The 50,618-nt window shown below is 64.6% G+C and carries 52 protein-coding genes; 12 read left to right on the top strand and 40 right to left on the bottom strand.

Features of this window, described 5'->3' with window-relative positions; genetic code table 11:
- Positions 1-182 precede the first annotated feature (182 nt).
- Together RCI06_RS07600 and RCI06_RS07595 are read left to right on the top strand one after the other, a co-directional pair.
- Positions 183-401: a hypothetical protein gene (locus RCI06_RS07600; protein ID WP_242970846.1), complete on the top strand. Its 219-nt coding sequence runs from the start codon at positions 183-185 to the stop codon at positions 399-401.
- Positions 402-435: 34 nt separating this feature from the next.
- Positions 436-3,219, top strand: a complete 2,784-nt coding sequence (locus RCI06_RS07595) for an N-acetylmuramoyl-L-alanine amidase (RefSeq protein ID WP_306575366.1) — start codon at positions 436-438, stop codon at positions 3,217-3,219.
- A 42-nt stretch (positions 3,220-3,261) separates the two neighbouring features.
- Here the strand turns inward: RCI06_RS07595 and RCI06_RS07590 are convergent, their stop codons facing one another.
- The 7 genes from RCI06_RS07590 to RCI06_RS07560 all read right to left on the bottom strand — a co-directional run bounded on the left by RCI06_RS07590 (position 3,262) and on the right by RCI06_RS07560 (position 9,860).
- Positions 3,262-3,684: a pyridoxamine 5'-phosphate oxidase family protein gene (locus tag RCI06_RS07590; protein ID WP_373690849.1), complete on the bottom strand. Its 423-nt coding sequence runs from the start codon at positions 3,682-3,684 to the stop codon at positions 3,262-3,264.
- Positions 3,684-4,169: a YbaK/EbsC family protein gene (locus tag RCI06_RS07585; protein ID WP_306575364.1), complete on the bottom strand. Its 486-nt coding sequence runs from the start codon at positions 4,167-4,169 to the stop codon at positions 3,684-3,686. The genes RCI06_RS07590 and RCI06_RS07585 overlap by 1 nt, the downstream gene beginning before the upstream one ends.
- A gap of 186 nt (positions 4,170-4,355) precedes the next feature.
- Positions 4,356-4,781, bottom strand: a complete 426-nt coding sequence (locus tag RCI06_RS07580) for an ACT domain-containing protein (RefSeq protein WP_121586551.1) — start codon at positions 4,779-4,781, stop codon at positions 4,356-4,358.
- 92 nt (positions 4,782-4,873) lie between these two features.
- Positions 4,874-6,178: a phenylacetate--CoA ligase family protein gene (locus tag RCI06_RS07575; RefSeq protein WP_101551386.1), complete on the bottom strand. Its 1,305-nt coding sequence runs from the start codon at positions 6,176-6,178 to the stop codon at positions 4,874-4,876.
- Between the two features lie 34 nt (positions 6,179-6,212).
- The gene (locus RCI06_RS07570; protein WP_306575362.1) at positions 6,213-6,794 is read right to left on the bottom strand and encodes an indolepyruvate oxidoreductase subunit beta; all 582 of its coding nucleotides are present in this window, start codon (positions 6,792-6,794) and stop codon (positions 6,213-6,215) included.
- The gene (gene iorA, locus RCI06_RS07565) at positions 6,794-8,539 is read right to left on the bottom strand and encodes an indolepyruvate ferredoxin oxidoreductase subunit alpha (RefSeq protein WP_101551390.1); all 1,746 of its coding nucleotides are present in this window, start codon (positions 8,537-8,539) and stop codon (positions 6,794-6,796) included. Before iorA ends, RCI06_RS07570 begins: the two co-directional genes overlap by 1 nt.
- Positions 8,540-8,567: 28 nt before the next feature.
- Positions 8,568-9,860 (bottom strand): phenylacetate--CoA ligase family protein, encoded by a 1,293-nt coding sequence (locus RCI06_RS07560; protein WP_302822921.1) that lies wholly within the window; start codon positions 9,858-9,860, stop codon positions 8,568-8,570.
- A gap of 339 nt (positions 9,861-10,199) precedes the next feature.
- Here RCI06_RS07560 and RCI06_RS07555 point away from each other — a divergent pair, with 339 nt between their 5' ends.
- The 8 genes from RCI06_RS07555 to RCI06_RS07520 all read left to right on the top strand — a co-directional run bounded on the left by RCI06_RS07555 (position 10,200) and on the right by RCI06_RS07520 (position 17,024).
- On the top strand, positions 10,200-11,642 hold the full coding sequence (locus tag RCI06_RS07555; protein ID WP_302822918.1) for an FAD-dependent oxidoreductase: 1,443 nt from the start codon (positions 10,200-10,202) through the stop codon (positions 11,640-11,642).
- Between the two features lie 104 nt (positions 11,643-11,746).
- The gene (locus tag RCI06_RS07550) at positions 11,747-12,139 is read left to right on the top strand and encodes a spore cortex-lytic protein (protein WP_276871237.1); all 393 of its coding nucleotides are present in this window, start codon (positions 11,747-11,749) and stop codon (positions 12,137-12,139) included.
- A 14-nt stretch (positions 12,140-12,153) separates the two neighbouring features.
- Complete coding sequence (locus tag RCI06_RS07545; protein ID WP_101551395.1) at positions 12,154-13,380, top strand: peptidoglycan-binding protein; 1,227 nt, start codon at positions 12,154-12,156, stop codon at positions 13,378-13,380.
- Complete coding sequence (locus RCI06_RS07540) at positions 13,380-13,913, top strand: peptidoglycan-binding protein (RefSeq protein WP_276871240.1); 534 nt, start codon at positions 13,380-13,382, stop codon at positions 13,911-13,913. Before RCI06_RS07545 ends, RCI06_RS07540 begins: the two co-directional genes overlap by 1 nt.
- A 446-nt stretch (positions 13,914-14,359) precedes the next feature.
- A complete protein-coding gene (locus tag RCI06_RS07535) occupies positions 14,360-15,235 on the top strand; it encodes a DUF5685 family protein (protein ID WP_101551399.1) in 876 nt (291 codons plus the stop codon).
- Positions 15,232-15,843, top strand: coding sequence for a J domain-containing protein (locus RCI06_RS07530; protein WP_101551401.1), 612 nt, complete (start codon positions 15,232-15,234; stop codon positions 15,841-15,843). The genes RCI06_RS07535 and RCI06_RS07530 overlap by 4 nt, the downstream gene beginning before the upstream one ends.
- Positions 15,844-15,912: 69 nt before the next feature.
- A complete protein-coding gene (locus RCI06_RS07525) occupies positions 15,913-16,449 on the top strand; it encodes a hypothetical protein (protein WP_256152358.1) in 537 nt (178 codons plus the stop codon).
- A 50-nt stretch (positions 16,450-16,499) separates the two neighbouring features.
- A complete protein-coding gene (locus RCI06_RS07520) occupies positions 16,500-17,024 on the top strand; it encodes a hypothetical protein (protein WP_101551406.1) in 525 nt (174 codons plus the stop codon).
- A 752-nt stretch (positions 17,025-17,776) separates the two neighbouring features.
- On the opposite strand, the gene RCI06_RS07515 is transcribed toward RCI06_RS07520, so the two are convergent.
- The 14 genes from RCI06_RS07515 to RCI06_RS07450 all read right to left on the bottom strand — a co-directional run bounded on the left by RCI06_RS07515 (position 17,777) and on the right by RCI06_RS07450 (position 28,142).
- On the bottom strand, positions 17,777-18,199 hold the full coding sequence (locus tag RCI06_RS07515; RefSeq protein WP_101551408.1) for an EamA family transporter: 423 nt from the start codon (positions 18,197-18,199) through the stop codon (positions 17,777-17,779).
- A 5-nt stretch (positions 18,200-18,204) separates the two neighbouring features.
- Positions 18,205-19,263, bottom strand: coding sequence for a tRNA 2-thiouridine(34) synthase MnmA (gene mnmA, locus RCI06_RS07510; protein WP_306575358.1), 1,059 nt, complete (start codon positions 19,261-19,263; stop codon positions 18,205-18,207).
- A gap of 192 nt (positions 19,264-19,455) precedes the next feature.
- Positions 19,456-20,166, bottom strand: a complete 711-nt coding sequence (locus RCI06_RS07505) for a hypothetical protein (protein WP_306575355.1) — start codon at positions 20,164-20,166, stop codon at positions 19,456-19,458.
- 130 nt (positions 20,167-20,296) lie between these two features.
- Positions 20,297-20,833 carry a ribosome hibernation-promoting factor, HPF/YfiA family gene (hpf, locus tag RCI06_RS07500; protein ID WP_101551415.1) on the bottom strand — a complete coding sequence of 179 codons (537 nt, stop codon included), beginning with the start codon at positions 20,831-20,833 and terminating at the stop codon, positions 20,297-20,299.
- Between the two features lie 141 nt (positions 20,834-20,974).
- Complete coding sequence (locus RCI06_RS07495) at positions 20,975-21,811, bottom strand: fumarate hydratase (protein WP_101551417.1); 837 nt, start codon at positions 21,809-21,811, stop codon at positions 20,975-20,977.
- Positions 21,811-22,962 carry an amidohydrolase gene (locus RCI06_RS07490; protein ID WP_276871251.1) on the bottom strand — a complete coding sequence of 384 codons (1,152 nt, stop codon included), beginning with the start codon at positions 22,960-22,962 and terminating at the stop codon, positions 21,811-21,813. Before RCI06_RS07490 ends, RCI06_RS07495 begins: the two co-directional genes overlap by 1 nt.
- Before the next feature lie 65 nt (positions 22,963-23,027).
- The gene (locus tag RCI06_RS07485; protein ID WP_101551421.1) at positions 23,028-23,540 is read right to left on the bottom strand and encodes a S1 RNA-binding domain-containing protein; all 513 of its coding nucleotides are present in this window, start codon (positions 23,538-23,540) and stop codon (positions 23,028-23,030) included.
- A gap of 78 nt (positions 23,541-23,618) precedes the next feature.
- On the bottom strand, positions 23,619-23,909 hold the full coding sequence (locus tag RCI06_RS07480; protein ID WP_101551424.1) for a hypothetical protein: 291 nt from the start codon (positions 23,907-23,909) through the stop codon (positions 23,619-23,621).
- On the bottom strand, positions 23,906-24,457 hold the full coding sequence (gene yabQ, locus RCI06_RS07475; protein WP_101551426.1) for a spore cortex biosynthesis protein YabQ: 552 nt from the start codon (positions 24,455-24,457) through the stop codon (positions 23,906-23,908). Before yabQ ends, RCI06_RS07480 begins: the two co-directional genes overlap by 4 nt.
- 33 nt (positions 24,458-24,490) lie before the next feature.
- Positions 24,491-24,772: a YabP/YqfC family sporulation protein gene (locus tag RCI06_RS07470; RefSeq protein ID WP_101551428.1), complete on the bottom strand. Its 282-nt coding sequence runs from the start codon at positions 24,770-24,772 to the stop codon at positions 24,491-24,493.
- Positions 24,773-24,878: 106 nt separating this feature from the next.
- Positions 24,879-25,121, bottom strand: coding sequence for an RNA-binding S4 domain-containing protein (locus tag RCI06_RS07465; RefSeq protein WP_101551431.1), 243 nt, complete (start codon positions 25,119-25,121; stop codon positions 24,879-24,881).
- A gap of 66 nt (positions 25,122-25,187) precedes the next feature.
- Positions 25,188-25,466: an HU family DNA-binding protein gene (locus RCI06_RS07460; protein WP_101551433.1), complete on the bottom strand. Its 279-nt coding sequence runs from the start codon at positions 25,464-25,466 to the stop codon at positions 25,188-25,190.
- A gap of 66 nt (positions 25,467-25,532) precedes the next feature.
- The gene (mazG, locus tag RCI06_RS07455; RefSeq protein ID WP_306575353.1) at positions 25,533-26,351 is read right to left on the bottom strand and encodes a nucleoside triphosphate pyrophosphohydrolase; all 819 of its coding nucleotides are present in this window, start codon (positions 26,349-26,351) and stop codon (positions 25,533-25,535) included.
- A 48-nt stretch (positions 26,352-26,399) separates the two neighbouring features.
- Positions 26,400-28,142: a polysaccharide biosynthesis protein gene (locus tag RCI06_RS07450; protein ID WP_306575351.1), complete on the bottom strand. Its 1,743-nt coding sequence runs from the start codon at positions 28,140-28,142 to the stop codon at positions 26,400-26,402.
- A gap of 132 nt (positions 28,143-28,274) precedes the next feature.
- Between RCI06_RS07450 and RCI06_RS07445 the strand changes: the two genes are divergently transcribed.
- The gene (locus RCI06_RS07445) at positions 28,275-28,952 is read left to right on the top strand and encodes a 5'-methylthioadenosine/adenosylhomocysteine nucleosidase (protein ID WP_101551437.1); all 678 of its coding nucleotides are present in this window, start codon (positions 28,275-28,277) and stop codon (positions 28,950-28,952) included.
- Between the two features lie 186 nt (positions 28,953-29,138).
- Here the strand turns inward: RCI06_RS07445 and RCI06_RS07440 are convergent, their stop codons facing one another.
- Positions 29,139-30,503, bottom strand: a complete 1,365-nt coding sequence (locus RCI06_RS07440; RefSeq protein ID WP_306575349.1) for an MATE family efflux transporter — start codon at positions 30,501-30,503, stop codon at positions 29,139-29,141.
- A gap of 135 nt (positions 30,504-30,638) precedes the next feature.
- Positions 30,639-30,818: a hypothetical protein gene (locus RCI06_RS07435; protein ID WP_306575347.1), complete on the bottom strand. Its 180-nt coding sequence runs from the start codon at positions 30,816-30,818 to the stop codon at positions 30,639-30,641.
- A 120-nt stretch (positions 30,819-30,938) separates the two neighbouring features.
- Here RCI06_RS07435 and RCI06_RS07430 point away from each other — a divergent pair, with 120 nt between their 5' ends.
- Positions 30,939-31,175, top strand: coding sequence for a helix-turn-helix domain-containing protein (locus RCI06_RS07430; protein WP_101551444.1), 237 nt, complete (start codon positions 30,939-30,941; stop codon positions 31,173-31,175).
- A 280-nt stretch (positions 31,176-31,455) separates the two neighbouring features.
- Here the strand turns inward: RCI06_RS07430 and RCI06_RS07425 are convergent, their stop codons facing one another.
- From RCI06_RS07425 to RCI06_RS07345, 17 genes are all read right to left on the bottom strand, one after another.
- Positions 31,456-31,893 (bottom strand): hypothetical protein, encoded by a 438-nt coding sequence (locus tag RCI06_RS07425; RefSeq protein ID WP_306575346.1) that lies wholly within the window; start codon positions 31,891-31,893, stop codon positions 31,456-31,458.
- Between the two features lie 82 nt (positions 31,894-31,975).
- The gene (gene hemZ, locus RCI06_RS07420) at positions 31,976-33,424 is read right to left on the bottom strand and encodes a coproporphyrinogen dehydrogenase HemZ (protein ID WP_306575344.1); all 1,449 of its coding nucleotides are present in this window, start codon (positions 33,422-33,424) and stop codon (positions 31,976-31,978) included.
- Positions 33,408-34,049: an MBL fold metallo-hydrolase gene (locus RCI06_RS07415; protein ID WP_306575342.1), complete on the bottom strand. Its 642-nt coding sequence runs from the start codon at positions 34,047-34,049 to the stop codon at positions 33,408-33,410. Before RCI06_RS07415 ends, hemZ begins: the two co-directional genes overlap by 17 nt.
- 66 nt (positions 34,050-34,115) lie before the next feature.
- Positions 34,116-34,574 carry a D-aminoacyl-tRNA deacylase gene (gene dtd, locus RCI06_RS07410; RefSeq protein WP_121586530.1) on the bottom strand — a complete coding sequence of 153 codons (459 nt, stop codon included), beginning with the start codon at positions 34,572-34,574 and terminating at the stop codon, positions 34,116-34,118.
- Between the two features lie 31 nt (positions 34,575-34,605).
- Positions 34,606-36,795, bottom strand: a complete 2,190-nt coding sequence (locus RCI06_RS07405; RefSeq protein WP_306575340.1) for a bifunctional (p)ppGpp synthetase/guanosine-3',5'-bis(diphosphate) 3'-pyrophosphohydrolase — start codon at positions 36,793-36,795, stop codon at positions 34,606-34,608.
- A 45-nt stretch (positions 36,796-36,840) separates the two neighbouring features.
- The gene (gene recJ, locus RCI06_RS07400) at positions 36,841-38,895 is read right to left on the bottom strand and encodes a single-stranded-DNA-specific exonuclease RecJ (protein WP_306575337.1); all 2,055 of its coding nucleotides are present in this window, start codon (positions 38,893-38,895) and stop codon (positions 36,841-36,843) included.
- A 274-nt stretch (positions 38,896-39,169) separates the two neighbouring features.
- Positions 39,170-41,197: a bifunctional 4-hydroxy-3-methylbut-2-enyl diphosphate reductase/30S ribosomal protein S1 gene (locus RCI06_RS07395; protein WP_101551457.1), complete on the bottom strand. Its 2,028-nt coding sequence runs from the start codon at positions 41,195-41,197 to the stop codon at positions 39,170-39,172.
- Positions 41,194-41,796, bottom strand: a complete 603-nt coding sequence (locus RCI06_RS07390; protein ID WP_101551459.1) for a 1-acyl-sn-glycerol-3-phosphate acyltransferase — start codon at positions 41,794-41,796, stop codon at positions 41,194-41,196. The genes RCI06_RS07395 and RCI06_RS07390 overlap by 4 nt, the downstream gene beginning before the upstream one ends.
- Positions 41,786-42,460: a (d)CMP kinase gene (gene cmk, locus RCI06_RS07385; protein WP_306575334.1), complete on the bottom strand. Its 675-nt coding sequence runs from the start codon at positions 42,458-42,460 to the stop codon at positions 41,786-41,788. The genes RCI06_RS07390 and cmk overlap by 11 nt, the downstream gene beginning before the upstream one ends.
- Positions 42,461-42,474: 14 nt before the next feature.
- Positions 42,475-43,710 carry an NAD(P)/FAD-dependent oxidoreductase gene (locus tag RCI06_RS07380; RefSeq protein ID WP_306575332.1) on the bottom strand — a complete coding sequence of 412 codons (1,236 nt, stop codon included), beginning with the start codon at positions 43,708-43,710 and terminating at the stop codon, positions 42,475-42,477.
- Positions 43,703-44,578 (bottom strand): MurR/RpiR family transcriptional regulator, encoded by an 876-nt coding sequence (locus RCI06_RS07375; protein WP_101551465.1) that lies wholly within the window; start codon positions 44,576-44,578, stop codon positions 43,703-43,705. Before RCI06_RS07375 ends, RCI06_RS07380 begins: the two co-directional genes overlap by 8 nt.
- A 153-nt stretch (positions 44,579-44,731) precedes the next feature.
- The gene (locus RCI06_RS07370; protein WP_101551467.1) at positions 44,732-46,177 is read right to left on the bottom strand and encodes a 4Fe-4S dicluster domain-containing protein; all 1,446 of its coding nucleotides are present in this window, start codon (positions 46,175-46,177) and stop codon (positions 44,732-44,734) included.
- A gap of 42 nt (positions 46,178-46,219) precedes the next feature.
- Positions 46,220-47,389 carry a SpoIIE family protein phosphatase gene (locus RCI06_RS07365; protein ID WP_276871295.1) on the bottom strand — a complete coding sequence of 390 codons (1,170 nt, stop codon included), beginning with the start codon at positions 47,387-47,389 and terminating at the stop codon, positions 46,220-46,222.
- A 2-nt stretch (positions 47,390-47,391) separates the two neighbouring features.
- Positions 47,392-49,086, bottom strand: a complete 1,695-nt coding sequence (locus tag RCI06_RS07360) for a [Fe-Fe] hydrogenase large subunit C-terminal domain-containing protein (RefSeq protein WP_306575329.1) — start codon at positions 49,084-49,086, stop codon at positions 47,392-47,394.
- Entirely contained in the window at positions 49,083-49,334 is a 252-nt protein-coding gene (locus RCI06_RS07355; protein ID WP_121586520.1) for a (2Fe-2S) ferredoxin domain-containing protein, read from the bottom strand. Before RCI06_RS07355 ends, RCI06_RS07360 begins: the two co-directional genes overlap by 4 nt.
- A 179-nt stretch (positions 49,335-49,513) precedes the next feature.
- Positions 49,514-50,050, bottom strand: a complete 537-nt coding sequence (locus RCI06_RS07350; protein WP_101551475.1) for a M48 family metallopeptidase — start codon at positions 50,048-50,050, stop codon at positions 49,514-49,516.
- 11 nt (positions 50,051-50,061) lie between these two features.
- On the bottom strand, positions 50,062-50,370 hold the full coding sequence (locus tag RCI06_RS07345) for an acylphosphatase (protein WP_101551478.1): 309 nt from the start codon (positions 50,368-50,370) through the stop codon (positions 50,062-50,064).
- Positions 50,371-50,618 lie beyond the last annotated feature (248 nt).

Below are 50,618 nucleotides of genomic sequence, written 5' to 3'. Positions count from 1 at the left end.
TCCCTCTCCTCCCCCGTCCCGCGCGCCGATCCCCACGCCGTCCTGCCCGCTCTCTGCCTGCTCTGCATGTGCTCGATCCTCGCCTTTCCCGAATGGCGTCGAAATGTTCATTTTTACAAGTAGAAATTTCCCCTCCGTTCCTGTATAATGATAGGGTTATATCGGACTTTCGGAGGTGCGCCATGAGCAAGCTGAGACTGTTTTCCAACGAGATCCCGCCCGCCTGCCAGTACTGCAAATACGGGTTCATCACCCGCGACGGGCGTTCGGTGCTGTGTGAAAAAAAGGGTGTGACCTCTCCGTTCACCTCCTGCCGGCGCTACCGCTACGCGCCGCTCAAGCGGGTCCCCAAGCGCCCGCGCGCGCTGCCCGCTTTCGACAAATCGGACTTTGAGCTGTGACGCCCCACTACGGTATAGAAGGAATGTTGCCCATATGAAACCGAAACGGACGCATGTGATCGCGCGCACCCTGCTCCTGTCGCTGGCGATCGTCGCCGCGACCTTCACGGTGCTGCTGGCGAGCGACCTGCTCACCGGCGAGATCATCCCCAAGAGCTATCCCGGGGGGATCGTGCCCACCGCCCCCGAGCTGCGCGCGATGACGGTGCGCACCCGCGGCAACGCGGATTTCCCCTCCGCGCCCAACCTTTCGGCCAAGGCGCTGCGCGGCCAGCTCGACGCGATCGCGGACTTCGCCGCCGAATACGGCTACAACGCCGTCTTCTTTGAAGCGGCTCCCGAGTGTGACGCGCTCTACCGCTCGTCGGTGCTGCCGTCGAGCGCCTATCTCACCGGCGAACAGGGCTCCTTCGCCTTTTTTGACCCGCTCGGCTACCTCGTCGACGAATGCAAGGAGCGGGGCATCCAGGTCTACGCGGTCGTCAACCCCTACGCGGTCGCTTCCGGCGGGCTGGCCGCCTCCTCCCCCGCGGCAAAAAATCCCGGCTGGGTGAAAAACGGCGTCCTCGACCCGTCCGAGCCGGGCGTGCAGAAGCTGGCGGGCAAGGTCGTCTCGGAACTCACCGCCAACTACGACATCGCGGGCGTCGTCCTCTCGGGCGTCGACTCGGGCGTCTTCGACGCCGTGGAGGACTACGCCTCCTGCGTCGCCAAAACCGCCGGGCACGCGCACGACAGCCTCAAGCATAAGGATTCCCAGCGGCTCGGCCTCGTCGTCTCGGGCGGCGCGGTGGGCGGCGAAGCCGCCCGTGACCTCTTCTCCGCGCCGCTTGGGAGCGGCGACCTCGATTTCGTCGTGCCGACCTTCGACGGCGTCTCCCTCGACGAGCTGCCCGCCCTCCTTTCGGGCTGGCAGGCCCTCTGCGAAGCCAAAGGCGCCGCCTACTACCCGCTGCACGGCGCGGACGACGCGTCCGCCTTTTCCCACGGGATCGACAACAGCCTCTGGCTGGAACGGCAGTCGGGCGCGGGCGGCATCGTGATCAGCAACTACAGCGCGCTTGACACCGAGTCGCGCACCGCGGCCTATACGCTCTTTGCCGCCTTCAGCCAGAAGGAGCCCGCAGGCATGCCCGACCTCAGCTACCAGAAGACCCTGACGATCGGGCGGCCGGCCGAGCCGGTGACCGCCGACCCCTCCTGGGGGACCTACTACATCATGGGCACCTCCGACCCCGCCCAGCCCCTCCTCTTTGAGGGACGCGAGCTGGAACGCTCGTCCGAAGGGCTGTGGGGCGTGCTTGTCGACGTGGCCTACGGCTCCAACACCTACACCTTCACGCAGGGCGGGATCAGCAGGACGGCCGCGATCACCCGCAGTTACCCGTCCGAGACGACCACGATCTCCACCATCGTCAAATCGAGCGCCTATCCCGCCAGCTCGGAGGCGGTGCTCGCAGGGCAGCTCCTGAAGCTCTCCTGCACCGCGCCGGGCGGCGGCACGGTGACCGCCGCGGTGGGCGGGCTCACCGCCACCCTCCAGCCGGTCGCGGCGGTGCAAAACGGTGTCGCCGTCACCTATCAGGCGACCCTCGACGTCTCCTCCCTCGCCCTGTCCGGGCAGGTCAAGAACATCGGCCCCGTCACCTACCGCCTCAACTACGCGGGCCTCAATTCGAGCCAGCAGACCGCCGGGGAGGTCTATGTCGCGGGCGAGGGGGCGGTCCCCGTCGCGCGGATGAAGACCTTCATCGTCCCCGTCAACAAAAACGCGGCGGACGACGGGCAGTACCTCACCATCCTCAAGAAGGACTGCGTCGACTACATCACCGAAAACGCGGGCGGCGGCTACTACCGCCTCTCCTCGGGCGGCTATGTGCTCAAATCCGCCGTCGACGTCGACGAGGGCGCGGCCACCGCGCAGAGCGCCGTCGCCTCGATCGCGATGGCCAAGGCCCCCAAGGGGGAAAAGCTGACGATCGGCGGCACCGCGCGCCCCGCCTTCACGGGGAGCATGGACGAGGATTCGGTGACCGTCACCTTCCACCACCTCAAAGGCTTTGAAAAGATGAACACCTCGATGCTCGAGAGCACCCTCTGCTCGTCGGTCGAATCGTCGATCAGCGACGACGGCGCCGTGACCCTCACCTTCCATCTGAACGACGGGGTGCGCCTGAGCGGCTGGGACGTCCAGTTCGACGGGAACGACACGGTCGTCTACCTGCGCGAGCGGCCCGCGTTCGACCGCCTGAGCGCCACCCCCCTCTCGGACGTGACCGTCGTGCTCGACCCGGGCCACGGCGGCACCGACCCGGGCGCCTCGGGCGTGGCGGGCGACGGCGGCCCGTGGGAGAAGACCCTCAACCTCGCCAACGCCTACGCGGCCCAGAGCCGCCTGGAAGCGCTCGGCGCGACGGTCCACGTGCTGCACAGCGACGAGACGATGACCCTCAATGAGCGCATGGAGCTCTCCCAGCAGTTCGACGCGGACCTCTTCATCTCCTGCCACCACAATTCCCTCGGCGTGACCGCCGATTCGGTCGGTGTCTCCGGCATCGAGGTCTACTATTGGAACGACCAGTCGCAGCGCCTTGCCGAGCTCGCGGGCCAGAGCCTCGCGGAGGACAGCGGGCGCAGGCTGCGTTCGGTCGAACGCTCCTACTACCGCGTCACGATGATGACCGCCTGCCCCTCCATCCTGCTGGAATCCGGCTTCATCACCAATCCCGCCGAGTACCAGCAGATCTGCGACGCGTTCGCGATGTACCGCTACGGCAGCGCGGTCGCGGACGCGGTCGTCCAGTACTTCGCCTCCTGAACGTATCAAAAAGCGCCCGGCCTCAACGGCCGGGCGCTTTTTTCATTTCTCCACGGGGAAGTCCTCCGAATGGAAGCTGCTGTAGTACCGCCCCGAAAACGCGGTGAAGTGCAGGACGCAGTAGTCGGGATCGTCCACCCCGCCGGGATAGTACCGCTCGTCCCCCTCCCGCCAGATCTCCGCCTTGATTTCCGGGCTTGTGAGCACCTCCATATGCCCCTTGAGCATCACCCCGCGGAAGAACCGGCGGTCGCAGAAGTAGGCGCTCGCCTTTGGGTTTTCCCGGTAGTGGGCGGCGCGCATCGAGGAGGTGTTGGAGGTGAACCACAGCTCGCGGACGCCCTCGCGGCGGCGGGGCGGGAGCATCGCCTTCATCTCGGGGAAGCCCTCGCCGTCGACCGAGCCGATGTAGGAGACGCCCGCGCGGTCGATGAGATTTCCGATCGTCTGGACGGGATCACGCATCATACCGACGTCTCCTCCCAGCCCTTGCAGACGTCGACCCAGCCCGCCGCGCCGGAATAGTCCTCCAGCTCGGCACAGGTGAGCTCGATGGCGGAATTGCCGCTGCCCGCCGCCGGGAAGACGGTTTCAAACCGCTTCATCGACACGTCCAGGTAGGTCTTTACAGCTTCGTTCTCGATCGCGAAGGGGCAGACGCCGCCGACCGCGTGCCCGGTGAGGATGAGCGCGTCCTCGGGTGGGAGCATCGACGCCTTCATGGAGAACTGGTCCTTAAACTTGCGGTTGTCGATGCGCGCGTCGCCCGCCATGACGATCAGGACGCACCCCTCCGGGCTCTTGAAGGAGAGGGTCTTGGCGATGCGCGCGGGGATGACGCCGACCGCCTGCGCGGCCAGCTCGACGGTGGCGCTTGAAACCGGGAACTCCAGGACGTCCCCGCCGCGCCCGCGCGCGGCAAAGAACGCCCGTACCTTTTCGATGGACATTTGCACATTCCTCCAAAAAAGGTTGGGCGGAAAAATTTCCGCCCAACCGGCTGATGTTGTTTTCGCGCGTCCGCCCTTCCGCTCCCCATCGTACGGGCCGCGTGCACGGACAGGCGGCGGCGCCGCGCCTGATAAAAGTTTTCGCCAGGCCTTTTTCAAAAGGCCGACCAAAAAATGCCCGTAACCCTAATACACGTCCTCGCCGCTGAGGATGGGGATGCCGTGGTCGCGCAGGACCTTTTCGGCGGCGTCGTTGTCGGCGACGCGCAGGATGACGTAGGCGGTCTTCTCGGCGTGGCTGACAAAGGCGTACATGTACTCCACGTCCATGCCCGCCTCGCGCAGGATGTCGAGCGCCTCCGCGAGACCGCCGGGGCGGTCCTCGATGCCGACGCCGATGACGCTCGTCTGGGAGACGGTGAAACCCTGCTCCTTGAGGGCGCTTTCGGCGCGGGAGGGATGGTCGACAATCAGGCGCAGGATGCCGAAATTGGTGGTGTCGGCGATCGAGAGGGCGCGGATGTTGATCTCCCGGCCGCTGAGGACGTCGGTGATCTCCGAAAGCCTGCCCGGCTGGTTCTCGACAAAGACGGAAAGCTGCTTGATAACCATATTACACACCCATTCTGCCGCTGTGCCGGCGTTAGTTTGACGATAATGCCCAAAAATCCGGGAAGAAGCTTCCCTTTCTTATGCCAATTATATCATACCAGATGGCGTTTGTCGATAACGCGTTTCGCCTTTCCTTCGCTGCGCTCGATCGTTTTGGGTGAGACGAGGTGCACGTGGACGGCGAGCCCGAGCATCGACTTGAAGCCGTCGACGAGCTGTTTCTCGCGGCGGGAGATGTCCTTGACGGTGTCGCCGAACATCGCGCCCGTCATCTCGACGTAGACGTCGAGGGTGTCGCTGTTCTTGACGCGGTCGACGACGATCTGGTAGTTGGCCGGGTAGCCGTGGTTCATGAGCACCGTCTCGATCTGGGACGGGAAGACGTTGACGCCGCGGATGATGAGCATGTCGTCGCTGCGGCCCATCGGCTTGGACATCTTGACGTGGGTGCGTCCGCAGGAGCAGGGCTCGCGGGTGAGCACGCAGATGTCGCGGGTGCGGTAGCGGAGCATCGGGAAGGCCTTCTTGGTGATGCTCGTGAAGACGAGCTCGCCCTTGGAGCCCTCGGGGAGCACCTCGCCGGTGTCGGGGTCGATAATCTCGGCGATGAAGTGGTCCTCGTTGATGTGCATGCCCGTCTGCTCGGCGCACTCGAAGGAGACGCCGGGGCCGGAGAGCTCGGTGAGGCCGTAGATGTCATACGCCCTGATGCCGAGCTTCTTTTCGATGTCGCGGCGCATCTCCTGGGTCCACGCCTCGGCGCCGAAGATGCCCGCCTTGAGCGGGATCTCCTCCGGGCTGATGCCCATCTCCTCGAACGTCTCGCCGATGAAGGCGGCGTAGGAGGGGGTGCAGCAGAGGATGGTGGCGCCCAGGTCCTGGATGAACTGGATCTGCCGCGCGGTATTGCCGGAGGACATGGGCAGCGTGAGGCACCCCACCTTGTGGGAGCCGCCGTTGAGGCCGGGGCCGCCGGTGAAGAGGCCGTAGCCGTAGGAGACCTGCACCACGTCGCTGCGGGTGCCGCCCGCGGCCACGATTGCGCGGGCGCAGCAGTCCTCCCACAGGTCGATGTCGTCCTGGGTGTAGAAGGCGACGACCCGCTTGCCGGTGGTGCCGCTCGTCGACTGGATGCGCACCGCGTCCTCACGCGGAACGGCGAGCAGTCCGTAGGGGTAGGCGTCGCGCAGGTCCGCCTTGGTCAAAAAGGGCAGCTTGCAAAGGTCGTCAACGGATTTGATGTCCGAGGGCTTGATCCCCTTCTCGTCCATCTTCCTGCGGTAGAACTCCACGTTTTTGTAGGCGTGTTCGACCGTTTCGACGAGGCGCTCGTCCTGCCAGGCTCTGATCTGCTCGCGGGAGGCGCACTCGATTTCGGGCTGGTAGTAGTTTGGCAAAGGAATCCATTCCTTTCTGTCATTAAGATTGGGATCACGCGGTATGGTTCCGGCCGAGCGCGAACGCGCGGCGGTTGAGCTCCAGGAATTTCGCGGGCACGCAGGCCTCGAGCGACGCCTGCCACGCCTCCTCGGGGATGTCGAGCAGGGTGGAGAGCACCCCCATCAGCACGACGTTGACCGCCTTGGCGCTGCCGGCCTGTTCGGCCAGCGAGAGGGCGTCGATCGCCAGCAGGTTCGCGCCGGTGGCGGCGAGCTTTTCGAGGACGCCGTCGGGATATTGGGCCGCGCCGGTGATGACCGGCATCGGGTCGATGCGCTGGTCGTTGACGATGAGCCGTCCGCCCTCCTTCAGGTAGGGCAGCCAGCGGGCGGCCTCGAGCCGCTCAAAGGAGACGATCGCGTCGGCCTCCCCCTCGGAGACGATGGGGGAATAGACCTTGTCGCCGTAGCGCACATAGGTGACGACGGAACCGCCGCGCTGGCTCATGCCGTGCACCTCGGAGACCTTGACGTCGAACCCGCGCGAGAGCAGCACGTTGCCGAGCAGCTTGGAGGCGAGCAGCGAGCCCTGCCCGCCGACCCCCACGATCATGACGCTTTTTACGTTTGCCATCAGCCCTGCACCTCCGCGGAAGATTTCAGCGCGCCGAACGCGCACATTTTTTCACACAGCCCGCAGCCGACGCAGAGGGTCTGGTCGACGGTGACGTGGCCCTCCGCCGCGCTGATCGCGGGGCAGCCGATCCTCATGCAGGCCTTGCAGTTTTTGCACTTCTCCACGTCCACGGTGAGCGGCGGGTTGTGCTTCACATATTTGAGCAGCGCGCAGGGCCGCCGGGTGACGATCACCGACGGCTCGTCGGCGGCGAGCTCCTCCTTGATCACGGTCTCAAGCTCCTTCAGCTCGTTCGGGTCGACGACGCGCACCCGCCTGACGCCCGCCGCCTCGCAGATCTTCTCGATCGAAACCTGCGGGGTGGGCTGGTTTTTGAGCGTGAGGCCGGTCGTCGGGTTCTGCTGGTGGCCGGTCATGCCGGTGATCGAGTTGTCGAGCACGATCACCGTCGAGTTGCCGCGGTTATAGGTGATGTCGATGAGCCCGGTGATGCCCGAGTGCATGAAGGTGCTGTCGCCGATGACCGCGACGGATTTTTGGGCCGAGTCGCCGCCGCGCGCGGTGTTGAAGCCGTGCAGCCCGGAGATCGACGCGCCCATGCAGACGGTCGTGTCGAGCGCCCCGAGCGGGGGCAGCGCGCCGAGGGTGTAGCAGCCGATGTCGCCGCTGACCATCACGCCGAGCTTGTGCAGCGTGTAGAAGAGGCCGCGGTGAGGGCAGCCGGGGCAGAGCACGGGCGGGCGCACGGGCACCGCCTCGCCGAAGGAGAGCCCGCCGGGGACCTCCCCGCCGAACGCCTTGGCGACCATCCGCTGGGAATACTCCCCGCAGAGGCCGAGGCGGTCCTTGCCGCCGTCGACCCGCACGCCATTCGCGCGGCAGAAGGTCTCGATGACCGGGTCGTGCTCCTCGACCACGTAGAGGGTCTTCACCTTCGCGGCGAAATCCCGGATGAGCTTCGCGGGCAGCGGGTTCACAAGCCCGAGCTTGAGGACGCTCGCGGCGGGGAACGCCTCCTTCACATACTGGTAGCAGGTGCCCGAGGTGATGAAGCCGACCTCCGCGTCCCCCATCTCCACCCGGTTGAGCGGGGTGGTCTCGGCGAACTCCGCGAGCTTTTTCATCCGCTCCTCGACAAAGACATGCCGCCCGACCGCGTTGGCGGGCATCATGACATATTTTTTCGGGTTCTTCTCATACGCCTTCAGCGGGTATTCGGTGCGCTCCTTCGGCTCCACGATGCTCTGGGAGTGGGCGATGCGGGTGCAGGTGCGGAAGATGACCGGCGTGTCGAACGTCTCGGAGATCTCGTACGCCGCCGCCACGAGGTCGATGCAGTCCTTTGAATCGGCGGGCTCGACCATCGGCAGCTTGGCCGCGATCGCGTAGTGGCGGGAATCCTGCTCGTTCTGGGAGGAATGCATGCCCGGGTCGTCCGCCACGCCGATGACCATGCCGGCGTTCACGCCGGTGTAGGAGGCGGTAAAGAGCGGATCGGCCGCGACGTTGAGGCCCACGTGCTTCATCGCGCAGAAGGAGCGCGCGCCGCCGATGGCCGCGCCGAGCGTCGCCTCCATGGCGACCTTCTCGTTGGGGGCCCACTCGGCGTAAATCTCGTCGTACTCGCTCGCGTACTCGGAGATCTCGGTGGAGGGGGTGCCGGGATAGCTCGAGACGAACCGGCAGCCTGCCTCGAAGAGTCCTCTGGCAACCGCCTGGTTGCCAAGCATCAGCTGTTTCATATATGTACTCCTTTAATGAATTACTTATTCAGCGCAGGTCGACGACCCGCTTGGCCTTGCCCTGGAACCGCTCGATCGTCTTGGGCTGCACGAGGGTGACCTTCGCGTCGATGCCCAGAACGGTGCGCAGTTTGGCGTGGATCGTCTCCTGGAGCTTTTCGAGGTCGGACCACCGCTCGAGCAGCGAGCCGTCGATCAATTCGACCTTGACCTCGAGCGTGTCGGTGTAGCCCTCATGCCGCACATAGAGCATGTAGTGCGGGCTGATCTGGCTCATCGGCATGAGCACGCTCTCGATCTGGGAGGGGAACACGTTGACGCCCTTGACCTTGATCATGTCGTCGCTGCGGCCCATGATCTTGTCCATGCGGGCGGTCGTGCGGCCGCATCTGCAGGGGGCGTAGGTCACGCGGGAGAGGTCGCGGGTGCGGTAGCGCAGCAGAGGCAGCGCCTCCTTGGTCAGCGTCGTGATGACCAGCTCGCCGACCTCGCCCTCCGCCTTTTCCTCGAGGGTGTCGGGGTCGACCACCTCGGTGAAGAAGTGGTCCTCGTTGATATGTAAGCCGTCGCGGAATTCGCATTCGCCCGAGACCCCCGGGCCGATGAGCTCGCTCATGCCGTAGTTGTCGGTGGCGAAGAGTCCGAGCTTCTGCTCGATCTTCGCCCGCATCTCGGGGGTGCTGCCCTCCGAGCCGAAGAGGCCGATGCGCAGCTTGAAATCATCCGGCCCGTAGCCGAGCTCGGCGGCCAGCTCCCCGAGGTATAGCGCGTAGGTGGGGGTGGCGATCAGCGTCGTGGTGCCGAAATCCTTCATCAGCATGATCTGCTTTTCCGAATTGCCGGAGGAGGAGGGCACGACCGAGGCGCCCAGCCGCTCGAGGCCGTAGTGCAGGCCGAGCGCGCCGGTGAAGAGGCCGTAGCCGAAGCAGATCTGCGCGATGTCCTCGTCGTTCACGCCCGCGGCGGCGATGAGGCGCGCCATAATCTCGCTCCACATGTCGAGGTCGTTTTTCGTGTATCCGACGACGGTGGGCTTGCCGGTGGTGCCGCTCGACGCGTGGATGCGCACGACCTTTTTCTGCGGCACCGCGAAGAGGCCGAAGGGGTAGTTGTCGCGCAGGTCGTCCTTGGTCGTCGGCGGGATATACTTGATGTCGGAGAGGGCTTTGAATTTGTCGGGGTCGAACCCGACCGCGTCAAACCGATCGTGGTAGAGCTTCACGTTGTCGTAGCAGTATCGCACGATGTGCTTCATCCGCTCCAGCTGGAGCGCCTCGATCTGCTTTCGCGGCATCGTTTCGGCTTCCCGGTTGTAGATCATGATTACCTTCACTCCGTTTCCTTTTGCGGCGTCGCCGCCGGGCGCTTTAACGCATTTATCCGTTAAACCCTATTGCTTTATCATACTGCGATCCGCTTCCAAAATCAAGCCTTCCGCCATCTTTTTTTCACTTCTTTCCCCGCCGGGCGGACATTTTTCCCCAAAATGCCGCCCCGACGGCCGGGCCCCGGCGGTTTTCCCGCCAGCGGCGGGAAACTTTTTCCCCGGTGGGAATAATTTTCATGCGGCGGCCCACGCTAGGAATAAGAAGTCGAAGGAGCGTGGTCATATGGGAACAGTCGTCAAACGGGCGGTCCGCCGCGCGGGGGTGAAAAAGCCGTGAGCGAATCCATCTGGAGCAAAACCGCCGCGCTGCCGGAACGGCCGGCGCTCGCGGGCGGCCTCGACGTGGACGCGGCCGTCATCGGCGGCGGGATGGCGGGCGTGCTGGCCGCGCATTTCCTGAAGGCGGCGGGGCTGCGCACCGTGCTGCTGGAGGCCTCGCGCGTGGGCGGCGGGCAGACGAAAAACACCACCGCCAAGATCACCAGCCAGCACGGGCTGATCTACCACCGGCTGATCGAGCGGTCGGGGGAGGAGCCGGCGCGGCAGTACGCCGACGCCAACCAGCGCGCCGTCGCGGAATACCGGCGCATGGTCCGGGAGCTCGGGATCGACTGCGATTTCACCGAGGCCCCGGCGTACCTCTATTCCACCGCCGAGCGGGAGCCGCTGGCGCGGGAGTTCGAGGCGGCGAAAGCTCTCGGCATCGGCGCGGCCTACGGTTCCCAAACGGAGCTCCCCTTCCCCGTGGCCGCCGCCCTGCGCTTCGACGGGCAGGCGCGGTTCCATCCGCTCAGGTTCCTGCGCGCCGTCGCCGGGCCGCTCGAAATCTACGAAGGGACCCCCGTGCGCTCCGTGGAGGGCAACCGGATCTTCACCGACCGCGGCGAGGTGACGGCGGCAAAGATTGTGTTTGCCTGCCACTACCCCTTCCTGAACGCGCCCGGCTACTACTTCATGCGGATGCACCAGGAGCGCAGCTATGTCCTCGCGCTCAAAAACGCGTCCAAACTCACCGGGATGTACCTCGGCGTCGACGCGGACGGCCTCTCCTTCCGGCCGCAGGGGGACCTGCTGCTGCTCGGCGGCGGGAACCACCGCACCGGCGAAAACTCCGCGGGCGGGCAGTACCAAAGGCTGCGGGAAGCGGCGAAAACCTACTGGCCCGAGAGCGCCGAGGCGGCGGCATGGAGCGCCCAGGACTGCATGACGCTGGACGGGGTGCCCTATATCGGCCGGTACTCCGCCTCGACGCCCGACTGGTACGTGGCGACCGGCTTCCAAAAGTGGGGCATGACCTCCTCCATGGTGTCCGCCCTTTTGATCACCGGCCTGATCACAGAGGGGAAAAGCCCCTGGGAGCAGGCGTTCACGCCCCAGCGGTTCAACCCCTCCGCCTCCGCCAGGACGCTGATGCGGGACACCGCCCAGGCCGCGAAGGGGCTGGCGCGCAAATTCCTCACGCCGCCGCGGGAGGATATCGAGGCGCTGCCCCGCGGGCACGGGGGCGTGGTGGAGTACGACGGCGAAAAGGTCGGGGTCTATAAGGATGAAGCCGGCGAAGCGTTCATCGTATCGGTCCGCTGTCCCCATCTGGGCTGCCAGCTGGAGTGGAACCCGGACGAAAAGAGCTGGGACTGCCCCTGCCACGGCTCCCGGTTCGACTTCCGCGGCCGCCTCATCGACAACCCGGCGCAGGAGGGGCTGGAGGGGGAATGATCCCCCTCCGGCTTTTTTTGCTTCTTTCGCGCCCTTTCCTGACAAGGCGCGCCCCTCTCCTGCATAAGCTGTTGGTAAGAACTATCCAGCAAGGAGGGGTCCCATTGGATGAAAACGGCACAATCCGCGTCCGTGTTTTTACGGGCCGGGCACAGATTCCGCTGGAGGACGCCACGGTGGCGGTCACCCAAAAATCCCCGGACGGCAGGCACCGCCTGGTCGCCGTCCGCGTCACGGGGGAAAGCGGGGAGATCGACCCGGTCGCCATCCCCGCCCCCGCCGCGGCGGACAGCACCTCGCCGGGCGCCGCGGAAGCGCCCTTTTCCGTCTGCGACGTATGGGCGGAGCATCCGCTCTACGAGCTTTTGACGGTGGAGGACGTCCAGATTTTCGCGGGGGTCGAGACGCTCCAGGAGATGAAGCTGATCCCGCTTCCGGAGAATACGGCGCCCCGGGACGCGGCGGGCGAAGTGCGCGTCACCCCCCAAGACCTGTAAAGGAGGCTTTCCCCATGCCAATCACCGTCCTTCCCTATATCCCGGAGTATATCACCGTCCATCTCGGGACCCCCGGCTCCGGCGCGGAGAACGTCACCGTCTCCTTCCCCGACTACATCAAGAACGTGGCTTCCAGCGAGATCTATCCCACCTGGGAGCCCGCCGCCCTGCGCGCGAACATCCTGGCGCAGATCTCCTTCGCGCTCAACCGGGTCTACACGGAATACTATCCCAGCCGGGGCTACTCGTTCCACATCACGAACAGCACCGCCACCGACCAGAAATTCATCTACGGCCGGAACATCTTCGACAACATCGAGCAGATCGTCGACGACATCTTCAATACATACATCCGGCGGATCGGCTACGTGGAGCCGCTGGCCGCGAAATTCTGCAACGGCACAACCACCACCTGCGACGGGCTTTCCCAGTGGGGCAGCCAATACCTGGCGCAGGACGGTTACGACTCCATGCAAATCCTGCGAACCTATTACGGCGACGGCATCGAGCTGGTGCCCGACGCCCCCGTGCAGGGCGTGCGCGCCTCCTACCCCGGCTCCCCCCTGCGGCAGGGCTCCGCCGGCGAGGCCGTGGTGGTCGTCCAGACCTCCCTCAACCGCATCTCCCAGGACTACCCCGCCATCCCCAAGATCTGGCCGGTGGACGGAATTTTCGGCCCCGCCACGGAAAACGCCGTGAAGCGGTTCCAGAGCATCTTCAACCTGGCCGCCGACGGGGTGGTGGGCAGGGCCACCTGGTATAAGCTGGTGCTCCTCTACGTCGGCGTAAAGGACCTCGCCGAGCTCGTGAGCGAGGGGCAGACCTTCTATAACGTCTCCTTCCAGTATCCCGGCGAGTCGCGGGAGCGGTCCTCCGGCGACGGCGTCGTCGCCCTTCAGTTCATGCTCGCCGTCCTGTCCGAGTTTTACGACAACCTCCCCTTCCTCCCGGTGGACGGCGTCTTCGGCCCGAGAACCAGGCAGGCGGTCACGGCGTTCCAGCAGATGGCCGGCCTGCCGCAGACGGGCGTCGCCGATGAAACGACCTGGGACGCAATCTATGAGGCCTACGCGGGGGCGGCCTCCGCCATCCTCAGCGACGGGGTCCGCTTCCCCGCGGAGCTCTCCGACAGCGCCGCGCGGGAGGAGTTCGAGACCTACGCCCTCTCGACCCGCCTGACCCAGTTCCCCGGGTACCCGCTCTCCCTGGGCAGCCGGGACCGGAAAGGGGGCGCCGCCTGATGCTTCCGGAACGTTTTCTGCTCGGGCGTCCCGTCCGGAGCCTCCAAACCATGCTGCGCGCCATCTCGCTGTCCTACCCCTTCCTGCCCCGGCTCGTTCCCGACGGCATCTTCGAGGAGCGGACGGAGCTGGCGGTCGTCCTTTTCCAGCAGAACTTCGGCCTGCCGCCCACCGGCACGGTCGACAACGACACCTGGGACGCCATCGCGTCCGTCTACCGCGGCGTCGTCGCGCGCACGCGCCTGCCGCGGGGCGCGGACGTCTACCCCTCCCCCTCCTTCCGGGTGGAGCCGGGCGGGGAGACGCTGCATCTGCTGGTCGTCCAGTCGATGTTCAAATCCCTCTCCCACGTTTTGGATGAGGTGCAGGACGCGGAGGTCGACGGCCGGCACGCCGACGGCACCGCAGCCAACACCCTCTGGCTGCAAAGCAGGGGAAACCTGGAGGAGTCCGGGGCCTTCGACAGCCTCTCCTGGGACCTGCTCACCCGGCTTTACGCGATCTTCATCACCCGGAACCTGAGCGTCGAATGACCGCGGCGTTCTTTCCGCGGACAACTCAGGCCATCACAGGAAAAAGAGCGGCACGGGCGCACGCCCGCGCCGCTCTTTTTCGTCTGACCCGGCGCCTCCGGGCGGAAAACCGGTCCGCCCGGTGCGGACAGTCCTCCGCGCGGGTGCGTCCGGGCCCACGCTTTGCCGGCGCAAAAGCGGAGCCCGGGCACGGTTTACGCAAACAAGGCCTTTTTGAATCACAAATCCATAACGTTATTTCGTGGAATTCATAGTTTATTAAACAAATTCACGGCCTTTTCGTGTAAAATAAGAGAGTTCAGAAAGTTCTGTGAAAATTGCCGGAAAATCCGCGCCCCGGGCGCGGATCGCACGTTTTTTACAAGGATTCCCCGGTTTGCCCATCGCGGACAGGGTGAAAAAACCTGCCGTTCCGCGGAAAATCTTCACCCGATCGGGAGACACTAATGTTTGGTTACATTAAGCCCTTCAAAGGCATGCTGCGGGTCTGCGAGTACGAAACCTATAAGGCGGTCTACTGCGGACTCTGCAAACAGCTCGGCCGGGAGTACGGCCCCTTCGCCCGGCTGACCCTCAGCTACGACTTCACCTTCCTCGCGCTGCTCGACCTGTCCCTCTCGGGAGAACACCTCGCCTTCGCCCCCGGGCGCTGCATGCTCAACCCGCTCAGAAAAATCCCCTGCTGCCCCAGCTGCGGGCAGCTCGACTTTTCCTCGGGCGTCGCGATGATCATGCTCTATTACAAGGTGCTCGACAACTACCGCGACGGCGGCTTCGGCTCCCGGCTGGGCGCGGCGCTCGCCACGCCCTTCGCGCGGCACGCCTACAAAAAGGCGGCTGACCGCTTCCCCGGTGTGGCGCAGATCATCTACGAAACGATCAGCAAGCAGAGCGCGCTCGAGGACGAACAGTGCGACAGCGTCGACCGCGCCTGCGAGCCCTCCGCGCTCGCCCTCTCGGGCATCTGCGGCCTGCTCACCAACGACAGCACCCAGAAGCGGGTGCTCGAACGGTTCGGCTACCTGCTCGGGCGGTACGTCTATCTGGCCGACGCGCTCGACGACCTCGAGGAGGACGCCCGCCGCCACAGCTACAACCCCTTCCTGCTGCGGGAGAAGACGCCTTCCCCCACGCCCGAACAGCTCGCCGCCATCCGTGAAAACGCCAAGGGCTCCCTCTTTTTAACGATCGGGGAGATCATCAAGGCGTACGAGCTGATCGGCCTGCACGACTATAAGCCGATCCTGGACAACGTCATCCACCTCGGCCTGCGTGATACCGTCGAACGAATCTTGCTGCCAAAGGAGACTGAAAACCGATGACAGATCCGTATAAGGTCTTAGGGATCTCCCCCAACGCCACCGACGAACAGGTGAAGGCCGCATACCGGGAGCTTGCCAAAAAGTATCACCCGGACAACTATGCAAACAACCCCCTGTCCGACCTGGCCGAGGAGAAGATGCAGGAGATCAACCAGGCATACGACGCGATCGTCGCGCAGCGCCGGGCGGGCGGACAGTCCGGCGGCTATTCGGGCGGCGCCTATGCGCAGGGCGCTTCCCAGTTCGCGGACATCCGACGCATGATCAATTCCGGACGGCTGGCCGAGGCGCAGGAGCTCCTCGACGGCGTGGCCGCCGCCAGCCGCGACGCGGAGTGGTACTTCCTCAAGGGCAGCATCTACTATTCGCGCGGATGGCTCGACGACGCGCTCCAGAGCTTCCAGAAGGCCTGTCAGATGAACCCCCAGAACAGCGAGTATTCCGCCGCCTACAACCAGCTGCTCTGGCAGCGGCAGAACGGCCGTCCCCAGTACGGCGGCGGCTCCTACCAGACCGGCTCCGTCGGCGGGTGCAGCTGCTGCGACATCTGCGCCGCCATGTACTGCGCCAACTGCTGCATGGACTGCTGCGGCAACAGCTGCTTCTGAGCCGCCCGCCGTCCCTCGCGCTTTCCGGGCGCCGCAGGCCCGCATCAGAACCATCGGAGGCGTCCGTCTATGAAAAAAAGTACCCAGGTGGCGATCGGCGGCCTCTCCGCCGCCCTCTGCCTGCTGATGATGTTCATGACCGGCCTGATCCCCTTTTCCTCCTACGTCTTCCCCGCGATGGCCGGCATCGTCCTCATCGCCGTCGAGGAGGAGAACGGCACCAAGACCGCCATGCTTGTCTACGTTGCCGTCTCGGTGCTCGCCATGTTCATCGTCCCCGACCAGGAGGCCAAGGTCCTCTTCGTCATGCTGCTCGGCTATTACCCCATGCTCAAGTCCCGTCTCGAACGCGCCCCCCGGCCCATCGCCTATCTGCTCAAATTCCTGCTCTTCAACGGCGTCATCGTCGCCTTCTACTATGTGATGCTCTACGTCTTCGGCATCCCCGACATGCTCGAGGGCTGGGGCGACTTCGGGAAGTATACCATCGTCGTCGCCCTCGCCTTGGTCAACTTCACCCTCTTTATGTACGATTTTCTGCTCTCCCAGGTGCTGCGCATCTACCGCGGCTGGTTCCGCCCAAAGATCCTGCGCAAGATCACCTGACGGGCTTGATTCTTCCCCGCGCGGCGGGGATTTTTTCGAGGTGATTGCTTATGCTGCGACAGCGTTCCCGTCCCCATACCGCGCTTGTGCTGGTGCTCTCCATCCTCTGCGCCATCCTCATCGCGCTGGGGCTTTTCCTCTTCCTGCGCAACCTGAACGGCTCTTCCGGCGAAGTCAAAAGCGCCTTCCGGGTGGAGGGGCTCGACCCCGCCGCCCAGACGGGCACCCCGCCCGGCGCGCCCTGGAATGAGAAATCCCCCGGTGAAAACCTCTTCGGCTACCGCGTCAGCTCCACCGTCACCTTCCAGTCGGACGGTACGGGCGGCGGGCTCAACGTGCAGAACCCCGCGTTCAACGAATACCTTATGGTCGTCGAGCTGACCGCGGACGGGGACGAGAGCGTCCTCTACCGCTCCCAGTACATCGCCCCCAACCAGTACATATCCAAGGTCGACCTCCGTGAGCCGCTCGCCCCGGGCGAGCACGAGGGCACCGTCTATCTCAGCGCGGTCGACCCCAAGACCCTCGACGTCGTCGGGGTGCTCGAAAATCCCATCCTCATCAAAGTGAAGTGAGAAATAAAAGGAACCGGCCGCAGGGCCGGTTCCTTTTTGGATATTCCGCCCCCCTGGGCGGCGGGGGCTTTCTTGGGTTTGCCGCTCGGGAAGCGGCGGAGCTTGCCGCGCTGCGCCCGGCGGGGCTTTTTCGGGAATTGCCGCTTTTCAAGCGGCAAGAATTACGAGCGCGTTCCGCCGCGCGCCACGGGTTCCTTTTCGGACGGACGAAAAGGAACCAAAAGTCCGCCTAAGGGGGCTCCACCGCCCCCTTAGGAATCCCCTGGAGACGCCTTGCCAGTACCCGCCGGTTACCGTCACTCCCCGCAGGTACACCAGTTGAGGGCTCAATTCAGGTTGCGGACGCTCCCAACCGCCGTATCTCCCCGGGTGCGCCTGTAAGAGCGTTCCTGAGGCTCTTGGGAAGAGGCGTTGCGCCTGCGGCGCGGCGGCTGACGGGCTGCTGTAGACTGGTACTTCGATCCGTCATACGGGGACGCGACTTTCTGGGCCAAAGGCCCATTTGTCGCGGCCTGGGGGTCAAGGATTTGGCCGTAGGCCAACCTTATAGAGAATCCGGCCCGCAGGGCCGGGTCCGCGCAGCGGACTCAAGCCGGGGTCGCGGGGCGGAGCGCCCGCGAGCGGCCGTCGCGCGTAGCGCGCTCCGGGCGCAGCCCGGGAAGGCCGCCCAAGCCCCCTGCGGCTTCTTTCCCCCATTTCTTGTCCGTACAAGAAATGGGGCCGCCCGCCGGGGCGGGACCCGGCAACTACACCTATCGGCGGTTGAGGAAGAACAGCCCGGCTACGCAGAGCACGATACCGATCAGCTGGTTGTGGGAGAGCTTCTCGCTGAAAAAGAGCAGCCCCACAAAGAGCAGGATGACGGCGAGCGCAATGTTGGCGACGAGGGAACAGACGCTGATGTTCCAGCCCGCACGGTAGGCGTAGATATAGCCGAGCTCCAGCCCGACGATCGACGCGCCAAGCGCGGCGCTCGTCCAGTTGATCGAGCGGAAGGCGGCCGCCGAATCCCCCTGCGCGGTCACGAGCAGCATCCCGAAGGAGACCGCGCCCGCGGTCAGGTAAGTGATCACGAGCGCGGCGAACGGGTTTGCGCCCGCCGGCATCGTCTTGGTAAAGAGGTTGTAGAGCACGTTGGAGGCCACGATCATGACGATCGGGACGAGTAGGTTCATCGATGTCACTCCTTATCCTGTCCTGCCGCGCGGATGGTCGCGCCGCCCACCACGCGTTCCCCGTCGTAAAAGACCACGGCCTGTCCCGGCGTGATCGCGCGCTGCGGGGAATCGAACCGCACCCGCACCTCCCCCTCCCCGAGGGGATAGACGGTGGCCGGGGCGGGGATGTGCGCGTAGCGGATTTTGGCCCGCACCGAAAGCGGCCCACCGAGCGCGCCGCCCGAAATGAGCCGCAGCCCGTCCGCGAACAGCGTGTCGCGGAAGACCGCCGACTCGTCCGACAGGGTGACGGTGTTGTGCTCCGGATCAAGGCGGCTCACATAACGGTGGGTCCCGAAGGCAATCCCAAGCCCCTTGCGCTGCCCGATCGTATAGTGCAGCACCCCCCGGTGCCGTCCGATCACGTTGCCCGCGTCGTCGAGGTAATCCCCCTCCTCGGGGGTCTTTCCGGTGTGCCGGGCGATGAAGGAGACATAGTCGCCGTCCGGCACGAAGCAGATGTCCTGGCTGTCCGATTTGGACTGCACCGGCAGTCCCGCTTTCGCGGCCAGCGCGCGCACCTCGCTCTTGTCGTAACGGTCGAGCGGCAGCAGCAGCATCGAAAGCTGGCGCTGGTTCAGGTGGTAGAGCACGTAGGACTGGTCCTTGCGGGGCTGGGCGCTGCGCCACAGCTGATAGCGGCCCGACGCCTCGTCGAACCGCACCGCCGCATAGTGCCCCGTCGAGATGCGGCCGTACCCGAGGCGCTCGGCGTCCCGCGCGAACGCGCCGAACTTGACGCTCCGGTTGCAGGCGATGCAGGGGTTTGGCGTCTCGCCGCGCAGGTAGCCGTCCGCGAAGCAGTCGAGCACCCGCTCGGAAAAGAGGGCGCGGTAATCGAAGACGTAATGCGGGATGCCGAGCTTTTCGCAGACCGCCTTCGCGTCGGAGACGTTTTGCTCGGGGCAGCCGTCGAAGAGCTCGAACGTCGCGCCGCCCACCTCATAGCCCCGCTCCTTCAGGAGCAGCGCCGCCACCGAGCTGTCCACGCCGCCGCTCATGGCGACCAGCACCTTTTCCATTTTTACGCGCCTCCCTTCAACGCAACAGGCGAAGCCTCGCTTCGCGCGGCTCCGCCTGTTTACCGCACATATGAGTCCGTTCTTTCGGTATGCCCCCCAGGGGCCCCCCTCCGAATCTCCAGATCTTTTCATATGTGGCATGTCTATATTATACACGCTGTATTGCCAATGCGCAAGGGGGTTTTTAAATGTTTACAGACCGTAAACCCGCGCAAACATCGCTGAAAAGTCGGTATTCCGGAAGGGCGCGGGTCCGCCGCCCAGCAGGCGGTATCCGAACCAGGACACCGCTCCCGCGGCGATCAGCACCCCCACGATGATCAGCAGCTTGACCACGATGCCCGGGCCCGCCTTCGGCTTGTCCGCGCCCCTGCGGGGAATCTCCCGCGCGGGGGGCGCGGAGGGCGTTTCCCCGGCGGGGTCGGTTCCGGGGATCCGCGCGGCCGGCTCCGGACGGTAGACGAAATAGGGCGCCTCCGACGGCCCGGCCGGGTCGTCCACCGGCTCGAAGCCCGCGGGCGCGGCGTACCTCCCGCTTGCCGGGGGGCCGTCCGCGCCGAAGAGGGGGCCGCCGTACCCGCCGGGGGCCGGCTCCTCCGGCAGGGAAACCCGGAAATGGGGCGGCGCGAGGTCGTCCTCCAGGTCCTCCTGCGGAAAGGCCCCGGGCGCGAGGGGAGGCTCCCCCGGCGCGGCCGTGGGCGGGAGGGCGAAGTCGGGCGCCCGCTCCCCCGGCGCTGCGGCGTACCAGTCCGCCGCAGCGTCCGGCTCGTCCGGTTCCCGGACGAGGAAGGGCGGGGTCAGCTCCTCATAGTGGTCGTGGAAGTCGCTGACGATCCGTTCGCCGCAGTAGGGGCAGTATTTGAAATCGCTTTTGACGTTGTTTCCGCATTTTTTGCAGAGCATCCGCGCACCTCCGCCCGTGAAATTACCTTTATCCTATCACAAATGCCCGGCGGTTACAAGAAATTCCCGCCGAAAAGCCGGTCCCCCACGCGGGGAGCGTGGGGGACCGGCCTGTGGGAGTGCTGTATCGTCAGCCGACCGTCGGCTCGAGAATCCCGTAAGTTCCATTGTGGCGTTTGTAGACCACGTTGATCTCGTTCGTCTCCGCGTTGAGGAAGACGAAGAACTCGTGCCCGACCATGTTCATCTGGAGGATCGCTTCCTCCACGTCCATCGGGCGCAGCGCGAACCGTTTGACGCGCTTGACGGCATACTCCGGGGCCTCCGACTCCTGCTCCTCGCCCACCTCGACGTTCGCCGCGTCGAACGCGGTGTCCCGCAGGCGCTTGCCGAGCTTGTTCTTGTTCTTCACGATCTGGCGGAAGAGGGAGTCCACCACGGCCTCCAGGGAGTCAAAGCGGTCGGAGGTGGTTTTCTCCGCGCGATAGAACATACCCCGCGACTGGATGGTGACCTCGACGGTCTCGCGGTCGCCCTCGTTGGTCACCGTGACGATCGCATTCGCGCTGTCGTCAAAGAACCGGTCCAGCTTGGCGAGTTTCCGGTCGATCCTTTCCTTGAAAGAGTCGCGAACAGAGGTTTTCCGTGCTGTGATGGTGATGTTCATAAATTCAACCCCTTTGTTTTATAGCAAAACAGGCAAGCCTGCTTTTAACATTTTACCCAATTATCCTACCTTTATTATACAGGACATTGGGCGAATTTACAAGGGGTATCGGAGGGTTCGTGGAAAATTAACAAACAGGACTCAAATCGTCCGGCAGGCGTGCCGCGTCACATGGCAGCCCATGTTCACCGCCAGCGGCAGGCTCGCAATGTGGGTCGCCCCCGCCTCAATGTTGACCGCCAGCGCCGTCACCCGGCCCCCGAAGCCCTGCGGCCCGATGCCCGTGCGGTTGATCCCCTCGAGCATCCGTTCCTCGAGCGAGGCGTAGAGCGGATCGGGATTGCGCACGGCCGTGTCCCGGCAGAGGGCGCGTTTCGCGAGCAGCGCGCACCCCTCGAAGTTGCCGCCGACGCCGACGCCGACCACGACCGGCGGGCAGGGGTTGCTCCCCGCCGCCTCCACCGCCCGCACGACCGCGTCGATCAGGTCCTGTTCGGAGGCCGCCGGGGTCATCATGCGGATGGAGCTCATGTTCTCGCTGCCCGCCCCCTTGGGCGCGACGGTGAGGGTGAGCCTGTCCCCCGGCACCAGCCGCAGGTGCAGCACGGCGGGGGTGTTGTCGCCGGTGTTTTGCCGGCGCAGCGGGTCTCCGACCACCGAGCAGCGCAGCAGCCCCTCGGTGTAGCCCCGGCGCACCCCCTCGTTGACGGCCTCCTCCAGGCCCGGCACATGCGCGTCCTCCCCGAGCTCGGCAAAGACGACCGCCATGCCGGTGTCCTGGCAGACGGGGATCGAGAGCGCCTCGGCCGTCTCATAGTTGCGCACGATGTCGGAGAGCACCTCCCGCCCGAGCGGCGACTCCTCCGCCCGGCAGGCCCCGCACAGCCGCTCCTTGAGGTCGGCCGGAAGCATCCGGTTGGCCTCGATGCAGAGCGCCTTCACCGCCTCGACGACGGCCTCCCGTGGAATCTCCCGCATCAGCGCACCCTCCTTCCGTCGACGAAGACCGCGAACGGCTTTCGGTGGGTCTCCAGCGGCTCCTCCTCATAGAGCAGAACGTCCGCGTCCCGTCCCGGCGCGAGCGCGCCCACGCGGCCCTCCAGCCCGCAGATCTCCGCCGCCGTGGAGGTGACCGCCCGCAGCGCCGCGCCGGGGTCCATGCCGTTCTGGGCCGCGACCTGCGCGCTTAAAAGCAGGAAGCGGCAGGGCAGCTCGGGGTGGTCGGTCGCGACCGCGACCTTCACCCCCGCGCGGTCGAGCGCGCCCGCGCCGCCGTCGTCGGCGTTTTTGAGCTCCGGCTTGGAACGCGCGCCGAGCAGCGGCCCGGCGATGACCGCCGCGCCCTCCCGGGCCAGCAGGTCGGCCACGAGGTGCCCCTCGGTGCCGTGGACGATCACGTAGGGAAAGCCGAACTCCTTCGCGATGCGGATGGCGGTGAAGATGTCGTCGGCGCGGTGGGCGTGGATATGCGCCTTGATCTCCCCGCGCAGGAGCGGCAGCAGCGCCTCGCACTTCGCGTCGTACTCGGGCTCGTCGAAGTCGTCGTCCGCGGCCGCCCGCTCGAGCTGCTCGCCGTACTTCTTCGCCTTCGCGAGCTGCTCGCGGATGGCCGCCGCGATCCCCATGCGGGTGGCGGGGCCCTGCTGCTTCTCGTGGTAGCTCGTCTTGGGGTTCTCCCCCATCGCCATCTTGACCGCCAGCGGCGCGGCGAGGAGCATATCGTCCACCCGGCGGCCGCAGGTCTTCATCGCGCACATCTGCCCCGCGATCGGGTTGGCGCTGCCGGGACCGGTCACGACGGTCGTGACCCCCCAGTCGAGTGCCTCGGTGAACGCCCGGTCGAGCGGGTTCACCCCGTCCAGGCCGCGCAGCTGCGGCGTGACCGGGTCGGTGTCCTCGTTGCCGTCGTCCCCCTCGAAGCCGAGCCCGTCCTCCCACATGCCGATGTGGCAGTGGGCGTCGACCAGCCCGGGCAGCGCGACCGCGCCCGCCGCGTCGAACCGCTCCGCGTCCCGCGGCGCGCGCTCCATCGGGCCGACCGAGACGATCTTTCCGCCGTCCATGTGGATGTATCCGTGTTCAAATCTTTCGCCCGCCATCGTGCGGACGTCCGCGTTGACGATTACCATGCCCGTCCTCCTGTTTTCCGCTTCTCTTTTCAAAAGGAAAAGGGCGCCGCGGCGCCCTTTTGGAATCATTTGGGTGAATTTCTGCTCCGCGCCGTCCCGCGCTTCATGTCGGTATATTTCTTGAGGTCGGACATCTTGTCCTCGCTCTTCTGCTTGAACTTGCTCATCATGTCCTCGAAGGACATGTTCTCGCTCGTGATGTCCTGCCGCCGGTCGAACCCGTAGGAGACCTCGCGGGGCGGCCTGCGCTGATAGGGCGGGCGCGCCGGACGGTCGCCGGGCGCGCCGGGGCCTCCCTGGCGGAAGGGGCGCGGCGTGTTGGGACGCTCAGCCGCAGCCGGGGCGGGCGCCACCTGTTTGATCGACAGGCTGACCTTACCCTCGGGGGTGATCCCGATGACCTTGACCTTGACCATCTGGCCCATCGACAGGTAATCGGAAATTTCCTTGACATAGGAGGACGCCACTTCCGAAATATGTACCATTCCGGTCTTGCCGCCCGGCAGTTCGATGAACGCGCCGAACTTTGTGATGCCGGTGACCTTGCCCTCCAGAATACTCCCTACCTCAAGCTGCATAAATGTTACGCTGCCTCCTTAACGATCTTGTGTTTTATCGAGAAGCCCTTCCGGCTCCAGACACGCCAAAAGGCGGGCTTACGTGCCCGCTGTGTCACGGAATACGCGCTCGTCCGCCACACCCATATCGAGCTTGTCGCGCGCGATACGGGCCATAAAATCCCGGTCGTCCCCCAAGGCGATCTGCCGCTCGACCTCCTTGTTTGCAACGACCTGGTCTTCCAGCTGCGCGTTTACGCTAGTAAGCAGGCTGCGTTTGGAGGAGATCTCCATCTGCAGCGTGATCAGGCTTACCACGACGTAAGCGGCGAAGGCGAAGATACAAAACCGGATAAACAGGCTCTTCTTTTTTCCACGTACACTTTTCATGAACCGGGTTGCTCCTGTTCCTTCACGTTTTTCTTCTGTCCGTCCCACTGAAGTCGCTTTTTTAAATTATACAATAAATGACTGTGCTTTTTCAAGGGTATCCTCGAATTTTTCGCTTTATTTTTTATACATTTTGCCGATTGCTTCATGATTTTCGCCAAAAAGCCCCGAATCTTTTCTAACAGGCGCAGGACCGGCGCCACAAAGACCCGGTAAATCAGCCCAAAAAGCCACCGGATGGCCGCGATGATCCCCTTGGCCGCGCCGATGAGCAGCGCGCCGAGGGTGCAGTGGTAGAGGGAAAACCCCACCAGCTCCCCGATCAGGAAAAAGGCGCGCAGCTGCCCGTTGCCCGTTGTGAGCAGGAAAGCGAACGTCGCGCCCGCCGCGGCAAGCGAAAAAAGGATGTCCTCCAGCAGGACGGCCAGGGAGGGATGCCGGAAGGCGATGCGCAGAATCCGGAAGACGTCGTAGCACACCCCGAGCGCCGCGCCCAACGCGACGGACAGTAAAAAGAGCCACGTCTGCCCCGCGACCGTGATCTCCATCGGCTTCCCCCCGTCCTTCCATTCTACCTTCCGTCAGCGGAATAATTTGCCGAAAAAACCGCCCCGCGCCGGGTGGTTATCCGCATAGGACAGCCCGTCGATCCGTGCGGCCTCGAGGTTCAGATCCCCCGTCTCCACGTCGATCCGGCTGATGTGCAGCCCCTCGCCGCGGATCGCCAGCTCCCCCGTTTCGCAGTAGACGACCACCGTCTGCTCGTCGAAGCTGTCCACGTCGGTCACTCCCGTCACCGTCAGCCTCCTGCGGTCCTCCATGATGATGTTGTGCGGCCCCAGATTCCTCTTTTCCTCGACCACCCGCGTCCGCCTCCCCCGTCAATTGATCTCTAATACCTATGAGGGGGCGCGCCAAAATATGAACGGGCCGCCGGAGGGAATCCTCCGGCGGCCCGTGCGCCGATCCTCAGTCGATAACCTTGTAGCCCTCGGCGGCGGTGTCCTTGGTGGCGTATTCGCTCACCTTGAGCACCTGCACCCGCAGGGGCTTCTGGCCGAGGTTCAGCTCGACGACGTCCCCCTCCTTCACGTCGTAGGAGGCGCGTGCCACCTTGCCGTTGACCGTCACCCGCCCCGCGTCGCACGCCTCGTTGGCCACGGTGCGCCGCTTGATGAGCCGGGTGATTTTGAGGTATTTATCCAGTCGCATATGCTTCCTCCAGATGCAAAAACCTGCCGCATCTTGCGACGCGGCAGGCCTTTTGGTGAAACGGTCTTACTTGCCGGAGACAGCGTCCTTGAGCGCCTTGCCGGCCTTGAAGGAGGGAACCGTCGCCGCGGCGATCGTGATCTCCTCTTTGGTGATCGGATTGATGCCCTTGCGCTCGTTGCGGGTCTTGGTCTCAAAGGTTCCAAAACCGACCAGAGCAACCTTCTCGCCGGCCTTCAGCGCGTCGGTGATCGCGTCGACAACCGCGCCGACGGCCTTCTCGCTGTCCTTCTTGGAAAGTCCAGATTTCTCCGCAACCGCGGTGATGAGCTCTGCTTTTGTCATTTTGAATGCCCTCCGTAAATAAAATTAAACATTGTTATATCTTCAGACAGCAACTGCCTGGGATAATCAGTCGTTTGGCTTGGCGGCGTTCCGTTTCTTGGCCTGCTTCCACAGCTCGTCCAGCTTTTCGATGCCGGCCGTCTTCATGTCCACGCCCCGCTCCCGCGCAAGCGCCTCCACCTGCTCGAACCGGTCGATAAACTTTTCGCACGCCTGCCCGAGGCTCTGCTCCGCGTCCACATGGGTGAACCGGGACACGTTGACCGCCGCGAAGAGCACGTCCCCCAATTCCTCGTCGATGTGCGCCGCGTCCCCTTCGGAAATCGCTTCCCGCAGTTCCGCGACCTCGCTTTCAAGGTCCCGCAGCGCCCCGCCGGTATCCGGGTAGTCGAACCCGACCTTCGCCGCGCGGTGCTGCACCTTTTCGCTGCGCATGAGCGCCGGAAGCGCCGCGCTCACGCTCCTGAGCGTCTCGGCCGCCGTCTTCTGGCCCTTGGTCCGCTCCTTGATGCGGTCCCAGTTGACGAGCACCTCGCCGCTGTCCGCGACCTTCGTCTCGCCGAACACATGGGGATGGCGGACGATCAGCTTTTTGCAGATGCCGTCGCACACGTCGCCGAAATCGAAACGGCCCGCCTCCTCCTCCATGCGCGCGTGGAACGCCACCTGGAGAAGCACGTCCCCCAGCTCCTCCTGAAGGAGCACCGGGTCGTCGTTGTCGATCGCCTCGCAGACCTCATAGGTCTCCTCGATGAAGTTCCTGCGGATCGAGTGGTGGTCCTGCTCGCGGTCCCACGGGCAACCGCCCTCTCCGCGGAGCAGGGACATGATCGTAATCAGGTCCCCCACGTCGTATTTCTGCTTGCGCTCAAACTGCACCGGCATGCCCGCCGCGCCCCCTTTACAGGCCCATTTGGGGCTGCTTTTAGTATTCTACCCTAAAAGGGAGCGCTTTTCAAGTAGCTTTGCAAACTTTTCGCCGCCCGGCACCATTAATATGTCCTCTTTGGTGACGGTTTTAGTCAATAAGACGACAAAAACATAAATTACGACGCCGATCGACACGCCGCCCACCGCCGCGAGCTGACTGCCGCAAACCCGCTCCAGCAGGCCGTTTGCGGCCCATGCCCCGACCGCGCAGCAGACCGCCGCGAAAAACGGCTTCCCGAAGACCGGCCCCACCGGGATGCGCACCCCGGTAGAATTTACCAGCACCCCGAAGCTCACGAAAAGCACGAACGCGTAGCAGACGAGCGTTCCGACGGGCGCAGCCTGGATGTTGAGCCGGGGCACCGCCACGAGCAGGAAGTTGAGCACGAGCTTAAGCCCGCCGCCTGCCAGCAGCAGCTTGACCGGCAGGTCGGCGCGCCCGACCGCCTGCAAAATCGCGTTGACCGGCAGCGAGAGCGCCACAAAGATCGCGCTCAGCCCCATCAGGTGGAGCGCCGGGGAGATGACCGCCGACTCCATCGGCTTGGAGAAGAAGAGCAGCCGCAACACCGGGCCGGCCATCGCGCAGATGCCCAGCCCCGCCGGCATCGCGATGAGGGAGGCCAGCCGCAGCGCGGACGCGACGTTGCGCTCCAGCGCCCGCCGGTCGCGCACCGCCCACGCCGCCGACACGGCGGGCAGCAGGCTCACGCCGATCGTCGTGGTGAGCGAGGGCACCAGGTTATAGACCGGCACCGCCAGCCCCGAATAACAGCCGTAGAGGTAGGAGGCGAGCATCTCCCGACCCACCCCGCCCGGGATGTGCCCCTCGTAGATGCCCTCGATCACGCCCGGATGCCGGGTGATCGCGTGGCCCAGGCGGTTCATCACCGAGATGAGGTCGATGAAGGAGGTGAGGTTGGTGATGAGCGAGGCGACGCACACCGGCACCGCGATCGCGACCAGCCGTTTGAGCAGCGCGCGGGACGGGGCCGCGGGCGGCGACGCCTTCCACTGCTCGGGGGTGATCGCGCCGCGCCCGAGCCTGTGGCGCGCGGCCATGTAGACCGCGCCGCAGAGGGTGCTGACCGTCACGCCGAGGATCGCGCCCGCCGCCGCGTAGGGCAGCACCGCAATCTGCGCCTCCTGCGCCGAGGCGCAGGGCGCGCCGAACACCGTCCCCTCCAGGGCGAACTGCCGCAGGCCCGCCACCGTCACGCCGTAGGAGAGCGCCAGCCCAAACGCGAGCTTCGCGACCGCCTCGACGATCTGCGAGACGGCGGTGGGGGCCATGTCCTGCATCCCCTGCCAGTAACCGCGCAGCGCCGCCATCAGGCAGCCGAAGAAAAGCGCCGGGGAGAGCATCCGCACCGCCCACACCGAGCCCGGGTTCTGCACCCGGGCGGAAAACCACCCCGCGCCGAAAAACATGAGCAGGCTTCCCGCCGCGCCGACCGCGAGGAAGGCCGCCCCCGCCACCCGCAGGAGCTTGCGCGCGTCGCGCGCGCGCCCGCAGGCCATGCTCTCGCTGACGAGCTTGGAGACCGCCACCGGCACGCCCGACACAAAAAGGGCGTAGAGCGGATAGTAGAGCTCGTAGGCGACGTTGAAGTAGCTCATGCCCACGCCGCCGAGGATGTTGGTGAGCGGGATCTTGAAAAGCGCGCCGATCAGTTTGACGACCACCGTCCCGGCCGCCAGCACCATCGTCCCATACAGATAGCCGTGCCTGTGGCGCTGCTCCATTCCCACACCCCCGTCCCGAATTAATACACCTATATTACCACAGCGGGCCGTTTATTACTATACCGCGGTTGCATTCCCCCGCCCTTTCGGGTAGAATGGGAGCATCTGAACCGTTTGGAGGACTTGATTTTTATGGTTACGATCGGCGTCATCTGCGCGATGGACAGCGAATTCGACCTCATCCGCGAGGCCCTCTCCCACGGGGAAATCCAAACCGCGGGCCGCTGTGAATTCCTTTCGGCCGAGCGCGCGGGCAAACGGGTCGTCGCCGCCACCTGCGGCGTCGGCAAGGTCAACGCCGCCGTCTGCGCGCAGATGCTCATCTCCCGCTTCGGCGCGGACTATGTGATCAACAGCGGCGTCGCCGGCGCGCTCTCGGACAGGCTGCGCATCCTCGACCTCGTTGCGGCGCGCACCGTCTTTTACCACGACCTCGAGGAACGCCTGCTGCAAAAATATTTTCCCCACTGCTCCCGCTTTCCCGCCGACGAGCGGCTCGTCTCCCTCGTGGAGGAGCTCGCCGCCGGACAGGGGGTCCGCTGCGTGCCCGGAGAGATCGTCTCGGGCGAGCAGTTTGTCACCGATTCCGCCGTCAAGGAGCGGATCGCCCGCGAAACCCGCGCCGACGCCATCGAGATGGAGGGCGCGGCGGTCGGCCACGCCTGCTACCTGAGCGGGGTGCCCTTCGCCGTCGTGCGGTGCATCTCGGACGGCGCCGACGACAGCGGCGGCATGGACTACGACACCTTCGTCGGGCACGCCGCCCGGCGCTGCGCCAAAATCACCCTCGGCCTCATCGACCGCATCTGAGCGCGGCGGGAGACGCGGGCGGCGGAACCCGCGCATCCGCGCGGGGACGCGTTCGCGGAACGCGTCCGCCCGGCCGCGGGCCGGGCGTTCCGCCGCCGGGCGCGCCTCCCGCACCGCGTGAAAAAAAGCCGCCTCTGACGAGGCGGCTTTTCCGTTTGCGAAAACGGGTACGCGGGAGCGGGGCGGCTACGCCTCGTCCGCGAGGGTCGCGATGTGGTTGTGGTAGACATAGCGGTACATGAAAAGCGCGATCGTCACCGACACGTACTCCGAGACGGGGAACGCGGCCCACACGGCGTCGAGGCCGACGAACCGCGCCATCAGCCAAGCCACCGGCAGCAGCACCGCGAGCTGGCGCGCGACCGACATGGTCAGGCTGAGCACGCCGTTGCCCATCGCCTGGAAGACCGAGGAGAGCACGATGCCGACCCCCGCGCCCAAAAAGCTGATGCTGATGATCCGCAGGGCGGGCACGCCGATGGAAAGCAGTGCGTCGGACGCCTTGAAAAGGCGGAGCAGGGGCACCGGGAAGAGCTGGAAGATCAGCAGGCCGAGCGCCATGATGCTCAGCGCGTAGACGAGCGCCAGGCGGATCGAAGCGGTGATCCGGGTGCGCTTGCGCGCGCCGTAGTTGTAGGCCACGATCGGCACGAGGCCGTTGGTGAGCCCGAAGATCGGCATGAAGACGAAGCTCTGGAGCTTGAAGTAGACCCCGAACACGGCGACCGCCGTCTCCGAAAAGGCGATGAGGATCTTGTTCATGCCGATGGTCATGACCGTGCCGATCGACTGCATGACGATCGACGGCACGCCCACCTTGTAAATTTCCCCGATGATGCGGCCGTTCGGACGGAAATGCCGGAAATCCATGTGGACTTCCTTATTTTTCTTCGCGTTGAACCACAGCCCCATCAGCATCGCCACGATCTGCCCGATGACGGTGGCGATCGCCGCGCCCTTGACTCCCAGCCTCGGGAACCCGAAGAGGCCGAAGATCATGATCGGGTCAAGGATGATGTTGATGATCGCGCCGGTCGCCTGGGTGATCATGTTGTAGATCGTGATGCCCGTGGCCTGCAAGATCCGCTCGCAGGCGAACTGCATGAAGCAGCCGAACGAAAAGACGGTGCAGACCGTCAGGTAGTCGGTGCCCATCGAGATGATCTCGGGGTTGTCGGTGAAGGCGCGGAAAAACGCCTCCGAAAACAACCCCCCGAAGATGGCGAAGACCAGCCAGTTGCAGAGGGAGAGCAGGATGCCGTTCTCCGCCGCCGCGTTCGCGTCGTCGAAGCGGCGCTCCCCGAGCCTGCGGGAGAGCAGCGAGTTGATGCCGATGCCGGTGCCGATGCCCACCGCAATGATGAGGTTCTGCACCGGGAAGGCCAGCGACACCGCCGTGAGCGCATTCTCCCCGATCTGCGCCACGAAGATGCTGTCCACGATGTTGTAAAGCGCCTGGATCAGCATCGAGATCATGATCGGCAGGGACATCGTCACCAGCAGCTTGCCCACCGGCATGGTGCCCATGCGGTTTTCTTTTCTCTCTTCCATTGGACCCTTCCTTTTTCTTTTCTCTCTTTTTCGTCCACATTCGTGTCTATTAGATAAATAGATAGTATAGCATATCCCGGACGATACATCAACCCCGAAATGCAAGAAGCTGTGACGGAAAAAAGGAAGCGGGCACTAATCCGTGCCCGCTTCCTTTTTTTCCTCGGCCGCCAAAAACATCTCTTCCACCGCGGCCTGCGCCGCCTTGACGCGGTAACCGATCTCCGACGCCTGCGTCGCCATGCCCGACGCAAGGGCTTTGATGTCCGTCATCTCGTTGAACAGCCTCAGATACATTTCCTTGTAAACGTCCATCCTTTTCTCCTTTATTGTCTGAAATATAATTTTTATTAGTTAATACCTAATATGCATTATATATCACTTGATAATAATTTTCAAGAGGTCTTGGTAAACTTTATATGGGGGGAATCCAATATGAAGTTTGAATATCGGGATGAGTATATAAAGCTGGGTTTAAAAGTTTCCTACTATCGGCGGCTGCGCGGTTTGTCTCAAGAACAGTTGGCTGAGAGGATCGGAAAGAATCCATCGTATATCGGCCAGGTTGAGGCACCGAATATCGCACAAGCCATTTCTTTGGATTTGCTGTTCGATATCGCAAAGACATTGGGCGTGCCCGCGTATAAGTTCCTCGACTTCGAGGACGACTAGCGGCGGGCTTTTCCGGCCGCGCCGGCACGGGCCTTCTTCGCGAGGCCGGCTGGTTTCGCGCGGTGGGGGATTCTCAAGGGGGCGAGCTTTGCGCCCCCATCTTCTTCAAGCGAGCCCCCTTGAGCACCCTTCTTTCCCCTATTTCTTGGGTGGGCAAGAAATAGGGCCGCCCGCCGGGGCGGGACCCGGCATGCCCTCCCTGCCTCCGGGAGGAAGACCTGCAAGCGCAATCAAAAAGGCGGAGATTCTAAACGAATCTCCGCCTTTTTTCATGGTTTTCTTATTCCGCGGGGGTATCCCCGGCGGGCGCCTCCGGCGCTTCCGGGGCCTCGGCCGCCTCCGGCTCGATGGGCGCCTGCTCCTTGAGGGAAGCGCCGCACCGCTGGCAGTAGAGCGCGTCGAGCGGGTTCTCCTTCATGCACTCGGGGCAGCGCAGCACCCGCTTCATCTCGTCGAGCCGGCCGTTGAGCTCGTCGAGCTCCGCGAGCTGGGAGGAGATCTCCTCGACGCACATGTTGATGAGCTCCTCGTTTTCCGCGCCCGATTTCCGGAGCTCGTAGATGATCTCCCCGAGCTTCAGGTAGTTCGCGTCGATGTCGTTTTTGAGCTGCGCGGCCTGCACGCGGACCTTCGTCTGCTCCGCGACCTCCTGCGCCTTGCTCCCGGCCGCGCTCGCCAAATCCTTCGCCTTGATGATCAGGTTATCAATGGTTCCCATATCAGCATGACCTCCGTCCGTTAGATTCTAGTGATATTATACACGCTGGCCGGGGCTTTTACAAGCGCCCGCCGCGGATTTCCTATTCCAGGTAAAATTCCCGCACCCGTTTTTTGCGCCGCAGGACCTCGTCGAACCGGGAAAGATACTCGTAAGGGTACTTGTAGTTATAGACCCGCTCGATCTCCCCGGTGACCGGGTGGCGCAGCTTGGTGGACGCGCCCGCCCCCACCGCGAGGATGGTGTGCGTCTCGTCCATGATGTAGACGTTGTAGAGTCCCTCCCGGCCGGGCAGCGAATAGCCGACGTTTTCGAGGTTCGCGAGGGTGCCGTTCTGCCGGTAGAGGTAGTAGGGCCGCTGGCCCGCGGCGGCCGCCGCGCGGCGCGCGTAGCCGACCATCCCGTCCACGAGCGCGAGCTCGGCGCGCGCCTCGCCGAAGGAGAGCCGGGAGGCCCGCTTGACCGTCAGCGTGTGCACCGTGACGTTCTCGGGCGCGAGGGCGAGCACCCCGTCGACACTCGCGCGAAAGCCCTCGGGCGTGTCGGTCGGGAGCCCCGCGATCAGGTCGGCGTTGATGCAGTCGAAACCCACCTTCCGCGCGAGTTCGAACGCCTCGAAGAACCGCGCCGACGTGTGGCGGCGGCCGATCTCCGCGAGCACCCCGTCCGAGAGGGTCTGCGGGTTGATGCTCACCCGCCGCCCGCCGCCCGCCTTGATGGCGCGCAGCTTGTCCTCCGTGACCGTGTCGGGGCGGCCCGCCTCGACGGTGTATTCCCACGCCGAGGCCACGTCGAAATGCGCCGCGACCGCGTCCATCACGCGGGAGAGCTGGTCCGCCGTGAGGGTGGTGGGGGTGCCGCCGCCGAAATAGACGGTGCGCAGCCGAAGCCCCAGCTCCCGCGCGATCTCTCCGGTGGCGGCCAGCTCGCCGCACAGCCTGTCCACATAGTCGGGGATCAGCTTCGCGGCCTGCTCGACCGAGTGGGAGACGAACGAGCAGTAGGCGCACCGGGTCGGGCAGAAGGGCACCGAGACGTAGAGGGAAAAGCTGTCGGGCGTCGACCGGGAAAGCAGCTCCCGCTCAACGGCGGCCGTCTCCACGGCGAGAGAGAACTTCTCCCCACTCACCAGCCGCTCGTCCATGAAATGGCGGCGCAGGGCCGCCTCGTCCATCCCTTCCTCCATCCGCGCCGCGAAGAGCTTGACCGGACGGATGCCGGTGAGCACCCCCCAGGGCGGGCGGACGCCCGTCCCCTCGGACAAAAGCGTATAGGCCAGCACGCCGAAGCGGTGCTCCAGCCCGGCGGTTCCCCCGGCGGGCGCCTCGGCCCGCAGGGCGCGGGGGGAGCCGTCCCCCAGGCGCGAAACCGCCTCGAGAAGCCCCTCCCGGTACCGGGCGTGCAGAAAATCGCCCGCGAAATCCTCCGGGGGCGCGCCCTGCTCCACGGCGACCTTCTCGCCGGGGAAAAACATCTGTGTGAGCCGCTGGAGCTCGTAGCCGCAGGCGTGCCCGTCAATAAAGACCGTCATGCGCCGCTCCGCTCATGTAGGGGTTGTGCCTGCGTTCCCGCTCGAGGGTGCTCTCGGGGCCGTGGCCGGGCAGCACCCGGTAATCCCCCGGCAGCGCCGCGAGCTTTTTGAGCGAGGCGAGCATCGATGGGTAGTCCCCGCCGTAGAGGTCGATCCGCCCGATGTCCCCCGCGAAGAGGGTATCCCCCGTGAAGAGCAGGTCGCCGCATTTGTAGCTGACCCCGCCCGCCGTGTGTCCGGGGGTGTCGATCACCTCGAAGCGCATCGGCCCCGCCGTGACCGCGTCCCCCTCCCCGAGCAGCAGGTCGGGGGTGAGCAGGTAGTCCTCGTCGGTCATGCCGCGCATGATCGCGAGGCTCTTGCGGCGGTCGGCGAGCATCTCGAGATCCCGCCGCCCGACCGCCAGCTTGCAGCCGAACGCCTCCCGCAGCGCCCGCACCGCGCCGATGTGGTCGTAGTGCCCGTGGGTCAGCAGGATGTATTCGGGGCGCAGGCCCTTTTCCCGCAGGGACGCCTCGAGCTTTTCCGCCTGGAAGCCCGGGTCGATGACCACGCTCGCCTCCCCGTCCGCGACGATGTAGCAGTTGGTGCCCATCGTGCCGACCGGCATCGTGTATACTTTCATCTTTTCACCTCTGGCAGCAATTCCCGCGCAGTCCCCGGCGGAAACGCCGCCGGGACCGGGCGCGGGTTATTTCTTCATGATTTCGTCCGTGTCGAGCAGGATGGTCACCGGGCCGTCGTTCTCGATCGACACGCGCATGTCCGCGCCGAACGCCCCCGTCTCGACGGGGGAGACGCCCGCGTCCTTCGCCGCGGCGACGAACCGCAGGTAGAGGGCGTTGGCCTCCTCCGGCGCGGCCGCGCCCGTAAAGGAGGGCCGCCTCCCCCGCCGCGCGTCGGCGCAGAGGGTGAAGTTGGAGACGACGAGCATTCCGCCGCCCACCTCCAACAGGGATTTGTTCATCTTGCCGTTTTCGTCCTCGAAGACGCGCAGGCCGGCGGCCTTTTCCGCGAGGAAATCCGCCTCGTCCACCCCGTCGCCCGTCACGACGCCGAGCAGGACCGCGAGCCCCTGCCCGATCTCCCCGAGCACCCGCCCGCCGGACGTGACCTTCGCGGACGAAACACGCTGCAATACCGCTTTCATGGCGATCCCCCTACCAGTTTATTCCGGGCCGCTACTGCACAGACCTTGTGACGCTCGTCACGCCCGGGATCTTTCTGAGGTTTCCGATGATAAAGTTGAGCTGATCGATGTCGCTGACCGTGAAGGTCACCGTCACGATGTTCTCCCCCGTCTTGACCTCGCGGGCCATCAGGGTGCTGATCGAGATGCGCATCGTGGAAAGCGCCACCGAGATGTCCGCCAGCGCGCCGATGCGGTCGTCGGTGACGATCTCGATCGTGCTCTTGAAGTGCTCCTTCTTGGCGCTCTCCATCGCCCATTCGGCCCGCACCCAGCGTTCGGCGTTGTTCGGGTCGTTGATGGAGTTTATGACGTTCGCGCAGTCCTTTTTATGGATCGACACGCCGAAGCCCCGCGTCACGAAGCCGATGATCTCGTCCCCCGGCAGCGGGTTGCAGCAGCGCGCGAACTTGACCAGGCAGCTGTCCAGCCCCTCGACGATCACGCCGCTCGAGGCGCCCTTCACGCGGTGCGGCTTGATTGGCACCCGCTCGGTCGGGTCCTCCGGCTCGACGGTGCGGTACATCTTGACGTAGTCCTCTTTGACGCGCGGCATGATCTTGGAGAGCAGCACGCCCCCGTAGCCGACCGCCGCCAAAAAGTCGTCCACCACCTCGAAGTGCTGGCGCTTGGCGACCGCGAGCAGGAACTCCTTCGCCTTGCCCTCCGGCAGGGTGATCATGTTGCGGCGGAACTCCCGTTCCAGCTCGGCGCGGCCCTGCTCGATGTTCTCCTCGCGGCGCTCCTTCTTGTACCAGTTGCGGATCTTGTTGCGCGCCTCGGTCGTCTTGACGATCTTGAGCCAGTCGCGGCTCGGCGCGTGGTCCTTCGCGTTGGTCGTGACGACCTCGATGATCTGGCCGGTGCGCACCGGCGTGTCGAGCGCGACCATCCGCCCGTCGATCTTTGCCCCCACCATCCGGTTGCCCACCTCGGTGTGGATGGCGTAGGCGAAGTCGATGACCGTCGAGTCCACCGGCAGGGCGATCACGTCCCCCTTGGGCGTGAAGACGTAGACCTCCTCGGGCGAGAGGTCGCTCTTGATCGAGCGGACGATGTCTTCGACGTCGTCCGCCTCCTTCTGGTTCTCGATGAGCTGGCGGATCCACGCGAGGCGCTCCTCGAGCTTGTCGTGCCCGGTGATGCCCGCCTTGTATTTCCAATGGGCCGCGATGCCGTATTCCGCCGTGTGGTGCATATCCCAGGTGCGGATCTGCACCTCGAAGGGGATGCCCTCTTTGTCGATGACCGTCGTGTGGAGCGACTGGTACATGTTCGGCTTGGGGGTGGAGATGTAGTCCTTGAAGCGGTTGGGCAGCGGCCGGAAGAGGTCGTGAATGATGCCGAGGATGTTGTAGCACTCGTTGACCGAGTCGACGATGATGCGCACCGCGTAGATGTCGAAGATCTCCTCGAAGGCGCGGCCCTGGATGTAGACCTTGCGGTAGATGCCGTAGACGCTCTTGACCCGCCCGTCGATGTAGACCTCGCTGTATTCCGACGCGAGCCGCTCGCGGATCTTCGCCTTGATCTTTTCCAGGAAGCTCTGGCGGTCGGCCTTTTTGAGCTCGAGCATCTTTTCGATCTCGTGGTAGGCCACCGGGTCGAGGTAGCGCAGGGAGATGTCCTCGAGCTCCTCCTTGACCGCGCGGATACCAAGCCTGTGCGCCAGCGGCGCATAGACCTCCATCGTTTCAAGCGCCTTGTCGCGGCGCTTCTGCTCGGGCATGACCTCGATCGTGCGCATGTTGTGCAGCCGGTCGGCCAGCTTGATGATGATCACGCGCACATCCTGCGCCATGGCGAGCAGCATCTTGCGCACGTTCTCCGCCTGCTGCTCCTCGCGGGAGGTGAAGCTGATCTTGCCCAGCTTGGTCACGCCCTCCACGAGCAGCGCCACGTCCGCGCCGAACTGCTTCTGGACCTGTTCGGCCGTGACGTCGGTGTCCTCCACCACGTCGTGCAGCAGCGCGGCCTCGACGCATTCGCTGTCCATGCCGAGGTCGACCAGGATGATCGAGACGGCGATCGGGTGGGAGATATACGGCTCCCCCGATACGCGGCACTGGCCCTTGTGGGCCTCTCTGGCCACCTCGTAGGCCGCAAGGATCTTTTCTCGGTCGTAGGGACGGCCGCTCTTTTCGATCGCCTGCAGCAGATCTTCAATTACATAGTATTTCATTCGCTTCCTCCATCACGGGCGATTGCCCGCAACCAGGTTGCCGGTTCATACGCCGGCCGGCAGGCTTCGGGATTGCAGCTCCCGCAGGATTTTCGACTGGGAGATATCCACCTTCTGCGGATTGGGCACCACCGCCACATGCCTGCCGCCCGGGCCGCGGGTGACGAGGTGCATCTCGTCGAGCACGTCGATCGCGAGCTTCAGCTTGCACAGGCAGGAGATGTTCCCCCGCAGCTTCGCGTAGATCACCTCGTCGGGCGCCGAAAGGTTGCCCTTCGAGCGCAGGTAGCGGTAGACCACCGCGATGTCGTCCCGGCTGGGCACCACCTGCGCCCTCGCCGGCTCCTCCACCGGCTCGCTGCGGCGCAGCCGCTGGTAGACCTGCTCCGAGTGGTGGATCTTATCGTAATCGATCCCCGTCAGGTGGATGTCCTTCACCTTGACCGAGACGCGCAGCTCGCCGTTCCACTCCCCCACGTCGACCGTCGCGGCCAGATCGACCACCTCGCCGACCGCATAGGGAAAGTTTTCCTGCGTCATGCCGAAATAGACCGCGTAAAAGACCGTGTCCTCCCCCGCGAACCGCAGCCGCAGGTGCTTGCCCTCCCCGATGGGGTAGACCCCCTGGAGGGTGCAGCCGGGAATTTGGAAGACGGGCAGCTCGTTGCCCGAGCCGAACGGCTCGAGCAGTGCGAGCGGCTGGATCGAGTGGACGTTGAGCTGGCGCGGCGAGAGGGCGCAGTCGATGTTGATCGTCTGCTGGGGCATCTCGGGGTAGTGCTCCGCCGCCCAGAGGTTGATTTTTTCGATGAAGGCGGGCAGCTTTTCCATCGGGACCGTCAGCCCGGCGGCCTGGTTGTGCCCGCCGTAGCGCACGAGCAGCTCGGAGCAGGAGTCGATCGCGTCGATAATCGAGAAGCCCTCGACGCTGCGGCCCGAGCCGCGCGCGTTCTCCCCCTCGACCGACAGCACGATGCAGGGCTTACCGAACCGCTCGACCATACGCGAGGCCACGATGCCCACGATGCCGTGGTGCCAGCCCTCGCCGTAGATGACGATCACCCGGCGGCCGAGCGCCTCTGCGTCCGATTCAAGCTGCTGCATGATCTGCCGGACGATCTGGTCCTCGATCGCGCGGCGCTTCTCGTTGAGGGAGTTGATCCCCCCGGCCAGCTCCTCCGGCTCGTCGCCGCCTCCCACGAAGAGCTCGATCGCGTTGTCGACGCAGTCGAACCGGCCCGCCGAATTGATGCGCGGCACGATGCCGTAGGCGATGTTCTCGCAGGAGAGCTGCTTATCCGCCATGCCGCACACCCGGATGAGCGCGGCCAGGCCCTCGTTGTCGGTGTTCTGGAGGCTCTCGAGCCCCCGCCGCACGATCGTGCGGTTTTCGCCGGTGAGCGGCACGATGTCCGCCACCGTCGCCACGGCGACGAGGTCGCCGTACTGGTCGAGCATCAGCTCTCCGTCGTCCCCCTCGAGCGCGCAGATGAGCTTGAAGGCCACCCCCACGCCCGCGAGATATTCGCACCCGCTCTCGTCGTCGAAGCGGTGCGGGTCGACCACCGCGGCCGCCGCGGGCAGCACCTCGCGCGGCTTGTGGTGGTCGGTGATCACCACGTCGAGCCCGAGCGAGGAGGCGTACTCCACCTCACCGATCGCCGTGATGCCGTTGTCCACCGTGATGACGAGGCGCACCCCGTCGTCGTGGATGAGCTTCAGCGCCTCCCGGTTGAGGCCGTAGCCCTCCCGGTCGCGCTGGGGGATGTAATAGCAGACGTCCGCGCCCGCGGACTCGAGATAGCTGTAGAGCACGACCGTCGACATGATGCCGTCGCAGTCGTAGTCGCCGTAGACGGCGATCCGCTCCCCCTCGGAAAGCGCCCGCCGGATGCGCGCCACGGCCTTATCCATGTCGCGGATCGCCAGCGGGTCGGTCAGCGTCCCGTCCGGAGACAGGAACCGTTCGATCTTTTCCCGGGTGTCATACCCTCTGCCGGCCAGCACCCGCACGGCAATCAGCGGCAGGCCCAGCTCGCTCGCGAGCCGCTTGGCCGCCGCCTCGTCGGGGCGCCGGACGTTCCAGCGTTTTATCGGCACGTAGATTCCTCCGTTTTCCGCAGATACCTCCCGCCGTCCCCGCGGAAAATCCGCAGGAAACCGGGCGCGGAGGCCGGAAGGCCCCGCGCGGCGGGAAAACCGTAAAAGTCATCGATGCTTGCCATTCATACAGCAAGAGATATTGTACCACTTTTTTGCCAAAAACACAATATACGGCTCCAAAGCGGTTTCTTCGGCAGGCCCCGTCCCAAAACGCCGCTCCCAAATGAAAACCGGCAGGACGCGAAGCGCCCTGCCGGTAAAACGGTTCTGTTTATTCCGCGGAATCCTCGGGGATCTCGCCCTGCGCGCCGTCCGGGCCGGCCTCGTAGACAACGGCGGACTCCTCGGCGGCGGGAGCTTCCTCCTCGGCCGGCGCGGGCGCCTTGTCGGCGAGCAGCGCGCGGATCGAGAGGCTGACGCGCTTCTTCTCGCTGTCGAGCTCGGTGATCTTCACCTCGACCTCCTGGCCGATCGCAAGCACGTCGGAGGGCTTGTTGATCCGCTCGTTGGAGATCTGGCTGATGTGGATGAGCCCGTCCACGCCCGGGATGATCTGGGCGAACGCGCCGAACGGGGTCATCGAGACGACCTTGACGGTGCAGACGGTGCCGACCGCGTAGTCACGCTGCATGATGACCCACGGATTGTCCTCCGCCTTCTTGTAGCCGAGGGAGATCTTCTTGTTCTCCGCGTCGATGTCCTTGATGTAGACCTCGACCGTGTCGCCCACGCTGACAATCTCGGAGGGGTGCTTGATGCGGTTCCAGCTCAGCTCGGAGATGTGCACCATGCCGTCCACGCCGCCCAGGTTGACGAACGCGCCGTAGCTGGTGAGAGATTTGACGACGCCGGTGTAATGCTTGCCGACCTCGACCTCCTGCCAGAACTTCTCCTCGAGCTCGCGGCGCTGCTCGCGCAGGACCGCACGGATCGAACCGACCGCGCGTTTGCGCTGGCGGTTGACTTCCAGAATCTTGAACTGGACCTTCTTCTTGAGCAGGTCCTCCAGGCTGTCGTTACGGGAAAGGGTGGCCTGGGAGGCGGGGATAAAGACCTTGACGCCGTTGGTCAGCGCCAGCACGCCGCCCTTGATGACCTCCACGACGGTGCCCTCGAGGATCTCCTCGGTGTCCACCGCGTTCATGACCTTCTCGAAACCGGCAATTGCATCGAGGCGCTTCTTGGAGAGCATCACGGTGCCCTCGACGTCATTGACGCGCACGACCAGCAGGTCCATCTGGTCGCCAACCTTGACGAGCTCCTCAGGCTTCGCGTTGGGGTCGTCGGTCAGTTCGGACAGCGGGACGTAGCCCGCGTGCTTGGTGCCGATGTCGACGGAAATCTCGTTCGGCGCGATCCCCGTGACGGTCGCTGTGACCTTCTCCCTGTTATCTATTGTTTTGAAGGATTCATTCAACATCTCTTCAAAAGAAAGCTCGTCCTGATCTTTAAGAATCTCACTCATGGTTTTATGTACCTCCTTAATTATGCAAGCCGGCGTCGACGCGCCCGCTGTAACGCCAATCCTAGTATAACCGCCCAGATCGAGATCATGCAGCTCCGCCGCAGACTCGATCAGAAAGGTGTCGCAATACGCCCCGCAGAGCTGCGCCAGCTTGGCGGTGTTGGAGCTTTTCCGGCCGCCGATCACGATCATCGCATCGCTTTGGGCCGCCAGCTCCCGCGCCTCAGACTGTCGTTTTTCAGTAGCAATACATATTGTATCAAATATTCGGAGCTTTGTACACACTTTTTTAAGTTTTTCTACACATTTTTCCCATTCCGGCACCGAAAAAGTCGTCTGTGCAAGCAGGGTGACGGGCCGGTTTCCACCATTATCCAAAATCGGAATGATTTTGTCAAGCTCTTCCGCCGAACGGAAGATGTGCGTCTCCCCCTCGCAGAAGCCCGCGATCCCCACCACCTCCGGATGGGAGGGGTCCCCCGCGATGAGCGTGACGCTCTCCCCCGAGTGCTCCGCCGCAAGCCGGTGGAGCTTCTCGACATAGGGGCAGGTCGCGTCGACCACCCGCGCGCCCGACGCCGCCAGCTCCTCGTAGACCTGCGGCGGCACCCCGTGCGACCGGATGATCACCGTCCGGCCGTCCGTGTTCTCCGCGGGGCTTTCAATCACCCGCACGCCCGCGCGCGCGAGCTCCTCCACGATCCGGGGGTTGTGGATGAGCTCCCCGAGCGTGCAGGCGGGCGTCCCCGAACGGGCCTCCGCGAAGGCGGCGTCCACCGCCCGCCGGACCCCGAAGCAGAAGCCCGCCGTCTTCGCCACCGTGATCCGTTTCAAATCCCGTCCTCCAGCAGCCTGACGATCTCGTCCATCACAAGGCGGCTGGCCTCCTTGAGCTCGTGCGGCGCGATCTCCGCGCCGAACCCGAACCGCGCGTTTTCGATCGGCTTTCCGTAGCGGACGGTCACCGGCGACCGGAAGCCGATCCGCTCCCCGAAACAGACGGCGCAGGGCACCACGTCCGCCCCCGTCTGCTGCGCGATCATCGCGACCCCCGACTTGGGACGGCCGGGCGTTCCCGTCTTCGAGCGGGTGCCCTCGGGGAACATCCCCAGCACGCCGCCCCCGGTGATGATGCGGTCCGCCCAGTCGATCGCGCCGGTGTCCCCCTTGCCGCGCTCGATCGGGAAGGCGCCCAGCGCGGTGATGATCCTGGCGAAAAGCGCGTTCTTCTGGAAGAGCTCCGCCTTGGCCATGTAGCAGACCTTGTGACGCTTGACCGGGATCCCCGCCAGCACCGGGTCCCAGTTGGAGCGGTGGTTGGCCGCAAGGATGAATCCCCCGCCGTCGGGGACGTTTTCGAGGCCGACCACCCGGAACCGGAAGGCCAGCCGCAGGAAGACGGCGCACAGCGCCCTTACGACCTTATAAAACATCGCGCAGCCTCTCCTTCACCAGCTTGGTGAGCACCTGGACCGACTGCTCGAGGGTGTTGCCCGTCGTGTCGACGAGCAGGGCGTCGTCCGCCTGCTTAAGCTGCGCGATCGCCCGGTGCGAGTCGTTGTAGTCGCGCTGCCTGACCTCCTCGAGCAGCGCGCCGTAGTCGACGTCGTGCCCCTTGGCCTTCAATTCGTCGTACCGGCGGCGCGCCCGCTCCTCGGGCGACGCCGTCAGGAAGATCTTCACCTGCGCGCCGGGCAGCACGATCGTGCCGATGTCGCGGCCGTCCATGACCACGTCGTGCTCGACCGCCATATTCTGCTGGAGCGCGAAGAGGAACTGCCGCACCGCCGGGATGGCGCTCACATTGCTCGCGGCCATCGAGACCTCCGGGCGGCGGATCTCCTCCGACACGTCGTAGCCGTTGAGGAACACCCGCTGCTCCCCGTTCTTGTAGCGCAGCTCCACCTTGATGCCGCCGAGCAGCCGCTCGACCCCCGCCGGGTCGTCCGTCGCCACACCGTTGGCGTTGGCGTAGAGGCCGATCGCGCGGTAGAGCGCGCCCGTGTCCACATAGATATAGCCGAGCTCCTTCGCGATCGCGCGGGCGATCGTGCTCTTGCCCGCGCCCGCGGGTCCGTCTATCGCTATCGAAATCATCCGTTTCTCTCCTTTTATCCGTTCCGATTGACGCCCTTCGCGGCCAGGAGGGCCGTCGACCAGGCAATCTGGAGGTTGTAGCCCCCAGTCAGCGCGTCCACGTCGATCACTTCCCCCGCGAAATAGAGCCCCTTCACGAGCTTGGACTCCATCGTGCGCGGGTCGATCTCCCGGACCGCCACGCCGCCCGCCGTGACCACCCCCGCCTCGACGGGCAGCAGCCCCGCCGGCGTGACCGGCAGCGCCTTTAAAAGCGCGGCGAACGCCCGCCGCTCCTCCCGCGTGACCGCGTTCACCTTGCGGTCGGGCGGAATCCCGCTCAGGCGCACCGCGACCGGGATGAGCTTTTTGGGCAGGAGCTGGTCGAGGGCGTTTGCAAAGTCGCGGTTTTTCGCCGCGGAAAAGTCCCGCAGCAGCCGCGCGTCGAGCTGCCGGTCGTCGAGCCCCGGCTTGAGGTCGATCTCCATCCGGAAGCCCCCCGGGTCCCCCGTCAGGTAGGAGGAGGCGGAGAGGACCAGCGGCCCCGACACGCCGAAATGGGTGAAGAGCATCTCCCCCAGCTCGGAGAAGACCGCCTTTCCCCGCGCGTCCCGCAGGGTGAGGGTCACGTTTTTGAGGGAAAGCCCCATCAGCTCGGCGCACCACGTCTCCTTCGCGCGCACCGGCACGAGGGAGGCCCGCGCCGGGACGACCGTGTGGCCGAGCGCCTTTGCCAGCCGCCAGCCGTCCCCCGTCGAGCCGGTCGCGGGATAGCTGCACCCGCCGGTGGCGACGAGCACCGCGTCCGCGGAAAGCTCGCGGCCGTCCTCCAGCCGCACGCCCCGCACGCTTCCGCCCTCCGCCAGGATGCCAGTCACGCGCGCGGATGCTTCCAGCCGCGCGCCGGACGCCTTCGCAAAGCGGACGAGCGCGTCCGCCACGTCGGCCGCCCGGTCGGACACCGGGAACACCCGGCCTCCCCGCTCGGTCTTGAGCGGCACGCCGAGCGACTCGAAGAACGCCATCGCGTCCGCCGGGGAAAAGGCGCTGGCCGCGCCGTAGAGGAAGCGCGGATTGGTGCGCACATTCCGCAAAAAGTCCTCGGGCGAGCAGTTGTTGGTGACGTTGCAGCGGCCCTTGCCGGTGATCAGCAGCTTGCGGGCGGGGCGCGCCCCCCGCTCGAGCACCGTGACCGACGCGCCGCCCTTCGCGGCGAAGCCCGCCGCGAACAGCCCGGCGGCTCCCCCGCCGATCACGACAAGGTCAGACACCGGCTTCCTCCCCGCGCTTTTCGTAGACCTCGTATTCGTCCCAGATCTGTTCGAGACGGTCGTAGGTGCGGGCGATCTCGTCGTGCTTTTTCATGCCCACCGCCACGATCAGGGCGTTGATGAGGGAGAGGGGCGCGACGAGCGAGTCGATGAAGGAGACCATGTCGCTGCGCGCCATCAGCACATAGTCGGCGTTCTCGGCCAGCGGAGACTGGTTCGAGTCGGTGAGCGCGATGACCTTCGCGCCGCTCCGGGCGGCGAAGTGGGAGGCCTGCACCGTCCGCTTGGAGTAGCGCGGGAAGCTGATGCCGATGAACACGTCCTCCGGCCCGATGCGCATGATCTGCTCGAACATCTCGCTGCGGGAGGTGGTGTTGATGAGGCGGACGTTCGGGAAGATGTGGTTGAAGTAGAAGCTCAAAAACTGCGCGAGCGCCGACGAGGAGCGCACGCCGATGATATAGATGCTCTTCGCCGCGCAGATGCAGCCGACCGCCGACTCGAAATCGGCGCGGCTCGTCTCCTCGAGGGTGCGGCGGATCTTTTCGATGTCCTTGCCGAGCACCTTGGCGAGCACGTCGGCGTTTTCGAGCTGGTCGCTCGTCACGTCCATCCGCTGCACGGTGGTCAGCTTGTTGCGGATGAGCTCCTGGAGCGCCCTCTGCAGCTCGGGGTAGCCCGCGAAGCCCACCTCCGACGCGAAGCGCACGACGGTCGATTCGCTCACCCCCACCGTGCTGCCCAGCTTGCTGGCGGTCATGAACGCCGCCTTGTCAAAATGGTTGATCATGTAGTTGGCGATCAGCCGCTGCCCCTTGGAAAACTGCGGGGTCATTTTGCCGATGAGCGCCAATAAATCCTGGCCCATATCCGATCCTTTCCTTCTGCATCCTGCAAAACGCAAGGTGATCCTCTTTCAGCTTTCTATCATAGCGGAATTCCGCCGGAAAATCAAGCGCGTTCGGATAAAATGGCAGAAAAAATGCAGGACTTTTTGCAAAGTCCTGCATTTCGGGGCGGATTATTTGGCAATTTGTGTAACGGCGATGGCGTCGAGGATCGTTTTTTCCTTGGCGAGCTGGCCGTACTTGTTGACCTCGGTCTTGTCCTTGGGGCCGTGGGTCACGCAGGCCGCGCCGCCAATGCAGCCGCCCACGCAGGCCATGCCCTCGATGAAGTTGTTGGGCAGCAGGTTTTTGTTCGCCTTGAGCAGCGCGATCCTGCACTCCTCGATGCCGTCGCAGGCGATCGGGTTCGCCTTGAACTGGTCCTCCGGGATGCCGTGCTCCTTGAGCGCCTCGGCCACCGCGTCGGAGAGGCCGCCGCTGCGCGCGAAGATGCGCCCGTAGTAGGAGGCGTTGTCGAGCAGGCTCTCCTCGAGGTTCTCGACGTTCACCTCGCGCGCGTCGAAGAGGGCCTGGAGCTCCTCAAAGGTGATGACGCAGTCGATGCCGGTGATATGCTCCTGCTGGAACTCCATCTTCTTGGCGGTGCAGGGGCCGACGAAGACGCACTTCGCGGTGGGGTCGGTCCGCTTGATGAACCGCGCGACCGCCTCCATCGGGGAGGGGTTGTGGGAGATCTTGTCCACAAGCCCCGGGAAGGCGCTCTTAATGTAGGCGACGAACGCCGGACAGCAGGAGCTGGTCAAAAAGCCCTTCTCAACGAGCTCCGCGGCCTCCGCGTAGGCCACCATGTCCGCGCCGAGCGCCGCCTCGATGACGCTGTGGAAACCGATCTTCCGAAGCCCCGTCACGACCTGCCCGGTCTTGGCGTAGCTGAACTGGGAGGAGATCGACGGCGCCACGACCGCGTAGACCTTGTATTTCGTGTTGTTCTCGCTCTCCCGCATGATCGTCAGCGCGTCGAGCAGAAACGACTTGTCGACGATCGCGCCGAACGGACACTGGTAGACGCAGGCGCCGCAGGAGATGCACTTGTCGTTGTCGATCTTCGCGGAGTTGTCCCGGTGCATGCTGATCGCGCCGATTTTGCAGGCGTTCTCGCACGGGCGGGTGTACTTCATGATCGCGGTGTAGGGGCAGGCGGTCGCGCACTTGCCGCACTCAATGCACTTCTCCTGGTTGATGCGCGCCTTGCCGTCGCGCACCTCGATCGCGCCCGTCGGGCAGGCGTGCTCGCAGCGGTGCGCGATGCACCCGCGGCAGGCCGAGCCCACGTGGTAGCGGTTGACCGTGCACTCGTCGCAGGCGATGCGCAGCACCTCGATGACGTTGGCGTTCTCCTTGTCGCCGCCCATCGCCATGCGGACCCGCTCGGTGATGATCGCGCGCTCCTTGTAGACGCAGCAGCGCGTCGTCGGCTTGGGGCCGGGGGCGATGTCCATCGGGATGTCCCGGTAGGCGCTCTCGAGCGTCCCCTGGTCGAAGTGCTCGACGACCCCCTTGAGGACCTTGTATTTCAGCATCTGGACGTTGGTGTCGAAATTGCGTTCGGTAATTTGCATCTGTTACCCTCCATTGACGCGGCTGGCCGCGGGTTTGGTCATCTAGTAGTAGCTCACCTTTACCGTCTTGCCCATCAGCTCGAGGTATTTGGCGAGGTCTTCGATCAGCCGCAGCTTGATCGAAAGATCGATCGGCATATCCGGGTTCTGGTGGGCCGGGTTCATCGCCCGCCCCACGAAGAGGTTCACGTCGGTCGCGCTCTCAAAGAGCATCTGCGCGATCAGCGAGGCGCCGTCCTTCTTGCCAATCCATTCGCTGTAGGTGTCGGTGCCCGACGAATACCGCCGCGCGAGCTCGACGACGTGCTTCATCGTGAGCACCCCCTCGGTGCACAGGTCCACGCCCTCGATAAAGCCGATCGGCGGGATCTCGGGGTCGAGGTAGTCGAGGCAGGTCCTGACGGAAGTGTGCAGGTATTTGGCCACGATCGTGGAGGTCGTGCCCCCGCAGACGATCGTCTTGCCCCCCTGCCCGAAGAAGAGCCGCATGATCTTTTCGTCGTCCTCCGGGTTGACCGGCGGGCCGATCATCAGGTTGACGAGCTGGCGCTCGCGGATGCGCAGCGCGGCCACCGTCGTGTCGTCGCCCGGCTTTCCCATATAGAGGTCGCGGCAGGCGTCGCTCACGAGCCCCGCCACCGCCTTGGCCGACATGGCCGCGTTGTAGTGGGCCTCGAGGTATTCGACGACGTTCGGCCGCTCCCAGCCGAAGTTGAGCGACTGGCCCACCCCCGCGTGGATGACGCCGTCGCTCATCGCGACGAACACGTCCCCCAGGCGCGCGGGGAAGCGGGATTCGTAGATCTTCTTGCCCGCGATCGTCTTCTCGGTCCGCTCGTAGTCGACGCTTCTGCCGTCCCGCAGCATGATCACGTCGGGGTTGTCGTACTGGATGAGGGAGACCTCGTCCCCGTGCACCTTGATCACCGTGAAGGTCGCGTAGGCCACCTGGCGCACCGAGCAGACGGGCAGCGTCTGCGCGATCGTCGTCACGCAGTCCTCCACCGTCATGTCGCTGTCCATCATCGTTGCGATGATCTTGGAGGTGAGGGTCGAGAGGATGTTCGCCTTGACGCCGCTGCCCAGCCCGTCGGCCAGCACCATCGTGAAGTCGCCGCTCGGGTTGTTCTTCACCTCGACGCGGTCGCCGCACAGCTGCTCGCCGTACTTGTTGAGGCTGATATAGCCGTTCTCCATAAACAGTTTTTCCATGGCTACTCGTCCTCCGAGAGCACGGTGTTCTTGATCTTGGTCAGCGCGATCTTCGTCTCGGCGGTCGTCTCGCCCAGCAGCGACGCGATGTCCTGGACGATGCGCATCTGCTTTTCGATCACCTTGTCGGTGATGTCGATCGTCTGGGCGCGGCGCTCGATGTACTTCTCCCTGCGCGCCTGCTCCGCCGTGATGTCCTTGAAGATGCCGAACAGGCAGTGGTGGTCCGCGTCGCGTACCACCGTCAGCTCGACGTGCTTGTCGAGGTCCGCCAGGTACATCTTCTTATCGATCACATCGTTGCCCGTCTCAAGCACATCCTGGAAATCGGTCGGGTCGATCAGGTCGATCACGTCCCTGCCGATCGCGTCCTTCGACTTGGGGATGTTGAAAAGGTGGCAGGCGGACATGTTCATCCGCTGGACGGTCAGCCGGTCGTCGAGCACCAGGATCGCGTTGGGAGACACCGCGAACACGTTGTTCGAGAAGCTCTCCGCGTTCTCCAGCAGGTAGGGCAGGCACATCGTGATGTCCGCCTTGCCGTTGTAGACCGCCTTGGCCTTGTCGCGGCAGGTCGGGTAGCCGCAGGAGCCGCAGTTGAGCTCGTCCTCCGGCTTGGTTTTGCCCATGCGCGCGAGGATGTCGGTGATCGCCGCCGCGGGCGGGTCGGGCTCGTGCACGAACTCGTTGGGGATGTGGCGCGCGAGGCCGAAATTGCAGGCGATGTCGAAGTCGGGCTTTTTGTCCTCGTCCGGCTGGGCGAACTCGTCCACCCGCACCCGGCTGTCGAGCAGGTTCTCCTGGTAGGCGCGCGCCGCGGGCCCGTTGATGCAGCTGCCCTCGCAGGCGCTCATCTCGACGAAGTACCCCTTGAGGCCGCCGCGCTCGATCGCCTCGATCGCGCGTACGCAGTTTTCCACCCCGTCGACCGCGATGTACTTGTAGCCGGTGCCGCGCGTGTGCATGCACTCGATGATGCCGCCCGTGCGCGGGAAGAAGCGGGAGGCGCGTCCCTCGCTCTCCGCCACCGGGGCGGGCGCGACCTCGATATGCCGCATCTGGAACCACTGCACGAGCTCGTCGAAGGTGAGCACGCAGTCTATGTAGCCGGGGACCTTCTGCATCTCGTCCTTTTTGGAGATGCAGGGGCCGATGAAGACGACGTAGGCGTCGGGGTATTCCTCCTTGATGAGCTTCGCGCTGGCCATCATCGGGGAGATCACCGGCGCGATGCAGGGGATGACCGCCGGGAAATACTTCTGGATGAGGGTGACGACCGTATGGCAGCAGGAGGAGATGATGACCTCCTGCTTGTGATCGCGGATGAGGTTTTCATATTCGCTCTTGACGATATAGGCGCCCTCGGCGGTCTCCCGCGCGGCGAACAGCCCGAGCTTTTTGAGGCAGCCCTCCATCTCCCCGATCCCCGAGACGGGGAACTCGCTGATAAACGAGGGGGCGAGCGTCGCGATGACCCGCTTGCCGGAGCCCACCGCCCCGATCACCTCGGTCAGGTCGCTGCGCACGCGCTTCGCGTTCTGCGGGCAGACGACGACGCACCGCCCGCACAGGATGCACTCCTCCGGGATGATCTTCGCCTGGTTGTCGGCGAAACGGATCGATTTGACCGGGCAGGAGCGGATGCACTTGTGGCAGTTTTTACAGTTGGCCTTCTTGAGGCTCAGTACGTCGGTCATTGCGGCTGCAGCTCCTTCACGACCTTATCAATGAAAATTTCCCGGGCGTTGTCGGTGTTGAGCCCAGTGACGATTTCGTCGTTCACCTTGATCGTCACGCCGTGCTGGCAGTGGCCGAGGCAGAAGGACGCGTTCAGGCTCACCTGGTCCTCCAGCTTGTATTCCGCGATCAGCTCCTTGAACGCGTTGATGATGTTGTAAGAGCCTTTGAGATGGCACGAGCTTCCGATGCAGACGTAAATTTCCATGTCGTTTCCTCCGGTTCTTGTTTTCCCGGAGGGGCCGCGGTTTCGTTCCCCTTTTCCCGCGCGACGGCCCCATCCGTTTTCTTTCTATAAGGATACTACATTTCGGTTTCTTTTTCAATGTGTTAATTCTTTAACAATATGTAAAATCCTCCGCTCTTTTTGTCATTTCATCCAAATCCTCACGTTTTCAGCAGTTTGCGCCGTTCCCTGTAGTCGGGCATCCATTTTGCCATCTCCGCGTGGAACCCCGCCTGGTGGTCGGGGTGCAGGAAGTGCACGTATTCGTGCAGCACCACGTATTCCACCGCCGCGCGCGGCTTTCCCATCAGCTGCTTGTTGAGGGTGATGCGGTTCTTCGCCGGGCAGCACACCCCCCAGCGGCTCTTCATCCACCGCACCCGCAGCTCGGGCTTTTCCGGCAGCAGGCGCGCGAAGAGCGGATAGATCCGGTCGCTCACCTCCGTGAACGCCTCGAGACATTCCGCGTCGGTGTACGCCTCCCGCGCCGCCTCGGCCTCCCCCGCATGCGCCGCCAGGCGTTCCCGTGCCCGCGCGATCCACGCCGCGCGGCCCGCGACAAACCCGTCCACCTCGGAAAGCGGCGTGCGCCGGGGCGCGGAAACATGCACCGTCCCGTCGGCGCGCACCCGCAGATTGAGGTTTTTGACCGCCTTCCGGGTCAGCTCGTATTCCACGCCGCCCGCCGTCCGCGTCATCCCTTCCCCTCCTAATTCAGCGTGCGGAAGCCGTACTCCTCGATCGGATCGAGCTTTTGCACCGTCAGGTTTTGCACCTCGCTGTAATGGCTGCCGCGCCGCACCGCCGCCGTAAACGCCTCCACCGCGTCGGGCGCGCCCTGCACCTCCATGTCCACCGCGCCGTCCTCCCGGTTGCGCACCCAGCCGGTGAGCCCCAGCCCCCGCGCCGTATAGCTGACATAGTAGCGGAAGCCCACCCCCTGCACATAGCCCTCGGCCAGCAGGTAAAGCCTCATCTTTTTCGCCACGGGCGTCTCCCCCTTTCCGGTGATCTCCATCGATTTTACCGCAAACGGACGATATTGTCGAGAGTCTGGCGGCCGCCGGCGGTTTTGGATTTTTTGCCCTGCGGGCGGCGGCGCTTTACGGGAATTGCCGCTTTCCAAGCGGCAAGAATCACTTGCGCGTTCCGCCGCGCGCCTCGGGTTCCTTTTCGGACGGACGAAAAGGAACCAAAAGTCCGCCTAAGAACCCTCCGCCTTGGGCGGCCTGCCCGGGCATAGATGCGCTCCTCGCCTGCGGCGAG

The sequence above is a fragment of the Anaerotruncus massiliensis (ex Togo et al. 2026) genome (assembly GCF_030825285.1).
Lineage (GTDB): Bacteria > Bacillota > Clostridia > Oscillospirales > Ruminococcaceae > Anaerotruncus > Anaerotruncus massiliensis.
The sequence above is the reverse complement of the archived record's forward strand: the minus strand, read 5'-3'. Positions and strand labels throughout refer to the sequence as shown.

Bases quoted from the DNA above. Each gene is read 5' to 3' on its own strand.
- RCI06_RS07520 (WP_101551406.1), top strand. From the start codon at position 16,500: ATGCTGCGACAGCGTTCCCGTCCCCATACCGCGCTTGTGCTGGTGCTC.
- iorA (WP_101551390.1), bottom strand. From the start codon at position 8,539: ATGAAACAGCTGATGCTTGGCAACCAGGCGGTTGCCAGAGGACTCTTC.
- RCI06_RS07525 (WP_256152358.1), top strand. From the start codon at position 15,913: ATGAAAAAAAGTACCCAGGTGGCGATCGGCGGCCTCTCCGCCGCCCTC.
- RCI06_RS07390 (WP_101551459.1), bottom strand. From the start codon at position 41,796: ATGTTTTATAAGGTCGTAAGGGCGCTGTGCGCCGTCTTCCTGCGGCTG.
- RCI06_RS07585 (WP_306575364.1), bottom strand. From the start codon at position 4,169: ATGTCCATCGAAAAGGTACGGGCGTTCTTTGCCGCGCGCGGGCGCGGC.
- RCI06_RS07580 (WP_121586551.1), bottom strand. From the start codon at position 4,781: ATGGTTATCAAGCAGCTTTCCGTCTTTGTCGAGAACCAGCCGGGCAGG.
- RCI06_RS07480 (WP_101551424.1), bottom strand. From the start codon at position 23,909: ATGAAAAGTGTACGTGGAAAAAAGAAGAGCCTGTTTATCCGGTTTTGT.
- RCI06_RS07570 (WP_306575362.1), bottom strand. From the start codon at position 6,794: ATGGCAAACGTAAAAAGCGTCATGATCGTGGGGGTCGGCGGGCAGGGC.
- RCI06_RS07430 (WP_101551444.1), top strand. From the start codon at position 30,939: ATGAAGTTTGAATATCGGGATGAGTATATAAAGCTGGGTTTAAAAGTT.
- RCI06_RS07435 (WP_306575347.1), bottom strand. From the start codon at position 30,818: ATGGACGTTTACAAGGAAATGTATCTGAGGCTGTTCAACGAGATGACG.
- RCI06_RS07485 (WP_101551421.1), bottom strand. From the start codon at position 23,540: ATGCAGCTTGAGGTAGGGAGTATTCTGGAGGGCAAGGTCACCGGCATC.
- RCI06_RS07505 (WP_306575355.1), bottom strand. From the start codon at position 20,166: ATGCTCTGCAAAAAATGCGGAAACAACGTCAAAAGCGATTTCAAATAC.
- RCI06_RS07460 (WP_101551433.1), bottom strand. From the start codon at position 25,466: ATGACAAAAGCAGAGCTCATCACCGCGGTTGCGGAGAAATCTGGACTT.
- hpf (WP_101551415.1), bottom strand. From the start codon at position 20,833: ATGAACATCACCATCACAGCACGGAAAACCTCTGTTCGCGACTCTTTC.
- mazG (WP_306575353.1), bottom strand. From the start codon at position 26,351: ATGCCGGTGCAGTTTGAGCGCAAGCAGAAATACGACGTGGGGGACCTG.
- RCI06_RS07465 (WP_101551431.1), bottom strand. From the start codon at position 25,121: ATGCGACTGGATAAATACCTCAAAATCACCCGGCTCATCAAGCGGCGC.
- RCI06_RS07590 (WP_373690849.1), bottom strand. From the start codon at position 3,684: ATGCGTGATCCCGTCCAGACGATCGGAAATCTCATCGACCGCGCGGGC.
- RCI06_RS07365 (WP_276871295.1), bottom strand. From the start codon at position 47,389: ATGGAAAAACTGTTTATGGAGAACGGCTATATCAGCCTCAACAAGTAC.
- RCI06_RS07595 (WP_306575366.1), top strand. From the start codon at position 436: ATGAAACCGAAACGGACGCATGTGATCGCGCGCACCCTGCTCCTGTCG.
- RCI06_RS07600 (WP_242970846.1), top strand. From the start codon at position 183: ATGAGCAAGCTGAGACTGTTTTCCAACGAGATCCCGCCCGCCTGCCAG.
- RCI06_RS07560 (WP_302822921.1), bottom strand. From the start codon at position 9,860: ATGATCTACAACCGGGAAGCCGAAACGATGCCGCGAAAGCAGATCGAG.
- RCI06_RS07370 (WP_101551467.1), bottom strand. From the start codon at position 46,177: ATGCAAATTACCGAACGCAATTTCGACACCAACGTCCAGATGCTGAAA.
- RCI06_RS07540 (WP_276871240.1), top strand. From the start codon at position 13,380: ATGCTTCCGGAACGTTTTCTGCTCGGGCGTCCCGTCCGGAGCCTCCAA.
- dtd (WP_121586530.1), bottom strand. From the start codon at position 34,574: ATGAAAGCGGTATTGCAGCGTGTTTCGTCCGCGAAGGTCACGTCCGGC.
- RCI06_RS07355 (WP_121586520.1), bottom strand. From the start codon at position 49,334: ATGGAAATTTACGTCTGCATCGGAAGCTCGTGCCATCTCAAAGGCTCT.
- RCI06_RS07515 (WP_101551408.1), bottom strand. From the start codon at position 18,199: ATGAACCTACTCGTCCCGATCGTCATGATCGTGGCCTCCAACGTGCTC.
- RCI06_RS07450 (WP_306575351.1), bottom strand. From the start codon at position 28,142: ATGGAGCAGCGCCACAGGCACGGCTATCTGTATGGGACGATGGTGCTG.
- RCI06_RS07360 (WP_306575329.1), bottom strand. From the start codon at position 49,086: ATGACCGACGTACTGAGCCTCAAGAAGGCCAACTGTAAAAACTGCCAC.
- yabQ (WP_101551426.1), bottom strand. From the start codon at position 24,457: ATGGAGATCACGGTCGCGGGGCAGACGTGGCTCTTTTTACTGTCCGTC.
- RCI06_RS07345 (WP_101551478.1), bottom strand. From the start codon at position 50,370: ATGGAGATCACCGGAAAGGGGGAGACGCCCGTGGCGAAAAAGATGAGG.
- cmk (WP_306575334.1), bottom strand. From the start codon at position 42,460: ATGATTTCGATAGCGATAGACGGACCCGCGGGCGCGGGCAAGAGCACG.
- RCI06_RS07415 (WP_306575342.1), bottom strand. From the start codon at position 34,049: ATGAAAGTATACACGATGCCGGTCGGCACGATGGGCACCAACTGCTAC.
- mnmA (WP_306575358.1), bottom strand. From the start codon at position 19,263: ATGGAAAAGGTGCTGGTCGCCATGAGCGGCGGCGTGGACAGCTCGGTG.
- RCI06_RS07545 (WP_101551395.1), top strand. From the start codon at position 12,154: ATGCCAATCACCGTCCTTCCCTATATCCCGGAGTATATCACCGTCCAT.
- RCI06_RS07375 (WP_101551465.1), bottom strand. From the start codon at position 44,578: ATGGGCCAGGATTTATTGGCGCTCATCGGCAAAATGACCCCGCAGTTT.
- RCI06_RS07405 (WP_306575340.1), bottom strand. From the start codon at position 36,795: ATGAAATACTATGTAATTGAAGATCTGCTGCAGGCGATCGAAAAGAGC.
- RCI06_RS07445 (WP_101551437.1), top strand. From the start codon at position 28,275: ATGGTTACGATCGGCGTCATCTGCGCGATGGACAGCGAATTCGACCTC.
- RCI06_RS07350 (WP_101551475.1), bottom strand. From the start codon at position 50,050: ATGACGCGGACGGCGGGCGGCGTGGAATACGAGCTGACCCGGAAGGCG.
- RCI06_RS07535 (WP_101551399.1), top strand. From the start codon at position 14,360: ATGTTTGGTTACATTAAGCCCTTCAAAGGCATGCTGCGGGTCTGCGAG.
- RCI06_RS07490 (WP_276871251.1), bottom strand. From the start codon at position 22,962: ATGGTAATCGTCAACGCGGACGTCCGCACGATGGCGGGCGAAAGATTT.
- RCI06_RS07440 (WP_306575349.1), bottom strand. From the start codon at position 30,503: ATGGAAGAGAGAAAAGAAAACCGCATGGGCACCATGCCGGTGGGCAAG.
- RCI06_RS07530 (WP_101551401.1), top strand. From the start codon at position 15,232: ATGACAGATCCGTATAAGGTCTTAGGGATCTCCCCCAACGCCACCGAC.
- hemZ (WP_306575344.1), bottom strand. From the start codon at position 33,424: ATGACGGTCTTTATTGACGGGCACGCCTGCGGCTACGAGCTCCAGCGG.
- RCI06_RS07425 (WP_306575346.1), bottom strand. From the start codon at position 31,893: ATGGGAACCATTGATAACCTGATCATCAAGGCGAAGGATTTGGCGAGC.
- RCI06_RS07495 (WP_101551417.1), bottom strand. From the start codon at position 21,811: ATGCGGGAGATTCCACGGGAGGCCGTCGTCGAGGCGGTGAAGGCGCTC.